The 55,204-nt window shown below is 67.3% G+C and carries 55 protein-coding genes and 1 tRNA gene (1 of these 56 cut by a window edge); 17 read left to right on the top strand and 39 right to left on the bottom strand.

All coding sequences use genetic code 11. From position 1 onward, the window contains the following. On the bottom strand, positions 1-1,350 hold a 1,350-nt coding region (locus CAL29_RS00005), incomplete at its 3' end, for a DEAD/DEAH box helicase (RefSeq protein WP_256977091.1). A gap of 387 nt (positions 1,351-1,737) precedes the next feature. Here CAL29_RS00005 and CAL29_RS00010 point away from each other — a divergent pair. Both CAL29_RS00010 and CAL29_RS00015 read left to right on the top strand, forming a co-directional pair. Beyond that, entirely contained in the window at positions 1,738-3,339 is a 1,602-nt protein-coding gene (locus CAL29_RS00010) for a YdgA family protein (RefSeq protein ID WP_094850978.1), read from the top strand. 260 nt (positions 3,340-3,599) lie between these two features. Continuing rightward, positions 3,600-4,286 carry an HAD family hydrolase gene (locus CAL29_RS00015; RefSeq protein ID WP_094850979.1) on the top strand — a complete coding sequence of 229 codons (687 nt, stop codon included), beginning with the start codon at positions 3,600-3,602 and terminating at the stop codon, positions 4,284-4,286. A gap of 90 nt (positions 4,287-4,376) precedes the next feature. On the opposite strand, the gene CAL29_RS00020 is transcribed toward CAL29_RS00015, so the two are convergent. Together CAL29_RS00020 and CAL29_RS00025 are read right to left on the bottom strand one after the other, a co-directional pair. Continuing rightward, entirely contained in the window at positions 4,377-5,609 is a 1,233-nt protein-coding gene (locus CAL29_RS00020) for an MFS transporter (protein WP_094850980.1), read from the bottom strand. A 260-nt stretch (positions 5,610-5,869) separates the two neighbouring features. After that, positions 5,870-6,136, bottom strand: a complete 267-nt coding sequence (locus CAL29_RS00025) for a hypothetical protein (RefSeq protein WP_094850981.1) — start codon at positions 6,134-6,136, stop codon at positions 5,870-5,872. An 813-nt stretch (positions 6,137-6,949) separates the two neighbouring features. On the opposite strand from CAL29_RS00025, the gene CAL29_RS00030 reads away from it, so the two are divergent. After that, positions 6,950-8,383 (top strand): DUF2868 domain-containing protein, encoded by a 1,434-nt coding sequence (locus CAL29_RS00030; protein ID WP_256977092.1) that lies wholly within the window; start codon positions 6,950-6,952, stop codon positions 8,381-8,383. Next, entirely contained in the window at positions 8,376-9,878 is a 1,503-nt protein-coding gene (locus CAL29_RS00035) for a GTPase/DUF3482 domain-containing protein (protein WP_094850983.1), read from the top strand. Before CAL29_RS00030 ends, CAL29_RS00035 begins: the two co-directional genes overlap by 8 nt. Positions 9,879-9,897: 19 nt before the next feature. Here the strand turns inward: CAL29_RS00035 and fic are convergent, their stop codons facing one another. From fic to petA, 7 genes are all read right to left on the bottom strand, one after another. Then, entirely contained in the window at positions 9,898-10,995 is a 1,098-nt protein-coding gene (gene fic / locus CAL29_RS00040; RefSeq protein WP_094850984.1) for a protein adenylyltransferase Fic, read from the bottom strand. A 307-nt stretch (positions 10,996-11,302) separates the two neighbouring features. After that, positions 11,303-11,378: transfer RNA gene (locus CAL29_RS00045), tRNA-Thr, on the bottom strand. A gap of 92 nt (positions 11,379-11,470) precedes the next feature. Then, positions 11,471-11,908, bottom strand: a complete 438-nt coding sequence (locus CAL29_RS00050) for a ClpXP protease specificity-enhancing factor (protein ID WP_094850985.1) — start codon at positions 11,906-11,908, stop codon at positions 11,471-11,473. Between the two features lie 9 nt (positions 11,909-11,917). Beyond that, positions 11,918-12,529 carry a glutathione S-transferase N-terminal domain-containing protein gene (locus CAL29_RS00055; protein WP_094850986.1) on the bottom strand — a complete coding sequence of 204 codons (612 nt, stop codon included), beginning with the start codon at positions 12,527-12,529 and terminating at the stop codon, positions 11,918-11,920. A gap of 145 nt (positions 12,530-12,674) precedes the next feature. Next, positions 12,675-13,529 carry a cytochrome c1 gene (locus CAL29_RS00060; protein ID WP_179283849.1) on the bottom strand — a complete coding sequence of 285 codons (855 nt, stop codon included), beginning with the start codon at positions 13,527-13,529 and terminating at the stop codon, positions 12,675-12,677. A 20-nt stretch (positions 13,530-13,549) separates the two neighbouring features. Continuing rightward, complete coding sequence (locus CAL29_RS00065) at positions 13,550-14,938, bottom strand: cytochrome b (RefSeq protein WP_094850987.1); 1,389 nt, start codon at positions 14,936-14,938, stop codon at positions 13,550-13,552. Positions 14,939-15,017: 79 nt separating this feature from the next. After that, positions 15,018-15,662 carry a ubiquinol-cytochrome c reductase iron-sulfur subunit gene (gene petA / locus CAL29_RS00070; RefSeq protein ID WP_094850988.1) on the bottom strand — a complete coding sequence of 215 codons (645 nt, stop codon included), beginning with the start codon at positions 15,660-15,662 and terminating at the stop codon, positions 15,018-15,020. 160 nt (positions 15,663-15,822) lie between these two features. Between petA and mscL the strand changes: the two genes are divergently transcribed. Beyond that, positions 15,823-16,317: a large conductance mechanosensitive channel protein MscL gene (gene mscL / locus CAL29_RS00075; protein ID WP_094850989.1), complete on the top strand. Its 495-nt coding sequence runs from the start codon at positions 15,823-15,825 to the stop codon at positions 16,315-16,317. Between the two features lie 71 nt (positions 16,318-16,388). Here mscL and CAL29_RS00080 read toward each other — a convergent pair whose 3' ends face one another. Beyond that, positions 16,389-17,165 (bottom strand): Nif3-like dinuclear metal center hexameric protein, encoded by a 777-nt coding sequence (locus CAL29_RS00080; RefSeq protein ID WP_094850990.1) that lies wholly within the window; start codon positions 17,163-17,165, stop codon positions 16,389-16,391. A 20-nt stretch (positions 17,166-17,185) separates the two neighbouring features. On the opposite strand from CAL29_RS00080, the gene CAL29_RS00085 reads away from it, so the two are divergent. Continuing rightward, complete coding sequence (locus tag CAL29_RS00085) at positions 17,186-18,346, top strand: S1C family serine protease (RefSeq protein WP_094850991.1); 1,161 nt, start codon at positions 17,186-17,188, stop codon at positions 18,344-18,346. Here the strand turns inward: CAL29_RS00085 and CAL29_RS00090 are convergent. From CAL29_RS00090 to CAL29_RS00210, 25 genes are all read right to left on the bottom strand, one after another. Further along, entirely contained in the window at positions 18,312-18,722 is a 411-nt protein-coding gene (locus CAL29_RS00090; protein ID WP_094850992.1) for a helix-turn-helix domain-containing protein, read from the bottom strand. The genes CAL29_RS00085 and CAL29_RS00090 overlap by 35 nt on opposite strands. Positions 18,723-18,861: 139 nt before the next feature. Continuing rightward, positions 18,862-19,605 carry a twin-arginine translocase subunit TatC gene (gene tatC, locus CAL29_RS00095; RefSeq protein ID WP_373559672.1) on the bottom strand — a complete coding sequence of 248 codons (744 nt, stop codon included), beginning with the start codon at positions 19,603-19,605 and terminating at the stop codon, positions 18,862-18,864. Between the two features lie 41 nt (positions 19,606-19,646). Further along, complete coding sequence (tatB, locus tag CAL29_RS00100; RefSeq protein WP_373559674.1) at positions 19,647-20,231, bottom strand: Sec-independent protein translocase protein TatB; 585 nt, start codon at positions 20,229-20,231, stop codon at positions 19,647-19,649. Between the two features lie 93 nt (positions 20,232-20,324). Continuing rightward, entirely contained in the window at positions 20,325-20,555 is a 231-nt protein-coding gene (gene tatA / locus CAL29_RS00105; RefSeq protein WP_094850995.1) for a Sec-independent protein translocase subunit TatA, read from the bottom strand. Positions 20,556-20,570: 15 nt separating this feature from the next. Then, on the bottom strand, positions 20,571-20,939 hold the full coding sequence (locus CAL29_RS00110) for a histidine triad nucleotide-binding protein (protein ID WP_094850996.1): 369 nt from the start codon (positions 20,937-20,939) through the stop codon (positions 20,571-20,573). Between the two features lie 38 nt (positions 20,940-20,977). Next, positions 20,978-21,322 carry a phosphoribosyl-ATP diphosphatase gene (locus CAL29_RS00115; protein ID WP_094850997.1) on the bottom strand — a complete coding sequence of 115 codons (345 nt, stop codon included), beginning with the start codon at positions 21,320-21,322 and terminating at the stop codon, positions 20,978-20,980. After that, complete coding sequence (hisI, locus tag CAL29_RS00120) at positions 21,319-21,723, bottom strand: phosphoribosyl-AMP cyclohydrolase (RefSeq protein ID WP_094852613.1); 405 nt, start codon at positions 21,721-21,723, stop codon at positions 21,319-21,321. The genes CAL29_RS00115 and hisI overlap by 4 nt, the downstream gene beginning before the upstream one ends. Then, positions 21,723-22,544, bottom strand: coding sequence for an imidazole glycerol phosphate synthase subunit HisF (gene hisF, locus CAL29_RS00125; RefSeq protein WP_094850998.1), 822 nt, complete (start codon positions 22,542-22,544; stop codon positions 21,723-21,725). The genes hisI and hisF overlap by 1 nt, the downstream gene beginning before the upstream one ends. Then, positions 22,541-23,284, bottom strand: a complete 744-nt coding sequence (gene hisA, locus CAL29_RS00130; protein ID WP_094850999.1) for a 1-(5-phosphoribosyl)-5-[(5-phosphoribosylamino)methylideneamino]imidazole-4-carboxamide isomerase — start codon at positions 23,282-23,284, stop codon at positions 22,541-22,543. Before hisA ends, hisF begins: the two co-directional genes overlap by 4 nt. 93 nt (positions 23,285-23,377) lie before the next feature. Continuing rightward, on the bottom strand, positions 23,378-24,049 hold the full coding sequence (gene hisH, locus CAL29_RS00135) for an imidazole glycerol phosphate synthase subunit HisH (RefSeq protein WP_094851000.1): 672 nt from the start codon (positions 24,047-24,049) through the stop codon (positions 23,378-23,380). 22 nt (positions 24,050-24,071) lie between these two features. After that, positions 24,072-24,659 (bottom strand): imidazoleglycerol-phosphate dehydratase HisB, encoded by a 588-nt coding sequence (gene hisB, locus CAL29_RS00140; protein ID WP_094851001.1) that lies wholly within the window; start codon positions 24,657-24,659, stop codon positions 24,072-24,074. A 57-nt stretch (positions 24,660-24,716) separates the two neighbouring features. Further along, on the bottom strand, positions 24,717-25,880 hold the full coding sequence (gene hisC, locus CAL29_RS00145) for a histidinol-phosphate transaminase (protein WP_094851002.1): 1,164 nt from the start codon (positions 25,878-25,880) through the stop codon (positions 24,717-24,719). Next, the gene (gene hisD, locus CAL29_RS00150) at positions 25,877-27,181 is read right to left on the bottom strand and encodes a histidinol dehydrogenase (protein WP_094851003.1); all 1,305 of its coding nucleotides are present in this window, start codon (positions 27,179-27,181) and stop codon (positions 25,877-25,879) included. Before hisD ends, hisC begins: the two co-directional genes overlap by 4 nt. Before the next feature lie 57 nt (positions 27,182-27,238). Further along, complete coding sequence (gene hisG / locus CAL29_RS00155; protein WP_094851004.1) at positions 27,239-27,931, bottom strand: ATP phosphoribosyltransferase; 693 nt, start codon at positions 27,929-27,931, stop codon at positions 27,239-27,241. A 64-nt stretch (positions 27,932-27,995) separates the two neighbouring features. Beyond that, complete coding sequence (locus CAL29_RS00160; protein ID WP_094851005.1) at positions 27,996-28,238, bottom strand: BolA family protein; 243 nt, start codon at positions 28,236-28,238, stop codon at positions 27,996-27,998. A gap of 5 nt (positions 28,239-28,243) precedes the next feature. Beyond that, positions 28,244-29,056, bottom strand: coding sequence for an ABC transporter permease (locus tag CAL29_RS00165; RefSeq protein ID WP_094851006.1), 813 nt, complete (start codon positions 29,054-29,056; stop codon positions 28,244-28,246). Beyond that, positions 29,053-29,877 (bottom strand): ABC transporter ATP-binding protein, encoded by an 825-nt coding sequence (locus tag CAL29_RS00170; protein WP_179283850.1) that lies wholly within the window; start codon positions 29,875-29,877, stop codon positions 29,053-29,055. Before CAL29_RS00170 ends, CAL29_RS00165 begins: the two co-directional genes overlap by 4 nt. A 165-nt stretch (positions 29,878-30,042) precedes the next feature. Then, positions 30,043-30,672: an MlaC/ttg2D family ABC transporter substrate-binding protein gene (locus CAL29_RS00175; RefSeq protein ID WP_094851008.1), complete on the bottom strand. Its 630-nt coding sequence runs from the start codon at positions 30,670-30,672 to the stop codon at positions 30,043-30,045. Between the two features lie 58 nt (positions 30,673-30,730). After that, entirely contained in the window at positions 30,731-31,588 is an 858-nt protein-coding gene (locus CAL29_RS00180; protein WP_094851009.1) for an MlaA family lipoprotein, read from the bottom strand. A 68-nt stretch (positions 31,589-31,656) separates the two neighbouring features. Continuing rightward, positions 31,657-32,151 (bottom strand): outer membrane lipid asymmetry maintenance protein MlaD, encoded by a 495-nt coding sequence (mlaD, locus tag CAL29_RS00185; RefSeq protein WP_094851010.1) that lies wholly within the window; start codon positions 32,149-32,151, stop codon positions 31,657-31,659. Positions 32,152-32,213: 62 nt separating this feature from the next. After that, the gene (gene mlaE, locus CAL29_RS00190; protein WP_094851011.1) at positions 32,214-33,017 is read right to left on the bottom strand and encodes a lipid asymmetry maintenance ABC transporter permease subunit MlaE; all 804 of its coding nucleotides are present in this window, start codon (positions 33,015-33,017) and stop codon (positions 32,214-32,216) included. After that, a complete protein-coding gene (locus tag CAL29_RS00195) occupies positions 33,014-33,853 on the bottom strand; it encodes an ABC transporter ATP-binding protein (RefSeq protein WP_094851012.1) in 840 nt (279 codons plus the stop codon). Before CAL29_RS00195 ends, mlaE begins: the two co-directional genes overlap by 4 nt. Before the next feature lie 584 nt (positions 33,854-34,437). Continuing rightward, the gene (locus tag CAL29_RS00200; protein WP_094851013.1) at positions 34,438-35,901 is read right to left on the bottom strand and encodes a glutamate synthase subunit beta; all 1,464 of its coding nucleotides are present in this window, start codon (positions 35,899-35,901) and stop codon (positions 34,438-34,440) included. Between the two features lie 47 nt (positions 35,902-35,948). Further along, complete coding sequence (locus CAL29_RS00205) at positions 35,949-40,685, bottom strand: glutamate synthase-related protein (RefSeq protein ID WP_094851014.1); 4,737 nt, start codon at positions 40,683-40,685, stop codon at positions 35,949-35,951. A gap of 260 nt (positions 40,686-40,945) precedes the next feature. After that, positions 40,946-41,662, bottom strand: a complete 717-nt coding sequence (locus CAL29_RS00210) for a hypothetical protein (protein ID WP_094851015.1) — start codon at positions 41,660-41,662, stop codon at positions 40,946-40,948. A 257-nt stretch (positions 41,663-41,919) separates the two neighbouring features. Between CAL29_RS00210 and fghA the strand changes: the two genes are divergently transcribed. The 3 genes from fghA to rpoH all read left to right on the top strand — a co-directional run bounded on the left by fghA (position 41,920) and on the right by rpoH (position 44,791). Beyond that, complete coding sequence (gene fghA / locus CAL29_RS00215; protein WP_094851016.1) at positions 41,920-42,771, top strand: S-formylglutathione hydrolase; 852 nt, start codon at positions 41,920-41,922, stop codon at positions 42,769-42,771. Between the two features lie 274 nt (positions 42,772-43,045). After that, a complete protein-coding gene (locus CAL29_RS00220; RefSeq protein WP_179283851.1) occupies positions 43,046-43,732 on the top strand; it encodes a hypothetical protein in 687 nt (228 codons plus the stop codon). 174 nt (positions 43,733-43,906) lie between these two features. Beyond that, a complete protein-coding gene (rpoH, locus tag CAL29_RS00225; protein ID WP_094851017.1) occupies positions 43,907-44,791 on the top strand; it encodes an RNA polymerase sigma factor RpoH in 885 nt (294 codons plus the stop codon). Between the two features lie 241 nt (positions 44,792-45,032). Here rpoH and CAL29_RS00230 read toward each other — a convergent pair whose 3' ends face one another. Next, positions 45,033-45,809: a phosphodiesterase gene (locus CAL29_RS00230; RefSeq protein WP_256977094.1), complete on the bottom strand. Its 777-nt coding sequence runs from the start codon at positions 45,807-45,809 to the stop codon at positions 45,033-45,035. A gap of 312 nt (positions 45,810-46,121) precedes the next feature. Here CAL29_RS00230 and CAL29_RS00235 point away from each other — a divergent pair, with 312 nt between their 5' ends. After that, positions 46,122-48,647, top strand: a complete 2,526-nt coding sequence (locus CAL29_RS00235) for a cation:proton antiporter (RefSeq protein ID WP_094851018.1) — start codon at positions 46,122-46,124, stop codon at positions 48,645-48,647. On the opposite strand, the gene CAL29_RS00240 is transcribed toward CAL29_RS00235, so the two are convergent. After that, positions 48,642-49,538 carry an NUDIX hydrolase gene (locus tag CAL29_RS00240; protein WP_094851019.1) on the bottom strand — a complete coding sequence of 299 codons (897 nt, stop codon included), beginning with the start codon at positions 49,536-49,538 and terminating at the stop codon, positions 48,642-48,644. The genes CAL29_RS00235 and CAL29_RS00240 overlap by 6 nt on opposite strands. Positions 49,539-49,763: 225 nt before the next feature. Between CAL29_RS00240 and coxB the strand changes: the two genes are divergently transcribed. From coxB to CAL29_RS00260, 5 genes are all read left to right on the top strand, one after another. Further along, positions 49,764-50,924, top strand: a complete 1,161-nt coding sequence (coxB, locus tag CAL29_RS00245) for a cytochrome c oxidase subunit II (protein WP_094851020.1) — start codon at positions 49,764-49,766, stop codon at positions 50,922-50,924. A 100-nt stretch (positions 50,925-51,024) separates the two neighbouring features. Then, positions 51,025-52,629 carry a cytochrome c oxidase subunit I gene (gene ctaD / locus CAL29_RS00250; protein WP_094851021.1) on the top strand — a complete coding sequence of 535 codons (1,605 nt, stop codon included), beginning with the start codon at positions 51,025-51,027 and terminating at the stop codon, positions 52,627-52,629. Positions 52,630-52,631: 2 nt separating this feature from the next. Next, a complete protein-coding gene (locus CAL29_RS31910) occupies positions 52,632-52,763 on the top strand; it encodes a hypothetical protein (protein WP_256977095.1) in 132 nt (43 codons plus the stop codon). Positions 52,764-52,788: 25 nt separating this feature from the next. Then, positions 52,789-53,022, top strand: a complete 234-nt coding sequence (locus CAL29_RS00255) for a DUF2970 domain-containing protein (protein WP_094851022.1) — start codon at positions 52,789-52,791, stop codon at positions 53,020-53,022. Between the two features lie 35 nt (positions 53,023-53,057). Then, positions 53,058-53,933: a cytochrome c oxidase subunit 3 gene (locus CAL29_RS00260; RefSeq protein WP_094851023.1), complete on the top strand. Its 876-nt coding sequence runs from the start codon at positions 53,058-53,060 to the stop codon at positions 53,931-53,933. A gap of 30 nt (positions 53,934-53,963) precedes the next feature. Here the strand turns inward: CAL29_RS00260 and CAL29_RS00265 are convergent, their stop codons facing one another. Beyond that, entirely contained in the window at positions 53,964-54,164 is a 201-nt protein-coding gene (locus CAL29_RS00265; RefSeq protein WP_094851024.1) for a twin transmembrane helix small protein, read from the bottom strand. A gap of 55 nt (positions 54,165-54,219) precedes the next feature. Here CAL29_RS00265 and CAL29_RS00270 point away from each other — a divergent pair, with 55 nt between their 5' ends. After that, the gene (locus tag CAL29_RS00270; RefSeq protein WP_094851025.1) at positions 54,220-55,026 is read left to right on the top strand and encodes an SURF1 family protein; all 807 of its coding nucleotides are present in this window, start codon (positions 54,220-54,222) and stop codon (positions 55,024-55,026) included. Positions 55,027-55,095: 69 nt separating this feature from the next. Then, positions 55,096-55,204, top strand: partial view of an SCO family protein gene (locus CAL29_RS00275; RefSeq protein ID WP_094851026.1) — the 5' end (the start) only. It continues 569 nt past the right edge of the window; 109 of the gene's 678 nt are visible here — the first part of the coding sequence; its start codon is at positions 55,096-55,098; its stop codon lies off the right edge, out of view.

Consider the following 55,204-nt stretch of genomic DNA (forward strand, 5'->3'; position numbering starts at 1 on the left):
GGCGCCGGCGCGGCCGTGGGCGCCGCCCTGGCCGTTGCCGCCGCGCGCGCCGCCATTGGCCGAGCGGCCATTGCCTTGCGAGGCGCGGCCGCCGCCGCCGCCGCCGCCGGCGCGGTTGCCGTTGCGTCCGCCGCCGTTGCGCGGGCCGCGGCTGTCGCGTTCGTCGTCCTCGTCGTCGCGCTCGTGCGCCGGCACGCCGGCGGGAGGCGTCCAGCCCTGGATTTCGACGCGGTCCACGGTCTTGCGGATCAGTTTCTCGATGGCGCGCAGCAGCTTCACTTCGCTCGGATCGACCAGCGAGATGGCCGCGCCCGTGGCGCCCGCGCGGCCCGTGCGGCCGATGCGGTGCACGTAGTCCTCGGGCACGTTGGGCAATTCGAAGTTGACGACTTGCGGCAACTGGTCGATGTCCAGGCCGCGCGCGGCGATGTCGGTGGCGACCAGCACGGTCACGCTGCCGTCCTTGAAGCCGGCCAGCGCGCGCGTGCGGGCCGCCTGGCTCTTGTTGCCGTGGATGGCGGCGGCGCTCAGGCCGTCCTTGACCAGTTTTTCGGCCAGGCGGTTGGCGCCGTGCTTGGTGCGCGTGAACACCAGCACCTGGTGCCAGCCGCTTTCACGGATGATGTGGCTGATCAGGTCGCGCTTGTGATGCTGCTCGACCAGGTGCACGGTCTGCTTGACCAGCTCGGTGGCGGTATTGCGCGGCGTCACCGAGACTTCGCCCGGGTCGTTGAGCACGCCGCGCGCCAGGGTGCGGATCTCGTCGGAGAACGTGGCCGAGAACAACAGGTTCTGGCGCTTGGCCGGCAGCAGGGCCAGCACCTTGCGGATGTCGCGGATGAAGCCCATGTCCAGCATGCGGTCGGCTTCGTCCAGCACCAGGATTTCGACGCCCGACAGGTCGACCGTCTTCTGGCCGGCATGGTCCAGCAGGCGGCCCGGCGTGGCGACCAGGATGTCCAGCGGCTTGCGCAGCGCGCTGATCTGCGGATTGATATTGACGCCGCCGAACATCACCATGGACTTCAGCGGGGCGTACTTGCCGTAGGTCTGCACCGATTCCTCGACCTGCGCGGTCAGTTCGCGCGTCGGCGTCAGGATCAGGCAGCGCGGGCGGCCGGGCTTGCGCACGGCGGCGGGCGTCTGCATCAGGCGGTGCAGGATGGGCAGCGTGAAACCGGCGGTCTTGCCGGTGCCGGTCTGGGCCGCGGCCAGCAGGTCGCCGCCTTGCAGCACCAGCGGAATGGCCTGGGCCTGGATGGGCGTGGGGGCCGTGTAGCCGGTTTCGGCAATGGCGCGCAACAGGGAATCGGCCAGCCCGAGGTCGGCGAAAGAGGTATTGGCAGTCAAGTACAACTCCAGCGGCAGCCTGTCGCTCAAGTTGAGAGACTCCAATCAAGGCGGACGGAAACAGGAGAAAAGGAAGGCCCGGCGGGCCGGTCACGGCGGCGAGCGCCGCGCATGGGATGTGTGCCGATTGGCATTGCACACGGCGCGCATTGTAGCTGAAGCCGGCCGGGCGCCACGGCGCCGCCGCAGGGTTTGGACACAGGTGGCGCGGCGCGCCTGTTACTTCTTTCTCCAGGATTTCCCGGATTGACGCCGGGAGGCCTTGTTGAAGATACGTTGGTAGTGTTCTGTAACCGTTTGCTGGGTTTAAGTACGCATTCAGCCGTGCGGGGCCATTTGTAACTCCTATAATCCCCCGCTTGATTCAACCGGGAAGTGGGAAGCCTCATGAAAAAATCACTAGGTGTCGTGGTAGGCGTGATCGTGGTTGCGGGGGTGGCCTGGGTAGGCGCATCCTGGTACACGGGCAAGCGCGTCGAGGCCGAGGTGCGCCAGCGCGTGGACGAAGGCAATGCCAAGCTGCAGGCCTTCCTGCCGAACGCCAAGATGAAGATCGCGGTGAGCTCCCTGGAGCGGCATCTCTTTTCGACCGATATCCAGTACAGCCTGACCATCGAAGGCGTGACCGTCGAGAAGGACAAGCCAGTGCAGGACGTCGCCTTCCTGTTGCATGACCATGTCGAGCACGGTCCTTTCCCGCTGGCGCGCCTGAAGCGCGGCGCCCTGGCGCCGGTGATGGCGACCAGCGATTTCGAACTGGTCGACAACGACACCGTGAAGAGCTGGTTCGAACTGACCAAGGGCGTGGCGCCGTTCTCCGGCCACGCCACCCTGCATTACAACCGCGACGTCGACGGCAACCTGGTGCTGCAGCCGGTGGACTTCCAGCGTCCCGACGCCGACCTGAAGTTCTCCGGCATGGACCTGCAGGTCGCCGTGACCGCCGCCGACAAGGCCGCCAAGGTCAGCGGCAAGATGGACTCGGTGAGCCTGGACATCAAGGATGCCGAGGCGCCGGGCAAGATCCAGGTCACCGGCATGACCTTGAACAGCGATATGCACCAGGGCCAGGCCGGCCTGCAGGTGGGCACCAACCAATTGGCCATCAAGCAGATCAGCGTGGTGCATGCCACCGATCCGGCCATCCTGCTCAATAACTACACGCAGAATGCCGAACTCACCGAAAGCGGCAGCGGCTTTTCCGCGCGCGCTGTCTACGACGTCGGCATGATCAACCTGGGCGGCCAGGACATCGCCGGCCTGCGCCTGGGCTTCGGCGGGCGCAACATGGCGACCGATGCGGTGAAGACCCTGGTCGAGCTGTATGGCAACGTGATCTCGCGCGCCATGAAGCAGAACCCCGAGCAGGATCCGCAGCAGGCGTTCGACCTGCCGGCCGAGGATCGCCAAAAGGCGATCGCCGCTGGCAAGGCCCTGCTGGCGGGCAATCCCACCTTCTTCATCGATCCCATCCTGGTCCACAACGCCAAGGGCGAGTCGCGCTTCAACCTGACGCTGGACCTGGGCGATCCGGGACCGACGGACCAGCCCGTCGACGAGATGGTCACCAAGCTGCTGCACAAGCTGGACGCCAAGCTGACGGTGTCGGCGCCGATGGTCACCAGCATCCTGGCGCAGCAGATGCAGCAGCAGGCCGGCCTGGATGCCGCGGCCGCCGAGAAGCAGGCCGAGGCCACGACCCAGGCGCTGACGCAGATGGCGGTGGCGACCGGCTACCTGAGCAAGGACGGCGACAACGTGGTCGGCACGCTGCACTATGCCGACAAGGTGGTCGACCTGAACGGCAAGAAGATGCCGCTGGAGGAATTCGCCATGATGGTCGCCAGCATGGCGATGGGCATGCATTCGCAGGAAGGCATGGACGGTGACGATTCCGACGAAGGCGACGAGCCGGAAGAGGCCACGCCCGGCGCCGCCGTGCCGGTGGTCCCGCCGCCCGCGGCGCGAGGCGGCTCGCGCGGCAAGTAAGCCGGCGCGTCCGGTCCGGCCACGCGCCGGACCGGCGCGGTTTCGGAAAGCAAACGGCCGGGAGCGATCCCGGCCGTTTGTCTTTCCGTCCTCGTTATTGTTTTTGCTTGCGCGCCCGGCGCGGGTTGCCGATGCATCGCCCTCGCTCGCGTTCGCGTCCGCCTGGCCCCGGCATGTCCGCGCGCGGTTTCAGGTACGCTTCCAGTCTTTCCCTTCCCCTTTCCCGGCGGCGGCGTTCATTGCCGCCGTCCGAACTAGCCATGTCCCACTTTCCCTACGACGCCGTCCTGTTCGATTGCGATGGCGTGCTGGTCGATTCCGAACCCATCACCAATCGTGTCCTCACCGCCATGCTGGGCGAGCTGGGCTGGCGGCTCACGCTGGAAGAGACGCTGCGCATTTTCCTGGGCAAGACCGTGTTCGACGAGGCGCCGCGCATCCAGGCCGAGACCGGCTACCGGATCGACGACGCGTGGATAGAACGGTTCCGCGCGCGCCGCAACGCGGCCCTGGAATCGGAGTTGGAGCCCATCCCCGGCGCGCCCGAGGCCGTGCGCGCCCTGCACGCGGCCGTGCAGGGCCGTATCGCGGTGGCCTCGGGCGCGGATCGCGTCAAGCTGCGTTTGCAACTGGAGAAGATCGGCCTGCAGGACTGCTTCGGCGAACACGTCGTCAGCGGGCAGGAGCAGGCGCGCAACAAGCCCTGGCCCGATGTCTACTTGGCGGCCGCGCGCACGCTGGACGTCGATCCGGCGCGCTGCGCCGTGGTGGAGGATTCGGTCACCGGCGCCCGCGCCGGCGTGGCCGCGGGTGCGACGGTGTTCGGCTATAGCCCCGGCGGCCCGGGCCACAGCGATGCCCAGGCCCTGCTCGATGTCGGCGTCGTGCACGTGCTGCGCGACATGCGGGAACTGCCGGCCGTGCTGGCCGGCTGGCAGGCGCGATAGCGTCGCGTCCCGCGCTCGCTGGCAGGCGGGTAGCCCAGGTAGTGTCGCGCCCTGCTTGCCTGGGCGCGGACTTGCAAGTTACGACGCCGATCAACCGCCCGCGGTGGCGCAGGCCTCTTCCGCCGGCGCCGCGTGCTTCGCGGTCGCAGCAGTCGTAGCGCTCGCAGCGTGCGCGGACATCGCGCGGCGCGTGGCGCGCGTCAGCCAGGCGGCCACCAGCAGGGCCAGCGCCAATACGGCCGCCGCCGCCCATCCCAGCGCGCCCAGGCCGTAGGTGGCGATGACGCGTCCGCCCAGGGCCGCGCCCACCCCGATGCCGATATTCGCGCCCGAGATGTTCAAGGACGCCGCGAAGGCCGCCGCATGCGGCGCCGCCTTCATCACGCGCGCGTGGCACACGATGAACAAGGCCGACTGCGCGATGCCCCACAACGCCAGGACAGGCGCCAGCCATAACGGCGCGTGCATCACCGACGCCACGGCCGCCAGGGCCGCCGCCATGAGCACGCTGAACAGCGCGGTGGCGCCGATCGGACTGCGGTCGACCATGCGGCCGCCCAGCGTATTGCCGATCAGCCCGACCGCGCCGAAGGCCATCATGGACCAGCCCACCACCTGGCCGTTGAATCCCGCCAGGCGTTCCAGCATGTCGGCCAGGTAGGTGTAGGCGGTGAACATGCCGGTGAAGACCAGCAGCGAAAGCAGCACGTGGCCCACCAGCACGGGATCGCGCAGGCTGCGCAACTGCTTGGCCAGCGAGCCGGCGTGCGTGCTGCCCGCCACCGCCGGCATATAGCGCTGCAACAGGCCGGCCTTGGCGAAGGCCAGCACCGCCAGGACCATGAAAGCCGCCCGCCAGCCGAAGGCGTCGGCAATGAGGACGCCGATGGGAATGCCGAGCACGGTCGCCACGACGATGCCGAACGCGACCATCGACACCGCCCGGCCCGCCTTCGCCGGTCCCACCAGGCTGATGGCGGTGTCGCTGGACAGGGACCAGAACACGGGCAGCGCGAGCGCGGGCACGAAGCGCGCCACGCCCATCACGTAGATGTTAGGCGCCCACGCCGCCATGACGTTCGCCACGCCGAATATGGCCAGCGCCGCCACGAAGACGCGCTTGCGCGGCAAGGCCGCCATCAGGGCGGTGGAGAAAGGGCCGGTGGCGGCCACGGTGAAGGCGAACAAGCTCACCAGCAGGCCCGCCTGCGCGACCTCGACACCCAGGTCGCGGGCCATCGCGGGCAGCAGGCCGATGATGACGAATTCGGTGGTGAGCACCGTGAAACCGGCGGCGGAAAGAAGCAGGATGGGCAACAGCATGAGGGAATGCGTAGGGATGCGCGTGCCGGGGCAGGTGCTTATCGGACGCCGCCCGCGACCGCGGCGCGATCACGGCTGGCGTATTGCCAGCGTTGCAAGCTTAAGGGAAACAGGGGGGAGGAAAAAGCGGCGGCGGCCGGAAACTTTAGTCAGGCCGCGCCGACAATGGACTTGCCGGCGCGGCCCGGGCGGCCCCGCGCGCGGCGTTGGTGTTCATTCATCGCCGGCCGCGCCGTCGATCACGGCGCGGCCGGCGGACATCAACCGCGGATGGATTCGATGCGATGAACGTGCTCGTGACGGAAGCGGAAGCGCTGCTTGAGAATGCGGCCGTTTTCCGCCATGCACGAAACCAGGTCCGTGGTGTAGGTCGTGGCGCCGTTGAACGGCGTGTTGTAGATGACGCGAGCGGCGATGCCGGGGCCATGCTCCGGCTGCAGATGAACGATGTCGCCCACATGGATGGGCGTGTTGTCCAGCGTATGGGTGGAACGACGCGTCAGTCGAGGTTGCATCATGGTGGTCATTGTTGGGTACTCCAATCTAGCTATGGTGTTGTTATGGTCCGCCCCCGGGGCGGACATCTGGCTTTGTGCCGGGCGCGAGGTCCGGCGCCGTTTCGCGCCGGGCCGGGAAATATTCACCGGCCGCCGATTCGCGATTCGGGAGGGCGCCCGGCCGGACATGCGTCAAGGCGCGGGTGTCGATACTCGTTATATGGTGTCCCAATTACGTGACGGGAACATTGCTGCGGATGGCGTATCGGCCTCGTTCCTAAGGATGAGACCATACGGCCGGAAAAGGCCACGCAAAAGTGCACAAAACGCTACGAGAACCGACGGCAGCGATTATTCGAATGACGAAGCATTCCACCACCCGCCACGGGTAGACGATCCGGAGAGAACGGCAGGTGGGACGTTTTCGACGCCAGCGGGATTTCCGTGTTTTTTATAGAGAGGACGGGGAAATCGCCAGCGCGCACTTGGCTGCGTGAATCACAGGAAAAGCCTGCGATGCCAGCCGCGTCGGCTATCGGGAAAAGTGCCAGGGATCGATTGAATCTGCCTGGAATGACTATCCTTGGAGCCGGACGCCGAGCCCGCAATAAAACGAGCATTTCGAATGTTACGTCATTTGCGTTCAAAAGTCAACATCCGTCTTCCAACCTCGCCCTTTCCCCCGCAAGCATGGCGGCATCGCGGTCCCCCGCGGCCGCGGCGAACGCTAGAATGCCCCATTGCGCGACGGCTTTCGCCAGCGCATGTGTGGAGGCCCCCGGCCGCCATGGCCAAGACCAACGACAACCCCGCCCGCCGCCGGCGGAACCGGACAGGCAGGCATTGAACACGACCGAGACATCCCTTTCCACGACGTCCTCTCCCCTGGGCGACCTCTGGCTGGCGGAAACCATACGCCTGCGCGAGGAACACTGGGGGCCGGTGGACGACGCCCAGGCGGTCCGCCAGGCGCGTCTGTCGCCGGAGCCCCTGCCGCAACGCATCCTGCTGCGGGCGCGCTTGCTGGGCCGGCAAACCGGACTGGACGCATGCCTGGCGGCCTGGCGCCGCGCCGCCGCCGTCGGCCTGGCGCTGCTGCTGGGTCTCGGCCTGCTGGCCGGCATCGGCGCCGCCCTGGGCGCGCTGGGCGACGGCGCCCGCCCCGTCAACGTATTGCACGCCCTGGGCGCCTTGCTGGGCCTGCATGCCCTGACCTTCCTGTTCTGGCTGGCCGCCAGCGTCTTTGCCGTGCCGTCGCATGCCGCGGCCCAGGGACTCGCGCGGCTTTGGCTGTGGGTCAGCCGGCGCCTCGCGCGCGGACCGGACACGGCGCTCGCCGCGCAGGCGTTTTCCAGCCTGCTGGCGCGCGGCGGCGGCCTGCGCTGGCTGTTCGGGACCGTAAGCCATCTGGTGTGGCTGCTGGCGCTGACCGCCGGGCTGGCCACGCTGCTGCTGGTGCTCTCCACCGCCAGCTATCGCTTCATCTGGGCCACGACGCTGCTCGATCCGCAAACCTTCGTGCGCCTGACGGATCTGCTCGGCTGGCTGCCGGCGCGGCTGGGTTTCCCCGTGCCGGACGCGGCCCTGGTGGCGGCCAGCGACGGCACGCGGCAATTGCCCGCGCTGGCGCAGGCGCAATGGTCGATGTGGCTGATCGGCGCCCTGGTGACCTATGGCATCCTGCCGCGCCTGCTGGCGTGGCTGCTCAGCGTGTTCATGCTGCGGCGGGCCTTGGCCAGGCTGCGCCTGGATCCCGATATGCCCGGCTACGCGGGCCTGGCCGCCCGGCTGGCGCCTATCGCCGACACCCTGGACGATGACGCGCCGCCGTTGCCGCAGCAAGGGCCGCGCATCGGCCATGCGAACGCGGGCGCCGTCGGCGTGGCGCCCACGCTGGTCGGGCTGGAGGTGGCGCCGGACCTGCCGTGGCCGCCCGCCGCCCTGCCGGCGGGCGTGGCCGACGGCGGCAACCTGGATACGCGCGAACAGCGGCGGCGCCTGCTCGACACCCTGGCCGCGAGGCCGGCGCCGCGCCTGCTGATCGTCTGCGACGCGCGCCAGACGCCGGACCGCGGCGCGCTGGCCTTGATCGCCGAGCTGTCCGCGGCCGCGCAAGCGACGCGATTCTGGCTGCTGGGCGACGAGGACGGGACGGACGCCGCGCCGTCGCGCGCCGCCGCCTGGCGCGATCAACTGCGCGCGGCCGGCGTGGCCGGCGAAGACATGCTGCGCGACGCCGGGCCGGCGCTGCGCTGGCTGGAGGCAGACCATGGATGACACGTCCGACGATCGCGCTCGCCCGGCGCCCGGGGCCTCGCCGGCGGACCCGTCCCCGGCGGCGCCTCGGCCCCCGGCGGACGGGACGCCGGCCGCCTCCGGCCGTCCGTTGCAGATCGCCCTGGTCGGCCATACCAACACCGGCAAGACCTCGCTCCTGCGCACGCTGACGCGCGACGCCGGCTTCGGCGAGGTGGCCGACGCTCCCGGCACGACGCGACGCGTGCAAGGCGCGCAGCTTCGGCTGGACGGGCGGCCGGTGCTGGCCTGGTACGACACGCCGGGCATGGAAGACAGCGTGGCCCTGCTCGACTACGTCGACCGCCTGGCCGGCGCGGAACGGCTGGACGGCCCCGCGCGCATCCGCCGTTTCCTGGACGCGCCGGAGGCGCGCGGGCGCTTCGAACAGGAAGCGCGCGTGCTGGCCAAGATGCTGGAATGCGACGCCGCGCTCTATGTCATCGATGCGCGCGATCCCGTGCTGGCCAAGCACCTGGACGAACTCGCGCTGCTGGCGGCTTGCGGCAGGCCGCTGCTGCCCGTGCTGAATTTCGTGCGCGCGCCGGCGCATCGCGCGGCGCAATGGCGTGAAGCCATGGCGCGGCTGGGCCTGCATGCGCTGGTCGAATTCGATACCGTGGCGCCGCCGCTGGACGGCGAACGGCAGCTATATGCGCGCCTGGCCATGTTGCTGGATGCGCGGGCCGGCACGCTGCAGGCCTTGTCCGACCAGTTGGCGCGCCAGCGCCAGGAACGCCGCGGCGAGGCGGGCCGGCTGGCGGCCGGCATGCTGCTGGACATCGCGGCGCTGCGCCTGGCTTCGGCTTCCGACGAGCCCGCGCTGCGCGCCGCGGCGCAGGACTTGCAGGATCGCGCGCGCCGGCGCGAGCAGGCCTGCATCGACGCCCTGCTCGCGCTCTACAACTTCCGCCACGAAGACTATGACGCCGAGGCTCTGCCGCTGACCGGCGAACGCTGGGGCATGGATCTTTTCCATCCGCAGGCGCTGAAGGACGCCGGCGTGAGCGTCGGCATGGGCGTGGCCGCCGGCGCCATGGCCGGCGCGGCGGTGGACCTGATGCTGGCCGGCGTCAGCCTCGGCACGGCGGCGCTGGTCGGCGCCGCCACCGGCGGCTTGTGGCAAAGCGTGGAGCGCTACGGCCAGCGTCTGCTGGGCAAGCTGCGCGGCTACCGCGAACTGAGCATCGACGACGCCGTGCTGCGCCTGCTGGCCCTGCGCGCCCGCCGCCTGATCGACGCGCTGGACCGCCGCGGCCACGCGGCGCGCGACCCGTTGCGGCTGGACGAAGCCCAGACCGACGGTGACCGGGCCTGGCGGGAAGGCAAATTGCCGCCGGAACTCAAGGAAGCCCGCAGCCGCCCAGAGTGGTCCACGCTCAACGCCGCCCACGAAGACACCCCCCGCCGCGCCGCCGCCGTCCGCACGCTCGGCGAGCGCCTGTCCGGCGCCGACGGCGCCGCGCAGTCTGCCTAGGCGCGAGCCTTGGTCCCGATCATGCCGGGTTTGCAGGGTCGCGCGTCAACAGATTCATTAGCTCAACGTTGATGAAAACCTTTTCACGTCCCACAGCCAGTTCACGCAATATATTCATCGTGACAAGGTCTTTCAGTATCTTCGACGCTGTTTGCCGCTGTGCAATGCCACTCTCGACAATGTTGGAGATTCGGCAGTACGGCTGAGCGAAGATCAGTTCGAGCAATTCGTGACTGTACGTCTTCGGTGCTTCCTGGCGTAATTTGTCTCGTGTGCGTTCCATGAGATCGCATATTGCTTTGATCTTCATCGACGTCCACTCGGCGGTGCTGCGAACCGCTTCCAACATGTACAAGATCCACTCTTCCCACGTTTGTTCCGTCGTCACCTTCAGGAGTAGGCGGTAGTACTCCTGTTTGTGCTGAATGATGTATCGGCTAAGGTAAAGAATGGGTAGCTCGAGCAATTTCTCGGAGATAAGAAACAGAAGATTGAGCACGCGTCCGGTCCGGCCATTTCCATCGCTGAATGGATGGATGGCTTCGAACTGATAATGCATCATCGCCATGCGTACCAGAGGGTCGAGACTCTCTTCCAGGTGGATGAACACCTCCCAGTTGGAGAGAAGGTCGCGAATAACCTGCTCGCCCTCAGGGGGCGTGTAGATGATTTGTCGAGTTGCGTCATTCATGAGAGCGGTCCCGGGCACTCTCCGAATATCCATGTCGACGCCTTTGATCGTCCTGCAAACTTCGACCGCGGTGCCAGCGGTCAATGGACGTTCTTCCAGAGAACGGTACCCTCGATGAAGAGCCGTGCGATACCGTAGCGCTTCCTTCGTGGCAGGATCCGCGTGCGCCTGTTGTGCTTCATTCGCAAACTGAAATAAGCGATCGGTCGTCGTAACGATGTTCTCGATTTCCGAGCTGGCCTGAGCCTCGAGCATCGGCAGGACGTTGATCAGCATGCCCTGGTTAGGAATGCGATTGGCGGTGCCTGTCAGCTCTGCAAGGGCTGCTCGTGCTCCGATGCATGCCTTTAACACGCGCTTTGTCTCGACCTCGACTTTGGGTGGCAGTTGGGGGAGGTCGTTGTACGGCAATTCGGGGTTGAACATGTGCCGTAGTCCTGTGACGTGTCGAAAAAATGGATTATTTTATACATATCTGAGTGATATGTCGATTTTTCCCCAATTTTTCTACATGAGACCGGTTGAGATGCAGGCTCTTAACACGTCGTTGAGCCAAGCTGTAGAGCAGGACGACGTGTATGTTCTCTCGACAGGTACCCGAATCATGTCGATATTGGCGCCGATTTTCGACACGTCTTGAAGACGTGTTCACGGCGTCGACATGACGCCCGGACGTGCAACGGCCCGCAAGCCGTGGCCGGCCGTTCAGCACAGATCGTCAGATAGTTGTTTGTGGTGCCGGCTAGAGGAATCGAACCCCCGACCTTCGCATTACAAGTGCGCTGCTCTACCAACTGAGCTAAGCCGGCTGTGAACGGGCCGCCGCCGAGGGGGCGGCCCGTTGCGGGAGGCGTATTGTAAACGTCTCCGGACGCGGGCGGCCGGCGGGGCCGCGGCGCTTTTATTTGACGATGGTCAGGCGCGGGCGCGGCGGGGGATCGTCGGGGGGCGGCTCGTCGCCGCGCGGCTCGGTTTGCCCGGCCGGCGTGTCCGCCACGGGGTTCTCGCCTTCCGCGGCCGGTTCGTCGGCCTGCACTTCGAAGCCCATGCCGGCGCCCGTTTCGCGCGCGTAGATCGCGCTGACGGCGCCCACCGGGACCGAGACGTCCTCCACGATCCCGCTGAAGCGGGCCTGGAACTCGATGAGATCGTTGCCCAGGCGCAGTTGGTTGGTGGCCAGGTTGCCGATGTTCAGCGTGATCTGGCCATCGCGGACATGCGCCGGCGGCACCATGGTGCGGGCGTTGACCTGCACGACGATGTACGGGGTATACCCGTTGTCCGTGCACCACTCGTGGAGGGCACGGATCAGGTACGGTTTGGTCGACGATTCGCCCATGCCGGTCCCTTAGCGACGCATCACTTTTTCAGACGGCGTCAGCGCTTCGATGTAGGCCGGGCGCGAGAAAATGCGTTCGGCGTACTTCTGCAGCGGAGCCGCGTTCTTCGGCAGCTCGATGCCGTAGTGGTCCAGGCGCCACAGCAGCGGCGCCACGGCCACGTCCAGCATGGAGAATTCGTCGCCCAGCATGTACTTGTTCTTCAACAGCATGGGCGCGAGCTGGGCCAGGCGGTCGCGGATGTTCTGGCGCGCGCGGTCCAGGCGCTTTTCGTCCGGCTTGCTGGTGCGGTCTTCCAGTTCCGACACGTGCACGAACAATTCCTTTTCGAAGTTGAACAGGAACAGGCGGGTGCGCGCGCGCATGACCGGGTCGGCCGGCATCAGTTGCGGATGCGGGAAGCGCTCGTCGATGTACTCGTTGATGATGTTCGATTCGTACAGCACCAGGTCGCGTTCGACCAGGATGGGCACCTGGCCATAGGGATTCATGACCGAGATGTCTTCGGGCTTGTTGTACAGATCGATGTCCCGGATTTCAAAATCCATGCCTTTTTCGAACAGCACAAAGCGGCAGCGTTGCGAAAACGGACACGTGGTTCCGGAATAAAGCACCATCATGGCGATAAGTCCTTGTATGAAAAGCGAAAGGCCAGCGCCGCCAATCTAGCAGGCGCTGGCCCCAATTGCCAGGGGGGCAGCAAGGGCGTTGCTGCCCACGGAGGCTCCAGGAGAGCCCCGCCAGCCCCCGGCGGGGCAAGCTGGTTTACCGGACGTGCTTCCAGTAGGAAGCATTAAGGCGCATGGCCACGACCAGGAAAAGACCCAGGAACAGCAACACCCAGACGCCCAGCTCCTTGCGGAATTGGGCGACGGGTTCGGCCATCCAGGTCAGGAATGCACTGAGATCGGCGACGTCGTTGTCGAATTGGGCCGTAAGCGCCGGATTCGAGGCCTTGAACGTCGCGTTGAAGCTTTCACTGCCATGGAAATGCTCAACCGCCTCCTTCTTGACGGTGGCATAACCCTGCGCATCGTAAACGGTGGTCGTGCGCTCCCAGCCGGGTTCGCCCCCCTTGCCTTCGACTTCGTGCATGGCCACCGTCGTCAACTCGCGCGGGCCTTGGCGTTCCCAGAGCACGTGCGGCATGCTCACGTTAGGGTACACCAGGTTGTTCCAGCCGGTCGGCCGGCTGGTATCGCGGTAGAACGAACGCAGATAGGTGTAAATATAATCGGTTCCGGGCGCGCCTGCAGTCTGGGACTTGGCCCGGGCGATCACCGACAGGTCCGGCGGGATGGTGCCGAACCACTTTTTGGCGTCCTTGGGCGGCATGGCGACGGTCATCAGGTCGCCCACTTTCTCGCCCGTGAACATCAGGTTTTTCTTGATCTGGTCGTCGGACAGCCCGATATCGCGCAGCTTGTTGTAGCGCATGGACGTGGCGGCGTGGCAGTTCAGACAGTAGTTGACGAAGAGCTTGGCCCCGTTCTGCAGGGCCGCCATGTCATTGGCGCGGTCCGGCGCCCGATCCAGGGGATATCCACCTTCTGCCGCCAGCGCGGCGGTGCACGCGAGCATCAACGCCGCGGCACCCATCAGCTTCTTGATCATGATCATTCCGTTCCTGGTCCTGGGGCTTAGTGGGCGTGAAAGACGACGCGGTCGGGCACGGGCTTGAAACTGCCCAGGCGGCTCCAGACCGGCATCAACAGGAAAAATGCCAGGTAGTAGAGCGTCCCGACCTGCGACGTCAGGTTCAGCGCCGGCGACGGCGGCTGGGTGCCGACATAGCCGAGGACGACGAAATTGACCATGAAAATGGCGTAAAGCACCTTGTGCCAGCCCGGCCGGTAGCGGATGGACTTGACCGGCGAGCGGTCCAGCCAGGGCAGGAAGAACAGGATGACCACGGTGCCGCCCATGGCCACCACCCCCCAGAACTTGGCGTCCAGCACGCGCAGCAGCACGGCGATGACCAGCAGGATGACCGGCACCACCAGGCGCCACGCGCCCTTGAACCCGCCCTTCAGGAACAGGGCGATGGCGCCGAGCACCGCCGCCCCGGACAGGACCCAGGTGAAATCGTCGGTGGTGGCGCGCAGCATCGAGTAGAAGGGCGTGAAGTACCACACCGGCGCGATGTGCGGCGGGGTCTTCAGCGAATCCGCCGGGATGAAGTTGTTGTATTCGAGGAAGTAGCCGCCCATCTCCGGGCCGAAGAACACGATGGCGGCGAAGACGATGAGGAAGCCCGCCACGCCGACGATGTCATGCACCGTGTAGTAGGGATGGAAAGGCACGCCGTCCAGCGGCCGCCCGTAGCGGTCCTTCGGTCCCTGCTTGATCTCCACGCCGTCCGGGTTGTTCGAGCCGACTTCGTGCAAGGCCACCAGGTGCGCCGCCACCAGCCCCACCAGCACCAGCGGAATGGCGATGACGTGGAAGGCGAAGAAGCGGTTCAGCGTGGCGTCGGACACGACGTAGTCGCCGCGGATGAAGATGGCCAGGTCCGGCCCGATGAAGGGAATGGCGGAAAACAGGTTCACGATCACCTGCGCGCCCCAGTACGACATCTGGCCCCAGGGCAGCAGGTAGCCGAAGAAGGCCTCGCCCATCAGACAGAGGAAAATCGCCACGCCGAAGATCCAGACCAGTTCGCGCGGCTTGCGGTAGGAGCCGTAGAACAGGCCGCGCAGCATGTGCAGGTAGACCACCACGAAGAACATCGACGCGCCGGTCGAGTGCATGTAGCGGATCAGCCAGCCCCCCGGCACTTCGCGCATGATGTATTCGACCGACTGGAACGCGCGTTCCGCGTCGGGCTTGTAGTGCATCACCAGGAAGATGCCGGTGGTGATCTGGATCACCAGCACCAGCAGCGCCAGCGAGCCGAAGAAATACCAGAAGTTGAAATTCTTCGGGGCGTAGTACTCGGAAAGATGCGCTTTCCAGGTCGAGGTCGCCGGAAAGCGCCTGTCCACCCACCCCAGCAAACCTGTCGTCTCGACGTTTTTTTCGCCAGCCATGAAGCAGCTCCTTTGCTATACGTGGCGTATCTGATTCTTCTATGCCGCGGTCCGGCCCCCGCTTCCAGGGGCGTGGATACTAGGCCTTGTTGTCTTCGTCGACGCCGATGATGATGCGGGCGTCGCTCAAATACTGATACGGAGGAACTTCGAGGTTGTCCGGCGCGGGCTTGTTCTTGAAGACGCGGCCGGCGAGGTCGAAAGTGGAGCCGTGGCAGGGACAGAGAAAGCCGCCCTCCCAATTGCCGGGCATGCCGCCGGACGAGCCCGTCTCGAAGTGGGCGGTCGGCGAACAGCCCAGGTGCGTGCAGATGCCGACGCAGACGAACAGCTCGGGCTTGCGCGAGCGGTATTCGTTCTCGGCATACTTGGGCGTGAAGCCCGGACGCTTGGATTGCGGATCGGCGACGAGCGGATCGTTGACCTTCAGGCCGTCGATCTGCTCCTTCGAGCGGTGAATGATCCAGACCGGTTTCCCGCGCCATTCGACCGTGATCATCTGGCCGAGGGGGATGTCGCCGACGTTGACTTCAACGGGAGCGCCGGCCGCGCGGGCCTTGGCGGAGGGGGCAAAAGTGCTTACAAAGGGTACGGCGGTTGCGACTCCCGCGACCCCGCCCAGAGCACAGGCTGTGGTTACCCAGAAACGTCTTGATGGGTCCGGCGGCAAGTTGGTGGGTACTGCGCCTTCGTCATCTCCATGCACCATCGTGTTCTGACTCATCTTCCATCCTTGTTATGCGACCGCTGCCCGTTGGGACAACGGTGTGTAGCATTCCCCCTTAAAAGGGGTGTGGATATGTGGCTGGCCATTTGTAACAATGTAGCAACCGCGTATTATAGCCCCAGCCCAATCAAGGGCGTATCACAGCACAGGAGCGCATATGAGCAAAGCGACTGGATTTCTGAAGGATTTCCGTAATTTCGCCGTCAAGGGCAATGCCGTCGATCTGGCGGTCGGTGTCATTATCGGCGCGGCGTTCGGCAAGATCGTCGACTCCCTGGTGAAAGACATCGTGATGCCTCTCGTCAATTTCATTCTGGGCGGATCGGTGGATTTCTCCAACAAGTTCATTGTCCTGCATATGCCCGAGGGCTATAACGGCCCGATGACCTATGCCGAAATCCTGAAGGCCGGCGGCAACGTCTTCGCCTGGGGGAGTTTCGTCACGGTCCTGATCAACTTCATCCTGTTGGCTTTCATTATCTTCCTGATGGTCAAGGCCATCGCCGGCGCGCGTTCGCACCTGGACGCCACCCCGGCCGGCGCCACCGCCGACCAGAAGCTGCTGGCGGAAATCCGCGACCTGCTCAAGGCGCAGCAAACGCAGCAAACCCAACTGCCGCCGCAACAGCCGCCGGCCACCCCGGGCGCGTGACGGGGCGGTACCGCGCGGCGCGCGGCGTGGCGTGGCCATGCCGCGCGCGGCCATGGCGGCACGGCGCCGGCCTACACGGGATTGTCGATATCGACGAAATCCACGCGTATGCCGAATTGGCGGGCCACGGCCTCGCCCAGCGCCTGCACCCCGTAGCGCTCGGTGGCATGGTGGCCGGCGCTGATGAAGGCGGTGCCCGTTTCGCGCGCGGTGTGGACGCAGGGCTCGGAGATTTCGCCGGTGATGTAGACCTGTGCGCCGGCGTCCAGGGCCTCCGCGTGCATCCCCTGCGCGCCGCCCGTGCACCAGGCGATGCGGCCTACCGGCTGGTCCGGGTCGCCGATCGTTTGCGGCGCGCGCCGCAGGCGCTCGGCGATGCGCGCCGACAATTCGCCCACCGTGGCAATGCCGGGCGCGCTACCCAGCCAGATCAGGTTGTCGCGGCCACAGGTCCGCGGCGCGCCGCTGGCGTCCGCCTCCGCCTCCAGGCCGAGCACCCGCGCCAACTGGGCGTTGTTGCCCAGTTGCGGATGCGCGTCCAGCGGCAGGTGGTAGGCGAACAGGTTCAGGTCGTGCGCCAGCGTCAACGCCAGCCGCGTACGGCGCGGGCCGCGCACGCGCGCATCCTCGTTGCGCCAGAACCAGCCGTGGTGCACCAGCAACGCATCGGCGCCGCGTTCGATGGCGACGCGCAGCAAGGCTTCGGTCGCGGTGACTCCAGCGATAATATGGCCCACCGATGCCTTGCCTTCCACTTGCAGCCCGTTGGGGGCGTAGTCCTTGAAACGCGCCGGTTGCAGCGTCTGGTCCAGCCAAGCCGCCAGTTCGTGGGTGTCAATTCTGTTCATTGCCTTGCCTTCCTAGGATCATGCGCCGACTCTGGCTGATATTCGCCCAGGCCGTCACGGTCTGTCTTGCCATTCTATTCGTGGTCTCCGTGTTGCGGCCCGACTGGGTGAGCCTGGGCGGCCGCGCCGCGCCCACCGCGCCGGCGGAGCCGCAAACCGCGACGCCCGAGCCGGCCAAGCCCGCGCCGCCGCTGTCCTTCGCCCGCGCCGTGGCGCGCGCGGCCCCGGCGGTGGTCAACGTGTACACGGCCAAGCACGTCGACGTGCCCCTGATTCCCATGCCCAGCGATCCGGCCTTGCGCGACCTGCTGGGCCAGTTGCCGGGCGCCTCGCGGCGGCACGAATCGACCAGCCTGGGGTCCGGCGTCATCGTGCGCGCCGGCTACGTGCTGACGAATTACCACGTGGTGGAGGCCGCCGACGCGATCGAGGTGGCGCTGGCCGACGGCCGCGAAACCGCGGCCCAGGTGGTCGGCGCCGATCCCGAGACCGACCTGGCCGTGCTCAAGCTGCCCGCCCAATTCGGCGAGACGCCCGTGGCCACGCTGGGGTCGGACGGCGGGCTGAAGGTGGGCGACATCGTGCTGGCCATCGGCAACCCGTTCGGCGTGGGGCAGACGACCACGCAGGGCATCGTGTCGGCGCTGGGGCGCAACCGCCTGGGCCTGAACACCTACGAGAACTTCATCCAGACCGACGCCGCCATCAACCCCGGCAATTCGGGCGGCGCCCTGATCGACGCCACCGGCGACGTGGTGGGCATCAATACCGCCATCTATTCGCAGTCGGGCGGCTCGCTGGGCATCGGCTTCGCGGTGCCCATCGACACGGCGCGCGCGGTCATGGAAGAGATCATCCGCAGCGGGCAGGTCAAGCGCGGCTGGCTGGGCGTCGAGCCGCAGGACCTGACGCCGGAGCTGGCGCGCGCCTTCCGCCTGTCGGGCAACAGCGGCGTCATCATCGCCGGCGTGATGCGCGACGGACCGGCGGGACGCGGCGGCCTGCGGGTGGGCGACATCGTGCGCAGCATCGACGGCAACGAGGTGCAGAACACCACCTCCATGCTGGCCATGATCGCCCTGTTGCCGCCGGGCCAGGAAGTGATCGTGACGGTCTTGCGCAACGGCCGCCTGGTCAACCTGAAGGTCAAGATCGGCGTTCGGCCCCTGCGGTCCAGGTAGGCGGCAGCCGTCCCTGGGCGACCAGGCGCACCACCGCGACGATCTTGCGCCGCTCGGCCGCGGTCAGCGTGGCCATCAGGCGCTTCATTTCCGCTTCGTCGTCCCCGCCGCGCGAGGCCCGCGGCGCGGGCGGCGGCCGGTCGATGGCGGGCGCGCGCCGCCGTGCGCCAGGCCCGTCGCCGTTCAGCCACTCCGGGCTGACCGACAGGGCATGCGCCAGCTTGCCCACCGTGGCGTGCGACGGCGCGTAGCCGGGCCGGTCGGCGAGGATGCGATGAATGGAGGTTTGCGGGACACCGGACAGGCGGGCCAGGTGCCGCTGGCTGCGTATGCCGCGCCAGCGCATCAACGAGGAAAGGCGGTCAGCGATGTTCATGCGCCTACTGTACGGAGCGGTATCGCGGCGTACAAGCGTGCGGCAGTCCTGTTTTTGCGTCCGCCTTCGGAAGGCGCGGTAGGAATCGTCCGAAAATGCCGCCGGTGGGGCGATGGACCGATGCGCGATGCGGCGGCGCCTAGTCCTTTTCCACCAGCGCGTTCTCCCCGCCGGACTCGCCACGCTTGTTGGGCTGCACCATGCGCGCGCAGATCAGGCCGAGTTCGAACAGCAGGCATAACGGCACCGCCAGCAGGAACTGGCTGACGACGTCGGGCGGCGTCACCACCGCGGCGATGACGAAGGCGCCCACCACGACGTAGCCGCGCGCGCTGCTGAGCTTCTTGACCTCGACCACGCCGAAGCGCACCAGCAGCACGACGATCACCGGGACTTCGAAGGTGATGCCGAAGGCCAGGAACATGGTCATCACGAAGCCCAGGTAGGCCTCGATGTCCGGCGCCGTGGTGATCGAATTCGGCGCGATGTGGGCGATGAAGCGGAAGATGGTGTGGAAGACGACGAAATAGCAGAACGCCATGCCGGCCAGGAACAGCACGGTGGTCGAGACGATCAGCGGCAGCGCCAGGCGCTTTTCGTGCTTGTACAGGCCGGGGGCGACGAAGGCCCAGGCCTGCCACAGCACGACCGGCAGGGCGATGACGAAGGCCGCCATCATGGTGACCTTCAGCGGCACCATGAAGGGGGTGATCACGCCGATGGCGATCATGTGCGTGCCTTCCGGCAGCGACGCCAGCATCGGGCGCGCCAGCAGGTCGTAGATCTTCGCGGTGCCCGGGTACAGGAACAGCACGACGAAGACCACCAGCACCGCGAGCACCGCGCGTATCAGGCGCGCGCGCAGCTCGATCAGGTGGGACATGAAGCTCTCTTCCTGTCCTTCTTCTTGCGGGACTTCCTGGCTCACGTGGGCGTACCGGTAGGCGGTTGAGTGGGCGCCGCCGGCTTGGCGGGCGCGGGGACCGAGGGCGCGGGCACGCCATGCAGCACCGCCTCGGCGGCGGCAGCGGCTTCCGAGGCGGCCGGCGCGGGCGCCGCAACCGATTCCGCGGGTATCGTCAGGCTGGGCGTTTCCGCCGCGGCGGCGACGGTGGCTTCGGCGGTGGGACCGGCGCCGGCTTCGGCCGGGGCGGTCTCGGGATGCGCCGGCAGCCCGTTTTCGTCCACCACGGGCGTCGACAGCGACAGCGCGCCGCTGGCGGCCTTGGCGGCGTCGTCCAGTTCCTGGCGCAAAGCCTCGGCCGGCGCGCGCAGCGATTCGGTGGTGTCGCGCAGCGAGGTGTGCACGGTTTGCGCCGCGTCCTCCATCTCGCTCTTGAACTTGCGCAGCTCGTCGAGTTCGATCTCGCGACGGATGTCGCTCTTGACGTCGTTGACGTAGCGCTGCGCGCGGCCCAGCAGGTGGCCGACCGTGCGGGCGACCTTGGGCAGGCGTTCGGGACCGATGACGATCAGCGCAATGACGCCGATCACCACCAGTTCCCCCATACTCATATCAAACATACGACGGCCGTAGAGGGAATAGGCGCCCGCCGGCGGCCGCCGCGTTGCGGCCGGCCGCGCATGGCGCGGGCTGCGGGATCAGGAGTGGGTTTTTTCCTTGGCCTGGACGTCGATGGTGTCGCCGGCGACGCGCTGCTGCGCCGGGGGCTCGGCCTCCGTGCGGTCGCTGCTGGCTTCCTTCATGCCTTCCTTGAAACCCTTGACGGCGCCACCCAGGTCGCCGCCGATGTTGCGCAGCTTCTTAGTGCCAAAAATCATCGCCACGACGACGAGGACGATCAACCAATGCCAAATGCTGAGACTGCCCATGACGGTTCTCCGTAATCAAGCGTTCGGGGCTGCGCGGCCCGCCCAGGGCCGCGAACCGCCAATAATGTGGAAATGCAGGTGCGGGACTTCCTGTCCGCCCTCGGCGCCGGAATTGACGACGATGCGGAAACCGCCTTGCGGCCCCGGATTGCAGCCGTTTTCGGCCGCCAATTGGGGCACCATGGCCATCATTCTACCCAACCAGCCCGCATCCTCGGGGGCGACCTCCTGCATGGACGCGATGTGGCGGCGCGGGATGAGCAGAAGATGCACGGGCGCGGCGGGATTGATGTCATGGAAGGCGACGAAGTCGTCGTCTTCGTAGACCTTCCTGGCCGGAATCTCGCCACGGCCGATCTTGCAGAAGATACAGTTTTCGCTCATGAGACCTCGATGCGGTGGGGCGGCCCCGGAAACGCCTGTCAGGACGCCGGCCGGCTGGCCTTTTCGGCCAGGCCGGACAAGCCCTCGCGGCGGGCCAGTTCGGCCAGCACGTCTTCGGGCCGCAGATTGTAATGAGTCAGGGCGACCAGGCAATGGAACCAGAGGTCGGCGGTTTCGCTGACGATGCGTTCCGGCACCCCGTCCTTGGCCGCCATGACCAGCTCGGTCGCTTCCTCGCCGATCTTCTTGAGGAAGGCGTCCGGACCGCGCGCGAGCAGCTTGGCCACGTAGGACGAGGCCGGATCGCCGCCGCGCTCGGGGCGGCGGCTTTCCAGCGTATCGGCGACGCGGGCCAATATGTCGGAGGTAGCGGGCGAATTCATTTGTAAATCAGCTCCGGATCCTTCAGGACGGGATCCACGGTGGTCCAGGCCGCGTCCGCGCCCTGGCCGTCCAGGCGGCGGAAAAAGCAACTGGCGCGGCCGGTGTGGCAGGCGATGCCGCCCTGCTGCTCTACCTTGAGCAGCACCACGTCGCCGTCGCAATCCAGGCGCAGTTCGCGGACCAGTTGGGCATGGCCGGATTCCTCGCCCTTGCGCCACAGGCGCTGGCGCGAGCGCGACCAATACACGGCGCGGCCGGTCGCGGCGGTTTCGGCCAGCGACTCGCGGTTCATCCAGGCCACCATCAGGATCTGGCCGTTGGCGGCGTCCTGTGCGATGGCGGGTATCAGGCCGTTCTCGTCGAATTCGACGTCGGCCAACCAGGCGGGAGAGTTATCCATCATGCGTCCAATCGTACCGCAATGCCTTGATCGGCCATGAAACGCTTGCATTCGCCCACGGTGTGCTGGCCGTAGTGGAAAATGCTGGCGGCCAGGACGGCGCTGGCGCGGCCGGTGGTGACGCCGTCGGCCAGATGCTGCAGCGTGCCCACGCCGCCGGAGGCGATCACGGGCACGGGCACGGCGTCGGAGACGGCGCGGGTCAGGGCCAGGTCGAAGCCGGACTTGGTGCCGTCGCGGTCCATGCTGGTCAGCAGGATTTCGCCGGCGCCGTATCGCGCCATGCGGCGCGCCCATTGCACGGCGTCGATGCCGGTGGCCTTGCGGCCGCCGTGGGTGAAGACTTCCCAGCGGTCTTCCTCGCCGGGCGCCGAGACTCGGCGCGCGTCGATGGCGACCACGATGCATTGCGAGCCGTGATAGTCCGCCGCCGCGCGCACCAGTTCCGGGTTGGCGACCGCCGCGCTGTTGATGCTGATCTTGTCGGCGCCGGCGTTCAGCAGGCGCTGGATGTCCGATACCTGGCGCACGCCGCCGCCCACGGTCAGCGGGATGAAGACCTGCGAGGCCACCTGCTCGATGATGGGCAGGATCAGGTCGCGGCCGTCGCTGGTGGCGGTGATGTCGAGGAAGGTGAGCTCGTCGGCGCCCTGCTCGTCATAGCGGCGGGCGATCTCGACGGGGTCGCCCGCGTCGATCAGGTTGACGAAGTTCACGCCCTTGACCACCCGCCCGGCGGTGACGTCCAGGCAGGGGATGATGCGGCGCGTCAAGGTATTGACGCCGTCGGCCTGCGGTTCGCTGCTGGCGATGGCTGTCATTGCTTGCCCAGTTCGTCGGCGCGCGTCTGCGCGGCCTGGAAGTCGAGCGCGCCTTCGTAGATGCTGCGGCCCAGGATGGCGCCTTCGACGCCCTCTTCCTCGACGGCGCACAGGGCCTCGATGTCCTGGATGCCGGCGATGCCGCCCGAGGCGTAGATGGGGATGCGCACGTGCTGCGCCAGGCGCACGGTGGCGTCCACGTTCACGCCGGACAGCATGCCGTCGCGGCCGATGTCGGTGTAGATGATGGCTTCGCAGCCGTAGTCCTCGAACTTGCTGGCCAGGTCCAGCACGTCGTGGCGGGTCAGCTTGCTCCAGCCGTCGGTCGCCACCTTGCCGTCGCGCGCGTCCAGGCCGACGATGATGCTGCCGGGGAAGGCGCCGCAGGCATCGTGCAGGAAGCCCGGGTTCTTGACCGCGGCGGTGCCGATGATGACGTAGGAAATGCCGTTGTCGAGATAGCGTTCGATGGTGTCGAGGTCGCGGATGCCGCCCCCGATCTGCACCGGGATTTCATCGCCCACGGCTTCCACGATGGCCTTGATGACGGCCTCGTTGCGCGGCTTGCCGGCGACCGCGCCGTTCAGGTCGACCAGGTGCAGGCGCCGCGCGCCCTGTTCCAGCCAATGCGTGGCCATGGCCGCGGGGTCTTCGGAGAACACCGTTGCATCGTCCAGGTCGCCCTGGCGCAGGCGGACGCAGCGTCCGTCTTTAAGGTCGATGGCGGGGATCAGCAGCATGATTGATAGCGCGTAAAAATTTTCGTTGGTCGGAACAGAACGGGCCTGGTCGGGCAGGCAACGACGCCGCCGGAAACGGCGGCGTCCAGGCAATCACGGGCGCCAGTCCACGAAATTGCGATACATCCGCAATCCATGTTCGGCGCTCTTCTCGGGGTGGAACTGCACCGCGAAAATGTTAGCCGTGGCTACCGCGCAGGTAAAGGAACCGCCGTAATCGCTTTCCCCAACGATGACGGAGGGGTCGGCGGGCATGGCGTAGTAACTGTGCACGAAATAGAAATGGGCATGGTCGGGTATCCCTTCCCAGATGGGATGAGATCGCGACTGCCGGACTTGGTTCCACCCCATGTGCGGCACTTTCAGCAATTCCTGCCGGGCCTGCCCGGGGTGTTCCTCGTAGGCGCCGACGGGCGTGGCGTACTGGGGGCCGCTGAAGCGGTGCACCACCCCCGGGAAAATGCCCAGGCAGATGGTCGGGCCTTCCTCGCTGGTGTCGAACAGCATCTGCTCGCCCACGCACACCGCCAGCAGCGGCTTGTTGCGGGCGGCGCGCATGACGGCGTCGCGCAGGCCCGATTCGTTGAGCGTGCGCATGCAGTCGGGCATGGCGCCCTGGCCCGGGAAGACGACGCGGTCGGCCGCGTCGATGCCGGCGGCCTGGTTGCAGATACGGATGTCGGCGTCCGGCGCGGCGTGCGCGAGGGCGCGCGCCACCGAGTGGAAATTGCCCATGCCGTAGTCGACGATAGCGATGGAAGTCACGAAGATATGTCCGATAGCCGGATTACAGAACGCCCTTGGTGGACGGCACCACGCCCTGGCTGCGCGGGTCGCGCTCGATCGCCATGCGCAACGCGCGGCCACAGGCCTTGAAAATGGTTTCGCACTGGTGATGCGCGTTCTTGCCGCGCAGGTTGTCCACGTGCAGGGTGATCAGCGCATGGTTGACCAGGCCCTGGAAGAATTCGCGCGTCAGGTCGACGTCGAACTTGCCGATGCGGGCGCGCGTGAACGGCACGTGGAACTCCAGGCCGGGGCGGCCCGAGAAGTCCACCACCACGCGCGACAGGGCCTCGTCCAGCGGCACGTAGGCATGGCCGTAGCGCATGATGCCCTTCTTGTCGCCGATGGCGGCCGTGATGGCCTGGCCCAGCGTGATGCCGACGTCCTCCACCGTGTGGTGGTCGTCGATGTGCAGGTCGCCCTCGGCCTTGACCTCGAGATCGATCAGCCCGTGGCGGGCGATCTGGTCCAGCATGTGGTCGAGGAAGGGCACGCCCGTGTCTATGCTCTGGCGGCCGGTGCCGTCCAGGTTCAGCGCCACGCGGATACGCGTTTCATTGGTGTTGCGGGTAATTTCAGCGGTACGCATGGAGTGCTCGTAAAGAACGTTCGTATAAGCAGCGGGCGGGGAAGCGGGCGGGACGGGTCATGCGGCGGAAGCGCGCGCCGGGGCGCGGCCAAGGATTTCCCGCAATGCCGCCAGCAGCGCCGCGTTTTCCGCGGGGGTGCCGATGGAGATGCGCAGACAGTTCTTGAGCAAAGCGTCGCCGTCGCCGAAGGCACGAACCCATATTTTGCGCGATTTCAGCGCCTGGTGCACGGCATCCGCCCCTAACTCCCCGGAAAACCTGACCAGCAGGAAGTTGGCGGCGGACGGATGGACCGTGGCGCCCGGCAGTTCGGCCAGGGCGCGCGCCAGCGGCTCCCGGTCGGCGCGCAGCCGCGCCGCCTGGCCGTCCAGCACGTCCTTGTGGCGCAGCACCGCCAGCAGCACGGCTTCGGTCAGCACGTCCACGTTGTAGGGCGGCCGCACCTTGTCGAATTCGCCTATCCAGGCGGGCGGGCCGGCCAGGTAGCCGAAACGCAGGCCGGCCAGGCCCAGTTTGGAGACGGTGCGCAGCACCACCGCGTTGGGCAGCGTGGCCGCGCGCGGCATCCAGGTATGGTCGGCGAAGGGCTGGTAGGCCTCGTCGATGACCACCAGGCCCGGCGCCGCGTCGAGGATGGCCTGCACGTCCGCGGCCGGCCACAGGCCGCCCGTGGGATTGTTGGGCAGGGCCAGGAAAATGACCTTGGGCCGGTGCGCGGCGATGGCCGCCAGCATGGCGGGCAGGTCCAGCTCCAGGCCGGCGGTCAGGGGCACGCCGACGTAGCGCGCGTGGTTGTAGCGCGCCGCCATCTCGAAGATGACGAAGGACGGCGCGGGCGCCAGCACCACGTCGCCCGGCTCGCAGCAGGCCTGCACGATCAGGTGGATCAGCTCGTCCGAACCGTTGCCGAACAGCAGCCCGGCGCCGGCCGGCACGTCGAAGGCCTGCCGCACCGCCTGGCGCAGGGCCGCGGGGTCGGCGGGGTAGCGGTTCAGCGCCGTGGCCCGCACGGCGGCGGCGACGGCGTCGCGCACCGCCTCCGGCAGGTCGTACGGGTTCTCCATGGCGTCGAGCTTGATGCCGCCCTCGGCATGGCCGACGGAATAGGCGGCCAGGGCCTGGATGTCGCGGCGCACGGTGGCCGCCGCGCGGCCGGCCGCCTGGTCCCCGGGCCGGGTAACGGCCGCGGCCGGCGCGGCGCCGCGCGGATCGCCGTTCATTTCGGGTCGAGCCGGTATTCGGCGCTGCCGGCGTGCGCCTGCAGCCCTTCGCCGTAGGCCAGCTCGGCGGCGATGCGGCCCAGCGTCTGGGCGCCTTCCCGCGAAACCTGGATCAGGCTGGAACGCTTCTGGAAGTCGTAGACGCCCAGCGGCGAGGAGAAACGCGCCGTGCGCGAGGTCGGCAGCACGTGGTTGGGCCCGGCACAGTAGTCGCCCAGCGATTCCGAGCTGTAGCGGCCCATGAAGATGGCGCCGGCGTGGCGGATGCGGTCCGCCCATTTCTCCGGATCGGCCGTGGAGATCTCCAGGTGTTCCGGCGCGATGTCGTTGGCGATGGCGCAGGCTTCTTCCAGGTCGCGCACGTGGATCAGGGCGCCGCGGTTGGCCAGGCTGGTGCGCAGGATGTCGGCGCGCGGCATGGTCGGCAGCAGTCGTTCGATGGCGGCGGCCACCTGGTCCAGGTAGGCGGCGTCCGGGCACAGCAGGATGGCCTGCGCCAGCTCGTCGTGCTCGGCCTGCGAGAACAGGTCCATGGCGATCCAGTCGGCCGGCGTCTGGCCGTCGCAGATGATGAGGATCTCGCTGGGGCCGGCGATCATGTCGATGCCCACGGTGCCGTAGACGCGCCGCTTGGCGGCGGCCACGTAGGCGTTGCCGGGACCGACGACCTTGTCGACCTGCGGGATGACCTCCGTTCCGTAGGCCAGCGCACCCACCGCCTGGGCGCCGCCGATGGCGTAGGCGCGGTCGACGCCGGCGATGGCGGCGGCGGCCAGCACCATGGGGTTGCGCACGCCGTCCGGCGTCGGCGTCACCATGATCAGTTCCGGCACGCCGGCGACCTTGGCGGGGATCGCGTTCATGAGCACCGAGGACGGATAGGCCGCCTTGCCGCCCGGCACGTACAGGCCGACGCGGTCCAGCGGGGTGATCTTCTGGCCCAGCACGGTGCCGTCGGCCTCGGTATAGGTCCAGGTCTCGCCGCGCTGGCGCTCGTGGTAGGCGCGCACGCGGGCGGCGGCCGCTTCCAGGGCCTGGCGCTGGCCGGCCGGCAGCGACGCCAGGGCGGCATGCCAGCTATCCTTGGGGATTTCCAGGGCGGCGACGCTGTCGGCCTGCACGCGGTCGAAGCGGCGGGTGTATTCCAGCAGGGCGTCGTCGCCGCGCGTGCGCACGGCATGGAGGATGTCGGCGGCGGCGCGGTCGATCGATTCGTCCTGCGCGGCCTCGAAGGCCAGCAGGTTGCGCAGGGCGGAGGCGAAGCCCGCGTCGCGGGCGTCAAGGCGGTTGATCAGTGCCATGGTTCTATCCCATACCAGGGCCGGCCGGCGGGCGCGTTCCTGGCTTAAAAGAAATCATCATGCCATACGCGGCGCGCTGGCTTTCTGGAAGGCGTCGAGCAGCGGCTGCAGGCGGTCGCCGCGCGTCTTCAGCGCGGCCTGGTTGACCACCAGGCGCGAGGAGATGTGCATGATGTCCTCGACCGCGACCAGGTTGTTGGCGCGCAGCGTGCCGCCCGAGGACACCAGGTCGACGATGGCGTCGGCCAGGCCCACCAGCGGCGCCAGCTCCATGGACCCGTACAGCTTGATCAGGTCCACGTGCATGCCCTTGGCGGCGAAGTGCTCGCGCGCCGCCGTCACGTACTTGGTGGCCACGCGCAGGCGCGCGCCCTGGTGCACGGCCTTCTGGTAGTCGAAGCCGGTGGGCACGGCCACGCACAGGCGGCACTTGGCGATGTTCAGGTCGATGGGCTGGTACAGCCCGCCCGGATGCTCGGCGGAATGCTCGATCAGCACGTCCTTGCCGGCGATGCCCAGGTCGGCGGCGCCGTATTGCACGTAGGTCGGCACGTCCGACGCGCGCACGATGATCAGGCGCAGGCCGGGATCGCTGGTCGGGATGATCAGCTTGCGGGAATTCTCGGGATTCTCCGCGACTTCGATGCCGGCCTCGGCCAGCAGCGGCAGGGTTTCCTCGAAAATGCGTCCCTTGGACAGGGCCAGCGTCAGCGGCGCGTCCAGGCGGCCGTTCTGGGGAATGGTGCTCATGCGTTTTCCTTGCCGTATCGGGTCTCGTCTCGGGCTTCCATGGGGAGCGCGGCGCCGGGGCGCATCAGCGTCCCGCCTCGTATTCCGCCGGGGTCAGGGTGCGCATGGACAGGGCGTGGATCTCGGCCTTCATGCGGTCGCCCAGGGCGGCGTACACCAATTGATGGCGGGCGATGGGCCGCTTGCCCTCGAAGGCCGCGCTGACGATGACGGCGTCGAAATGCGAACCGTCGCCCTGCACGTCGATATGCTCACAGGACAGGCCGTCGAGTATGTATTGTCGGACTTGTTCGGGAGTGGGAAGCATGGTCTTCAATTCCGGAGTTTGTAGCCGCTGGCCAGCAGGCGCAGCGCGTGGGCGGCCAGCGCCAGGAACACCACCCCCACCACCGCCAGGCTGCGCCAGGGCGACACGTCGGAAACCGAGAAGAAGCCGTAGCGGAAACCGTCGATGGTGTAGAACAGCGGGTTCCAGTGCGAAACGCCTTGCCAGAAGGCCGGCAGCGTATGGATGGAGTAGAACACGCCGGACAGGAAGGTTGCCGGCATGATGAGGAAATTCTGGAAGGCCGCCAACTGATCGAATTTCTCCGAGTACAGGCCGGCCACCAGGCCCAGGCTGCCCATGATGCCGCAGGCCAGGAAGGCGAAGGCCAGCACCCATAGCGGATGGGCCGGGTGCAGCGGGATGAAGAACAGCGCCACGATCCAGACGCACAGGCCCACCGCGATGCCGCGCACGATGGCGGCCAGCACGTAGGCCAGGAAAAGGTCGCGGTACGACAGCGGCGGCAGCAGGATGAACACCAGGTTGCCCGTGATGCGGCTCTGTATCAGCGATGACGAGGGATTGGCGAAGGCATTCTGCAGCATGCTCATCATCATCAGGCCCGGGATCAGGAACGAGGTGTACGCCACCGTGCCGTACACGTGGACCTTGTCCTGCAGGACCTGCGCGAAGACCACCAGGTACAGCAGGGCGGTGATGACGGGCGCGGCGATGGTCTGGAAGCTGACCTTCCAGAAGCGCATCAACTCCTTGCGCAGCAGCGTGGGGAAGCCGGAGCCGGCGTTCAGGTCGGGCGCCACCAGGGGCAGCGCGCGCGGTTCGATGGGCGGCGTCACGAGACCACCTCCGTCAGGCGGCTGTCCTCGTCCCGTTCCTCGTCGTAGGCGCCGTCCTCGCCGTGCATGATGCGCACGAAGGCGTCTTCCAGGTCGACGCCGCCGACGCGGGCCAGCAGCGCCTGCGTGGTGTCCAGCGCGACGATGCGGCCGCCCTTGAGCATGGCGATGCGGTTGCACAGCGTCTCGGCTTCTTCCAGGTAATGCGTGGTCAGCATGATGGTGTGGCCGGCCTTGTTCAGGCGGACGATGAACTCCCACAGCGTGCGGCGCAGATCGACGTCCACGCCGGCGGTGGGCTCGTCCAGCACGATGACCGGCGGCCGGTGCACCAGCGCCTGGGCGACCAGCACGCGCCGCTTCATGCCGCCCGAGAGCGCGCGCATATTGGTGTCGGCCTTGTCGGCCAGGCCCAGGTTGAAGAGGATTTCGTCGATCCAGTCGTCGTTGCGGCGCAGGCCGAAGTAGCCGGACTGGATGCGCAGGGTCTCGCGCACCGTGAAAAAGGGGTCGTAGACCAGTTCCTGCGGCACCACGCCCAGCGAGCGGCGGGCGATGCGGTAGTCGCCGACCACGTCGTGGCCACAGACGCTGGCGCGGCCGCTGGTGGCGCGGGCCAGGCCGGCCAGGATGGAAATCATGGTGGTCTTGCCGGCCCCGTTGGGGCCCAGCAGGCCGAAGAACTCACCGTGCTCGATGTTCAGGCTGACGTTGCGCAGGGCCTGGAAACCCGGTTTGGCGGGCTGGCCCAGCCATTTTTTCCATCCGGGACTGCGCGGGGCGTAGATTTTCGAGACGTTTTCGAGACAAACGGCGGACATGGGACGACCAGGGGGCCCGTAAAAGAGCGAATCCCGCATTATACGGTCGCCGCTACCCGGGATGCCCGGGCGGCGCGCGGGGTCATGGCGCGCCCTTTCCGGCTGCCCGGCCCCGGGCCTGGGCAGCCATGCCCCGAGGCGGCGTCGCCCCGGGACCGCGGACTGTTACTGATTGCGCTGGTTCAAGGCCTTGATCAGGCCGTCGATGCCGCCCTGGTTGATCTGCTGCGCGAACTGGTTGCGGTAGTTCTGGATCAGCCAGATGTTTTCCACGTTCAGGTCATAGATCTTCCAGCCGCTGGCGGTCTTTTCCAGGCGGTAGTCGAGGCTGGTGTTCTGGCCGTTGGACTGGCTGATGGCGGTGCGCACCACCACGTCGTCGGCGTTGGCGTCGCCGCGGAACGGCAGGGTCTTGGAGGTGGTCTGGGCGTCCACGCGGGTCAGGGCGCCGGCATAGGTGCGCACCAGGGTGCCGCGGAAGGCCTCGGCCAGGGCCTTTTGCTGCTCCGGCGTGGCCTGGCGCCAATAGTGGCCGGCGCTCAGGCGGGTGGTTTTCTCGAAATCGACGTAAGGCAGGATGTGCTGCATCACCACCTGGTTCACCCGCGCGACGTCGCCGGGCTTCACGCCGCCGCCCGCTTTCAGGGCATTGAGCGTTTCGTCGGCGACCTGCTGGACGAACTTGTCGGGCGCGGCGTGGCTGTCCGGCTGCGCGCGTGCGACTTGGGCGGCGCCCAGGCCGAGCAGGCCGACCAGGGCCAGGCGTTGCAACAGGGAAATGGCGGGAAACCGCATGGAGACTCCTTACTGAAACAGGGTGACGGCGGCACGCGCAAACGGCGTGCCGCCCGGATTAGCGTTTGGCCGGCGCGACGGTGCCCGACTGGTTGGCGCCCGGCGCGGGAACGGTGGGCGGGTTGGACTTGGCGTCCGGCGCGTCGTCATCGTAGTCGGGCAGCTCATCCCGTCCCTTCTGGCCCAGCACCATGGCGTTGCGGCGTTGCAGGTAGGCGTCGCGCACGAAACTGTAGGGATCCAGGGCGATGCGGTCGACCATGTCGGTGGCGTCCAGCAGGCTGGCGCGGCGGTCGACGATCTGCAGGCCGTAGAGCGAGTTGCGCACCCGCACGTTGTCGATGGCGCCGACGCTGGTGTAGCTGTTGCCGACGAAATCGCCGGCCAGGCCGACGCCGTCGCGCACCGAGCTGGAGCCCCAGAGCGGCAGCACCAGGTAGGGGCCCTGCGGGAAGCCCCAGACGCCCAGGGTCGTGCCGAAGTCGTTGGGAATGCGCGGCTGGCCGTTGGCGGTGGCGACGTCGATGCAGCCGCCCACGCCCAGGGTGGTGTTGAACAGGAAGCGGCCCACCGTGTTGATGGCGTCCAGGCCGCGGCCCTGCAACATGCTGTTGGCGGCCGCCCAGACGTCGGCGACGTTATTGAACATGTTGTGCACGCAGGTGCGCACCGGCTGCGGCGTGACGTAGGTATAGCCGACGGAGATCGGGCGCAGGAAGTTGCGGTCGACGGCGTCGTTGAACGAATACACGCCGCGGTTGAAGCCTTCCCACGGGTCGCGCGGATCGGGGTGCTGCACGGACGCGCAGCCCGCCAGGGTCAGTCCGGCCGCGGCCAGCGACGCGCCGCGCAAGAAACCGGTCCGGGAGAAAGCGGCCCGGGGAAAACCGGTCCGGAGGAAAGTCGATTTGTTCATATTGTTGCTTTATATCCAGGCTTCTCGGAGAAGACGCCGCGTCAGGGACAGCCGGCGCCGCGGAAGTGCTAGTTTTTTGGGGCCCCATCCCCGGCCGGCGCCGAGCCCTGCTTCTCGGCCGTTCCATAAAGGAACTGGCTGATCAGGTTCTCCAGCACGACGGCGCTTTGTGTATAGCGGATTTTGCCGCCATCGGCAAAATTCTCTTCCTCGGTGCCGGCGGTGACGCCCACGTATTGCTCGCCCAGCAGGCCGGAGGTCAGGATGGCGACCGAGGAGTCCTTGGGAAACTTGAAGCGGCTGTCCAGCTCCAGCGTGACGACGGCCTGGAAGGTCTTGTCGTCGAACGAGATGCCGGAAACGCGGCCGACCACCACGCCGGCGCTCTTGACCGCCGCCCTTTCCTTCAGGCCGCCGATGTTGTCGAAATTGGCGGTGACGCGATAGGTCGGGGCAAAGGAGAAGGAGCTGAGGTTGCCGGCGCGCAGGGCCAGGAACACCAGGGCGGCGGCTCCCAGCAGCACGAACAGGCCTACCCAGAAATCGGTTTTTTCGCGTGACATAAGTATCCGTGTCAGGAGTGCGTATCAATCAGCAGGGTTGAATCGTTGCAGCGCCGGCGCGGTCAACTGCCGAACATCAGCGCGGTCAGCAGGAAGTCGATGCCCAGCACGGCGAGCGATCCCACCACCACGGTGCGGGTGGTGGCGCGCGCCACGCCTTCCGGCGTCGGCCTGGCCTGCCAGCCTTCGTAAAGCGCCACCAGCGTGACCGTGATGCCGAACACCACGCTCTTGATCACGCCGTTGGCGACGTCGCTCCATACGTCCACGCCGCCTTGCATCTGCGACCAGAAGGCGCCGGCGTCGACGCCGATCAGCATCACGCCGACGGCCCAGCCGCCCAGGATGCCCACCATGGAAAATACCGCGGCCAGCACCGGCATGGCGATGATGCCGCCCCACAGGCGGGGCACCAGCACCCGGCGCATGGGGTCCACCGCCATGACTTCCATGGCCGACAATTGCTCGCCGGCCTTCATCAGGCCGATTTCCGCCGTCAACGACGTGCCCGCGCGCCCGGCGAACAGGAGGGCGGTCACCACCGGTCCCAATTCTCGCACCAGCGACAGGGCCACCAGCAGGCCCAGCGACTCCTCGGAGCCGTAGCGCCGCAGCGTGTAATAGCCCTGCAGGCCCAGCACGAAGCCGACGAACATGCCGGAAACGGCGATGATCAGCAGGGAATAGTTGCCGATGAAGTGGATTTGCTGCGAGACCAGGCGCGGCCGCCGCAGCGCGATGCCGCTGCGGCCCAGCAGCGCCAGGAAGAAGCGGGTGAAGTAGCCGAGGCCCTGGATCGTGCCGCGCACCCAGCCGCCCAGGCGGGAAATGGGACCGGGCCGGCTCGTTATGCTGCTGTCCGTCATGGCTTGCTCCCCTGCTGCTGGCGCGCCAGCCAGCGCGCGAAGGCCGGGGTCTCGGGATAGTGGAAGGCGACCGGGCCGTCGGGTGCCCCGTCGAGGAACTGGCGCACGTAGGGATCCTGCGAGGCCTTCAGTTCCTGCGGCGTGCCGGCGGCCGCCAGGCGGCCCTGGCCGACCAGGTAGACGCGGTCGGCGATGGCGAAGGATTCCTGCACGTCGTGGGTGATCAGCACAGAGGCGCAGCCCAGGCGGTCGGCCAGGTCGCGGATCAGGCGGGCGGTGATGCCCATGGAAATCGGATCCAGGCCGGCGAAGGGCTCGTCGTAAAGGATGAGCTCCGGCTCCAGCACCACGGCGCGCGCCAGGGCCACGCGGCGCGCCATGCCGCCGGAAATCTCGGCGACCTTCAGGTGCGCCGCCGCGCGCAGCCCCACGGCCTGGAGCTTGTCCAGCACGCGCGCGACGATCTCGCCTTCGGCCAGGCGGGTGTGCTCGCGCAGGGGAAAGGCGACGTTTTCGAAGACGTTGAGGTCGGTGAACAGCGCGCCCTGCTGGAACAGCACGCCCATGCGCTTGCGCAGGTCCTGCAGTTGCGCGGGCGTGGCCCGGGCCAGGTCCTGGCCGAAGGCGCGCACCGTGCCGGCGCGGGCCAGCAACTGGCCGGTGGCGGCGCGCAGCATGGTGGTCTTGCCCGAGCCGGAGCCGCCCATGATGGCCACCACCTGCCCCGGCGCCACCGTCAGGGTAATGCCGCTAAGGACGGTGAATTCGCCGTATCCCAGGGAAACGTCGTCGAATTGCAGCGCAGCGTCGGTATGGTTGTCAGGTAAATCGGGCATAGGGGTGATAGCAGTGGACGACGCATGCCGTCCCCCGAAACTGGACCGCACATTGTATCGCCTGAGCAGGAGGGGCGCTCCCGGCCTGCCCGGAGAGTCCGGCCGGCCCGCCGTTTCCACACGGAAAGGACGGGCCGGCCGGGCTGGCAGCATTAAACCCCAACTCCAGCCAAAATCTCGCCTAATTGTGGATAAATTCGGTGATTTTTAGCGAATTTGCATGAGCAGGAGCTACGCCCGCGACACATCCTGCTGCTTCATGGCGGCAGATGTGCAGGAACATGGAAAACACTTGTCCGCCACAGCGTCGAAACGGATCGCGCGGCGGCGTCTTTTCATGGCGCTTTTTTCATGTGGGCGAAGACACCGCGGAGCCGGGTCCCCCGGTCCGCGAGTGTCGCCCCCCTTTGAGGGGGCCCGCGAAGCGGGTAGGGGGTGGGCCTCCCTTGGCGGCCCGGCGGCGAAAAAAAGGCCGGGCGCAAGTCTCGGTGCCCATCCAGGGCGTAGCGGAGCCGGCTTTGCCGGTCCGCCAACGCCGCCCCCTTGAGGGGGCCGCGCGTAGCGCGGTAGGGGGTGGGCCCTCCTCAGCGCGGCAGGTCGCTTTCGCCCATCAGGAAGGCATCGACGGCGCGGGCGCACTGGCGGCCTTCGCGGATTGCCCAGACCACCAGCGACTGGCCGCGGCGCATATCGCCGGCGGCGAAGACCTTGTCCACGCTGGTGCGGTAGTCGTCCGTGTTGGCACGCACATTGCCGCGCGGGTCGCGCTCGACGCCGAAGGCGTCCAGCACCTTCTGGACCGGCGACACGAAGCCCATGGCCAGCAGGACCAGGTCGGCCTTCAACTCGAATTCCGAACCCTCGACTTCCTGCATCTTCATCTGGCCGGTGGCTTCGTCCTTGATCCACTCGACGCGCGCGGCCACCAGCTTCTTGACCACGCCGTTCTCGCCCTTGAGCGACTTGGTGGTGACGGCCCAGTCGCGCTCGCAGCCTTCCTCGTGCGAGGACGAGGTGCGCAGCTTGACCGGCCAGTAAGGCCAGGTCATCGGCTTGTTCTCGGATTCGGGCGGCTGCGGCAGCAGCTCGAACTGGGTGACCGAGGCGGCGCCGTGGCGGTTGCTGGTGCCCACGCAATCCGAACCGGTGTCGCCGCCGCCGATGACGATGACGTGCTTGCCCTTGGCCAGGGTCTGGCCGGTCAGGCGGTCGCCCGCCACGGCCTTGTTCTGCTGGCGCAGGAAGTCCATGGCGAAGTAGACGCCCTGCAGCTCGCGGCCGGGCACCGGCAGGTCGCGCGGCGTTTCCGAGCCGCCGGTCATGACCACGGCGTCGAATTCCTCTTTCAGCGAGGCCGGGGTGCGGGTGGTCAGGCCGTCGGCGGCGTCGGCGGCGTCGCCGATGTAGGTCGACGGGCAGAACTCCACGCCTTCGGCTTCCATCTGCGAGATGCGGCGGTCGATCTGCGACTTCTCCAGCTTGAAGTCAGGGATGCCGTAGCGCAGCAGGCCGCCGATGCGGTCGCTCTTCTCGAAGAGCGTCACGGCATGGCCGGCGCGCGCCAGTTGCTGGGCGCAAGCCAGTCCGGCCGGGCCGGAGCCGACCACCGCGACCTTCTTGCCGGTCTTGCGCGAGGGCGGCTGCGGCGCCACCCAGCCTTCTTCCCAGCCCTTGTCGATGATGGCGTGCTCGATCGACTTGATGCCCACCGCGTCGTTGTTGATGTTCAACGTACAGGCGGCCTCGCAGGGCGCCGGGCAGATGCGGCCGGTGAACTCGGGGAAGTTGTTGGTGGAGTGCAGCACGTCCAGCGCCTTGCGCCATTGCTGCCGGTACACCAGGTCGTTCCAGTCCGGGATGATGTTGTTGACGGGGCAGCCGTTGTTGCAGAACGGAATGCCGCAGTCCATGCAGCGCGCCGCCTGCTGCTTGGCCTGGTCGTCGTCCAGGTGCAGCACGAACTCGCGCCAGTTCTTCAGGCGCGCGGCGGGCGCGGCGTAGGCTTCGTTCAGGCGCTGGAATTCCAGAAAGCCGGTGATTTTTCCCATGGTAGTGCTAAGTCCTATACCTGTTGGCGGTGCGGGCGGCTGGTAGCTCAGGCGGCCATCTTCTGCGGGTTGGCCGCGCGCCACATTTCACCCAGCGCGCGCTTGTAGTCGGTCGGCATGACCTTGACGAACTTGCCGCGCGAGGCTTCCCAGTCGCCCAGGATTTCGCGGGCGCGGAAGCTGCCGGTGTAGCGGAAGTGGTCTTCCACCAGGCGGCGCAGGATGGTTTCGTCGGTCTCGCGTTCATGGCCGCGCTGCGCGCTGTGCCAGACGTCGATGTTGTTCAGCGCTTCCTGCTCGCTGTGCGGCAGGACGCTGTCCAGCTCGACCATGGACAGGTTGCAACGGTGGCGGAAGCTGCGGTCCGGATCCCAGACGTAGGCCACGCCGCCGGACATGCCCGCCGCGAAGTTGCGGCCGGTCGCGCCCAGCACGACCACGGTGCCGCCGGTCATGTATTCGCAGCCGTGGTCGCCGGTGCCTTCCACCACCGCGGCCGCGCCGGAGTTGCGCACCGCGAAGCGTTCGCCCGCCACGCCGTTGAAGAAGGCTTCGCCCGACAGCGCGCCGTACATGACGGTGTTGCCGACGATGATGTGGTCCGGGCCGAAGCCGCGGAAGTCGTTGGGCGAGCGCACGATGATGCGGCCGCCCGACAGGCCCTTGCCGACGTAGTCGTTGCCTTCGCCCACCAGGTCCATGGTGATGCCGTGCGCCAGGAAGGCGCCGAAGCTCTGGCCGGCGGTGCCGTTGCACTGGATGTGGATGGTGTCGTCCGGCAGGCCTTCATGGCCGTAGCGCGAGGCCACCGCGCCCGACAGCATGGCGCCGATGGTGCGGTTGCGGTTGCGCACCGGGACGATGAAGGACACCTTTTCGCCGCGCTCGATGGCCGGGCGGCTGCGTTCGATCAACTGGTGGTCCAGGGCGGCGGCCAGGCCGTGATCCTGCTCTTCCACCTGGCGCACCGGGCCGTCCGTGGCCGGCTGGTAGAACACGCGGCTGAAGTCCAGGCCGCCCGCCTTCCAGTGGTCGATGCCGGCGCGGGTGTCGAGCAGGTCGGCGCGGCCGATCAGCTCGTCGAAGCGGCGGATGCCCAACTGGGCCATGATCTCGCGCACTTCCTCGGCGATGAAGAAGAAGTAGTTGACGACGTGCTCGGGCTTGCCCTGGAACTTGGCGCGCAGCACCGGATCCTGGGTGGCCACGCCCACCGGGCAGGTGTTCAGGTGGCACTTGCGCATCATGATGCAGCCTTCGACGACCAGCGGCGCGGTGGCGAAGCCGAATTCGTCGGCGCCCAGCAGCGCGCCGATGACGACGTCGCGGCCGGTCTTCATCTGGCCGTCGGCCTGCACGCGGATACGGCTGCGCAGGCGGTTCAGCACCAGGGTCTGCTGGGTTTCGGCCAGGCCGAGTTCCCAGGGCGTGCCGACCTGCTTGATCGACGACACCGGCGAGGCGCCCGTGCCGCCGTCATGGCCGGCGATCACCACGTGGTCGGCCTTGGCCTTGGCCACGCCCGCGGCCACCGTGCCCACGCCCACCTCGGACACCAGCTTGACCGAGATCGAGGCCTTGCTGTTCACGTTCTTCAGGTCGTGGATCAACTGGGCCAGGTCTTCGATGGAGTAGATGTCGTGGTGCGGCGGGGGCGAGATCAGGCCCACGCCCGGCACCGAATAGCGCAGCTTGGCGATGTATTCCGACACTTTGTGGCCGGGCAACTGGCCGCCCTCGCCGGGCTTGGCGCCCTGGGCCATCTTGATCTGGATCTGGTCGGCGCTGCTCAGGTACTCGGCGCTGACGCCGAAGCGGCCCGAGGCCACCTGCTTGATCTTGGAGCGCAGCGAATCGCCGGCCGCCAGCGGCACGTCGGCCTCGATGCGGTCCTTGCCCAGGACGCTGGCCAGCGTGTCGCCGTCCTTGACGATGCTCTTGCCGCCGTTGCGCATTTCGCCGCGGTAGCGCAGTTCGTCCTCGCCGCCTTCGCCGGTGTTGGACTTGCCGCCGATGCGGTTCATCGCCACCGCCAGCACCGAGTGGGCTTCGGTGGAGATCGAGCCCAGCGACATGGCGCCGGTGGCGAAGCGCTTGACGATGTCCTTGGCGGACTCGACCTCGTCCAGCGGAATGGCGCGGGAGGGATCGAAGCGGAATTCGAACAGGCCGCGCAGCGTCATGTGGCGGCGGCTCTGGTCGTTGATGATCTGCGCGTATTCCTTATAGGTGCGGTAGTTGTTGGCGCGCGTGGCGTGCTGCAGCTTGGCGATGGAATCCGGCGTCCACATGTGCTCTTCGCCGCGCACGCGGTAGGCGTATTCGCCGCCCGCTTCCAGGTCGTTGGCCAGCACCGGGTCGCTGCTGAAGGCGGCGCGATGCAGGCGCAGGGCTTCCTCGGCCACCTCGAAGATGCCGATGCCTTCCACCGTGCTGGAGGTGCCGGTGAAGTACTTGTTGACCAGGGTCGACTGCAGGCCGACGGCTTCGAAGATCTGCGCGCCGGTGTAGGACATGTAGGTCGAGATGCCCATCTTGGACATGACCTTGTTCAGGCCCTTGCCGATGGCCTTGATGAAGTTCTTGACGGCCTTTTCCGGATCCGCCATCTGCTCCAGCGCTTCCAGCGCCAGGTAGGGGTGGATAGCTTCGGCGCCGTAGCCGCCCAGCAGGGCGAAATGGTGCACTTCGCGCGCCGAGCCGGTTTCCACCACCAGGCCGGTGTTGGTGCGCAGGCCGGCGCGGATCAGGTGCTGGTGCACCGCCGAGGTGGCCAGCAGGGCCGGGATGGCCACGCGGTCGTTGTCGACCAGGCGGTCGGACACGATCAGGATGTTGAAGCCGCTGCGCACCGCGTCGACGGCGCGCGCGCACAGGGCCGCCACGCGGGCCTCGATGCCCTCGCGGCCCCAGGCGGCGGGATAGGTGATGTCCAGTTCCTGGCTGCGGAACTTCTTGCCGGTGACCTGCTCGATGTCGCGGATCTGCGCCATGGCGGCGCTGTCCAGCACCGGCTGCGACACTTCCAGGCGCAGCGGCGGGTTGACGTTGTTGATGTCCAGCAGGTTGGGCTTGGGCCCGATGAAGGACACCAGCGACATCACCATCTGTTCGCGGATGGGGTCGATGGGCGGGTTGGTCACCTGGGCGAACAACTGGCGGAAATAGCTGTAGAAGGTCTTGGGCCGGTTCGACAGCACGGCCAGGGGCGCGTCGTTGCCCATGGAGCCGATGGCTTCCTCGCCGGTGGTGGCCATGGGTTCGAGAATGAACTTGTAGTCTTCCTGGGTCCAGCCGAAGGCCTGCTGGCGGTCCAGCAGCGAGGACGCGGAGCGGGCCGGCGTGGGGGCGCTCTTGGGCGCCGGCAGCGATTCCAGCTTGACGCGCAGGCGCTCGATCCACTGGCGGTACGGGCGGGCGTTGGAGAGCTGCGACTTGATCTCGGCGTCGTCGATGATGCGGCCTTGTTCCAGGTCGATCAGGAACATCTTGCCCGGCTGCAGGCGCCACTTCTTGACGATGCGGTTTTCCGGGATGGGCAGGGTGCCGGATTCCGAGGCCAGGATGACCATGTCGTCATCGGTGACCAGGTAGCGGGCCGGGCGCAGGCCGTTGCGGTCCAGGGTGGCGCCGATCTGGCGGCCGTCGGTGAAGGCCACCGCGGCGGGGCCGTCCCACGGTTCCATCATGGCGGCGTGGTATTCGTAGAAAGCGCGGCGGCTTTCGTCCATCTGCGTATGCTGCTCCCAGGCTTCCGGGATCATCATCATCATGGCGTGCGCCAGGGAATAGCCGGAGTTGACCAGCAGTTCCAGGCAGTTGTCGAACGTAGCCGTATCCGACTGGCCTTCGTAGACGATGGGATAGAGCTTGGGCAGGTCCTCGCCCAGCACCGCCGACTGCATCATGCCTTCACGGGCGCGCAGCCAGTTGAAGTTGCCCTTGACCGTGTTGATTTCGCCGTTGTGGGCGATCATGCGGTAGGGATGGGCCAGCGGCCAGGCGGGGAAGGTGTTGGTCGAGAAGCGCTGGTGCACCAGGGCCACGGCCGAGATCGTGCGGGTGTCGGCCAGGTCGCGGTAGTAGCGGCCGACCTGGTCGGCCAGCAGCAGGCCCTTGTAGACCACGGTGCGCACCGAGGCCGAGGGCACGAAGTATTCCTTGCCGTGGGCAAGGCGCATATTCTGGATGGCGTGGCTGGCGGTCTTGCGGATGACGTAGAGCTTGCGTTCCAGCGCGTCCGGCACCATCACGTCGGCGCCGCGGCCGATGAACAACTGGCGGATCACCGGCTCCAGGCCGCGCACGGCGGGCGACATCGGCATGTCCACGTCGACCGGCACGTCGCGCCAGCCCAGCACCACCTGGCCTTCGGCGCGCACCGCGCGCTCGAGTTCCTGTTCACAGGCCAGGCGCGAGGCGGTTTCCTTGGGCAGGAAGACCATGGCCACGCCGTATTCGCCGGGCGGCGGCAGGGCCACGCCCTGCTGGGCCATTTCTTCGCGGTACAGCGCGTCGGGGATCTGGATCAGGATGCCGGCGCCGTCGCCCATCAGCTTGTCCGCGCCCACGGCGCCCCGGTGGTCCAGGTTTTCCAGGATCTTCAGGCCCTGCTGGATGATGGCGTGGCTCTTGCGCCCCTTGATGTGGGCGACGAAACCCACGCCGCAAGCGTCATGTTCGTTGTTCGGGTGGTACAGGCCCTGCGGCGCGGGCATGCCGATGCGCGAGGCGTCGATGGGCTGTTCCGGCGGACAGGAGGGGGAGGTCAAGGATACGGACATGTCGCGCTCCAGGGCGTGGGGCTGCTGAATAAAGAGAATCTACGGCCGCAAGATTGCAGCGCAAGACGCGACGATACTGCGGTGCAGCGACGGCAGCAAGAAGAATAAATAGGGTTCGTCCCTAATTTATAATTTTAAATGTTTCATCCATATAAATCGGGGACATATTGAATCGAAACGAGATCCGTCCCTCTGCGGATGGCCAATAAAAAACCGGGACGGGCCCGGTCTTCTTGGGGTTTCGCCTGGCAGGCGGTGTCTCAGGGTGTTTCGGTCGGCACCGGTTCCGCCGGCTTCTTGCGCGGGCGTCCGCGCTGGCCCGGCGTGACCCGGCGGCTGGCGGTATGGGAGAGGGAGGCGATGAAGGACGGTCCGCCCAGCGCCCACTGGCCTTGCACGGCTTGGTCGATGCGCTGGATCTGCTCCTGCGACAAGCCTTCCTGCAGGCGCCGCCGGTAGTTCGCCTGGCGGTCGAAGGGGGTGTTGCCGCAGGACCAGTAGTCCGCGTGATCCGACATCCAGCCGGCCTGGGTGGCGGCGGTGCCGGTGTGGCCGGCCGCCGAGGACCAGGGCCACAGTTCCGCATCGTGGGTGGCGCCGCTGCGCACCGGATAGGTTTCCAGCCAGACCAGCGCGGGCAGCACCCAGGCGCCGGGTTCGACCAGCGCGGACCGGTAGCGGCCCGCGAAGACGCGGCCGCCGCGCAGGCGCGCCGCCAGGTTGCGGCCCAGCGTCTGCATCAGGCGGGGCAAGCCCTCGCCGTCGACCGGCGTGGCCAGCAGCAGTATCCGGTCGCTGGCCAGCACCCATCCATGCAGCGCGACGCGGTTGCGCGTGGCGGTCTCGCCGAGCCAGGTGGCGACCTGGTTCAGGGTATCCGCCGGCGCCGGCTGCGAGGGGGCGGCCAGCGGATGGATGAAATTGGCGAGGACCAGTTGAGGCAGTCCGGGAGCGTACAGTCGGGGCAGGCGTGCCATAGGATCTCAGGTCTTGAGCATGCGGCGCGCAAAAGAGCGCAGTGGCAATAAATGGTACCGCGTAAACACCGCCGTGCAATAGCAAGTACATCCTAGATTACCCGACTCCCCGGGCTTGCGGCACCCCGGCGGCGGATTCCGGCAGGTTAAGATTTCCCTCGCCCGCGCCCTGCCCCGTGCTGCCATGTCTGCATCCGGCGCCCGGCTTGCCTCCGTGCCTTACCTTATTACCTATATACCTATACAGGAGTTTCCCCATGGCTGGTCTGGAACTGGTTTCCCAGCATCGCTGCTTCGGCGGCTGGCAGCGCTATTTCCGCCATGACTCGGCCGAGATCGGCCTGCCGATGCGGTTCTCCGTCTTCCTGCCGCCGCAGGCGGAGCATGGCCGCGTTCCGGTCCTGTTCTACCTGGCCGGCCTGACCTGCACCGAGGAAACCTTCATGATCAAGGGCGGCGCCCAGCGGGTGGCGGCCGAGCTGGGCCTGATGCTGGTCGCGCCGGACACCAGTCCCCGCGGCGCGGGCATCGCCGGCGAGGACGACAACTGGGATTTCGGCACCGGCGCCGGCTTCTACCTGGACGCCACCCAGGCGCCCTGGAGCAAGCACTACCGCATGGACAGCTACGTGACCCGGGAGTTGTATGGCATTGTCACCGGCGAACTCCCGGGAGACGCGGCTCGCGCCGGCATCTTCGGCCATTCCATGGGCGGCCACGGCGCCCTGGTGCTGGCACTGCGCAATCCGGCCAAATTCCGTTCGGTATCGGCCTTCGCGCCCGTCGCCGCCCCCAGCCAGTGCCCCTGGGGCCACAAGGCCTTCGGCAACTACCTGGGACCGGACCGCGACGCCTGGGCGGCCTACGACGCCACCGAACTGATGCGCAAGGCGCAGGCGCCCTTTCCCGGCGGCATCCTGGTGGACCAGGGCCAGGCCGACGCCTTTCTTGCAGAGCAGCTCCACCCCGACGCCTTCGAAACCGCCTGCATCCAGGCCCGCCAACCCCTGGACCTGCGCCGCCACGAGGGCTACGACCACGGCTACTACTTCATCTCCACCTTCATGGAAGACCACCTCCGCTTCCACGCCCAGCGCCTGCAGGCGTAATTGCAGCAGCCCCCTCTGGGCACGGTCCATCGGCGGCGCCGTGCGAAGCTCAGTGGGGGTGGACCATACCGTTGCCACGAGGCACACCTCATCGGGGGAGCCGCGGAGCCGGCTTTGCCGGTCCGCCAGCGCCGCCCCCTTGAGGGGGCCGCGCGAAGCGCGGTAGGGGGTGGGCCTTGTTACGCCTTGTGTATATCCGAAGCGGGCCGGGGGCGGCACAACGTTGACAGCGTCGATATACTGAATCTGTCGAAAGCCTTAGGGGGTAGCCTGATTGGCTGTAGCTCCTTTCTTGTGGATTCTTGGTCCGGCCGTCGTGGCCTTGCTCATCGGCGCCGGCCTGTTCTTCGGGCGCGGCGGGCCGCGCGATGCCACCGGGCGCAAGCAGTTCCGGTTGCGCCCGGTGCGCCGCCTGGTCGGTCTCCTGATCGTGGCGCTGGCGGTGGTATCGGGGCTGTTGGGGGGATCCCTCTACCAGTTCCACCGCCTGACCAGCGACCAGCCGGTGGCCACGGTCCGGCTGGAACAGCAGGGCGAACGCCAGTTCATGGCGACCGCCCAGTTGGAGGGAGAGGCCAAGCCTCGCCAATACCAGTTGCGCGGCGATCAATGGCAGATCGACGCGCGGGTGGTGCGCTGGGAGTTGCCGGCCCTGCTGGCGGGCGTCCCGCCGCTGTACCGCATGGACCGCCTGTCGGGCCGCTACGACGACCCGGTCGCCGAGCAGGCGCAGCCGCGCACGGTCTATCCGCTGGGCGGCACGGCGGCGCCGGACCTGGGGACGCTGAAGCACCGCTTCCCCAACTGGCTGCCGTTCGTGGACGTGCAGTTCGGCAGCGGCGCCTACATGCCGATGTTCGACGGCGCCCGCTACCGCGTGTTCCTCGACCCGCGCGGCGCCCTGTTCGTCCGGCCGGACGACCCGGCCACCGCCGACGGCCTCAAGCAGCGCGGCTGGTAGGCGGCCGGAATCGCCAGCGGCGCCCGCCGCTGGCCCGTCCACCGGCACGACGGGACGGGCCCGGCAGCTTAGGCGGGAACTATGGCCCTCATGCACATGTCCAATTAGCACTCATGCACTTCGAGTGCTAACATCAAGTCCACTCTATATAAGGTTTCCTGGAGAAAAATCACCATGAAACAAGCAAATTCCTCGTTGACCGTCTCCGGAAACGCGCTGACGCTGGCCATCGCCAACCCCGGCGCGCTGGGCACGATCGACGCGTACATTTCGGCGGTCAACCGTTTGCCGGTGCTGACGGCTGAGCAGGAAACCTCGCTCGGCCGCAAACTGCGCGACCATGACGACCTGGACGCCGCCCGTGAACTCGTGCTGTCGCACCTGCGACTGGTGGTCTCGGTCGCCCGCCAGTACCTGGGCTACGGCTTGCCGCACGCGGACCTGATCCAGGAAGGCAACGTCGGCCTGATGAAGGCCGTGAAGCGTTTCGATCCCGAGCGCGGCGTGCGCCTGGTGTCCTTCGCCGTGCACTGGATCAAGGCCGAGATCCACGAATACATCGTGAAGAACTGGCGCCTGGTCAAGGTGGCGACCACCAAGGCCCAGCGCAAGCTGTTCTTCAACCTGCGCAGCATGCGCCCGGACGGCAAGACCCTGGCCAGCCATCAGGTCGACGACATCGCGCGCGAACTGAACGTGCGCCGCGAGGACGTCAGCGAGATGGAAGTGCGGATGTCCGGCCGCGAACTCTCCCTGGAAAGCCAGGACGAGGACGACGACAGCTACGCGCCCATCGCCTACCTGTCCGACGAGGGCCGGCAGGAACCGACCCGCGTGCTGGAGCGCAAGGCGCGCGAGCAGATGCAGGGCGAAGGCCTGAACGGCGCGCTGGACAAGCTGGACGACCGGTCGCGCCGCATCATCCAGGCGCGCTGGCTCCAGGACGACGGCGGCGCCACGCTGCATGAGCTGGCCGACGAGTTCGGCGTGTCGGCCGAACGCATCCGCCAGATCGAGGCGGCGGCGCTGAAGAAAATGCGCGGCACCCTGGCGGCGTAACGCGTTGATACAAACCGCCGGGAAAAAACATAATTCCGGCGAAACTTAATCCACGCCGGGGCGCCTAACCAACTCGGGCTGCGTGCTGAAGCAATGCCAGTATCGCGGCCCTCACCTGTCTCGGCTTCTCCTCTTTCCCCTCCCCTATGAGACGGGTGGTTTACGGGGCACCATCGCGGTGCCCCGTTTTTTATGCGCGGCGAAAACATGGCAGGCGCGCCGGCAGCGGGCCCGCCCTCGCTCAGGCGGCCTGGTCCGCTTCCAGTTGCGCCCACCCTTGCAGCATCGCTTCCCAGGCCCGGGCGTCCAGCCGCCGCACGCCGGTGGCCAGCGAACCGTCGGGATACAGCTTGAGCCAGCGGTAGCCGGGCGCGCTGTCGTCCAGGCGATGGCGGCCGTCGCGGATGGTGAACTGGAAGCAGGTGGACGGCGTCGCCAGCAGCCGCATGTTGCCGCGCCGGCGATCGAATTCCTGGTGCACGTGGCCCCAGAGCACGACGCGGATATTGCGCCAGCGGCCCAGGTGGCGGAACAGCTCGGCGGCATTGTCCAGCATCATGGTGTCGTGCCAGTCGGGCGTCATGGGAACGGCGTTGTGATGCAGGGCCACCAGCACCGGGCGCGGGCCGGCGGCGGCCGCGGCGGTGTCCAGCAATTCCAGTTGATGGCGGTCGAGATGGCCGGCGTTCGAACCGGCCACCGTGGAGTTCAAGGCGATCACCCGCCAGGCGCCCACGTCGCTCACCGGCTTGGCCCAATGGCCCAGGGTGCGCGCCAGGACCGCGGGCGCGTCATGGTTGCCGGGCAGGCAGCGCACCGGCAGGCCCAGTTCGCCGACGATGCGGGCGAAGCGGCGATAGGCGGCTTCGCTGCCGTCCTGGGACAGGTCGCCGGTGGCCAGCACCAGGTCGGCGTCGCCATGCTCGCGATGCGCCTGGTCGACGACGGCGCGCAGGCTGGCCTCGGTATCGACGCCCAGCATCAGGCCGGCGTCCGCGCAAAGGTGGGCATCGCTCAAGTGAATCAGCAGGACCGGCCGGTCGGCGGGAGCCGGGAAGGATGGCCGGAACGCGGGGCCGGTGTTCGCGGGCGGATGGACTGGTGGCAAGGTACGACTCCGGCAACTCTACGGGTGGCGCGGTACAGCGCGCCGGTCTTCACCTTAGCGAAATTCAGCCATGCGCGGCATCCTCCTTCCGGCAATTCGGGTAACGAAAAGTGCTTCCGAGTGCCCCGGATTTCCCCTCGCCATGCGCGGTAAAGCGCGAGCGCGCGGCAAAGTCCGCTATCCTCTACGGTCAACGGGATAGAGGCCGCGGGATAGAACGACATGGATGTGGGATTACTGGTTTTCGGGCTGGCGGCGCTGCTGACGCTGGTGTGCTTCATGCCGCCGCTGGCGGGACGCCTCAAGCTGCCGTATTCGGTGCTGCTGGCCATCGTCGGCTGTCTGCTGGGCATCGGCGTGCACGTGCACGGCTGGGCGCCGCCGGTGCTGGGCGACATGCTGGACTCGATCGAGAAATTCGAGATCTCGTCGGAAACTTTCCTTACCGTTTTCCTTCCCGTCCTGCTCTTCGAAACCGCCTTGTCGATGAACGTCCGGCGCCTGATGGACGACATCGGTCCCATCCTGATGATGGCCATCGTGGCGGTCGTGGTCTGCACGGTGGTGGTGGGCTACACCCTGCACATGCTGTCGCCCTACGGGCTGGTGGCCTGCCTGCTGCTCGGCGCCATCGTCGCCACCACCGACCCGGCGGCGGTGGTCAGCATCTTCCGCGACCTGGGCGCGCCCAAGCGCCTGACCACGCTGGTCGAGGGTGAGAGCCTGTTCAACGATGCCGCGTCCATCGCCTTGTACTCGGTGCTGGTCGGCATCATGACCGGGCAGAGCAAGCTGTCGGTCGGCAACGTGTTCACCGACTTCGTCATCCACTTCCTGGGCGGCGGCCTGGCCGGCTATGCCATGGGGCGCCTGGCCTGCGTGCTGTTCGCCTGGCTGCGCGGCTTCCCGGCGGCGGAAATCACGCTGACCCTGACCCTGGCCTATCTCACCTTCTACGTCTCCGAGCACTACCTGGGCGTGTCCGGCGTGGTGGGCACCGTGATCGCCGGCCTGGTGGTGGGGTCGACGGGCCGCACGCGCATGGCCCCGACCACCTTCGAATACCTCACCAGCGCGTGGGCGCAATTCGGCTTCTGGGCCAATTCGCTGATCTTCCTGTTCGCCGCCATGCTGATCCCGCGCATCATGGAGCAGGCCACGGGCGCCGACGCCTGGCTGATCGTCGCGCTGTTCTTCGCCACCCTGGTGGCGCGCGCCATCGTGGTGTTCGGCATGCTGCCCCTGCTCAAGCTGACGCGGCTGCGCACGCGCGTGAGCCGCGCCTACAAGACGGTGATGTGGTGGGGCGGCCTGCGCGGCGCGGTCTCGCTGGCCCTGGCCCTGGCGGTGACCGAGCGCCAGGACGTGCCGGAGGCGGCGCGCCAGTTCGTCGCGGTGGCCACCACCGGCTTCGTGCTGCTGACGCTGTTCGTCAACGGCATCAGCCTGCGGCCGCTGATGCGGCTGCTGCGCCTGAACGAGTTGTCGCAGATGGAGCTCACCCTGCGCAACCAGGCGGTGGTGGTGGCGCTGGAGGATTTGCAGGGCAGGACCGAGGAGGTCGCCAGCGCGGATCACATCGGGCCGGAAGTGCGCGAGCGCATCCGCGCGGTCTTCGACGCCAGCTTGCAGGAGGTGCGCGACGGCGAGGTCAGCCGCATGTCGCTGGACGCGCGGGTGTCGGTGGGCCTGGCCATCCTGGCGCAGCGCGAGGAGGAAATGTTCTTCGACGTGCTGAAGGCGCAGATCGTCGACTGGCGGCTGGCGGAGTCGCTGCTGGCCCGCTCCGAACGCCTGGAGGACGCCGTCCGCGCTGGCGGCCTGAGCGGCTTCGAGAACGGCATCGCGGCCGACGTGCGCTATTCGAAGGGCTTCCGCGTGGCGCTGCGGGTGCATTACCTGTTCGGCTTCCAGCGCTGGCTGGCGGCGGAACTGGGGCAGCGCTTCGCCGCCCTGATGTGCAAGCGCACCGTGGCGCAGCGGCTGATCGTCTTCGCCGGCCAGCAGATCAAGCCGCTGCTGGGCGAGGAAACCGCCGAGGTGCTGGTGCGGGCGCACCAGCGGCGCCTGGACGCCATCGAGAATGCCTTGCAGGCGCTCAACCTGCAATATCCGTCCTACGCGCTGTGGTTGCAGGAAAGCTACCTGGGCCGCGTGGCGCGCCAGTTGGAGCGCATGCGCTATCGCGAGATGCTGGGCCAGTCGCTGATCAGCGGCGAGGTCTATGCCGACCTGGTGCAGAAGCTGGAGGCGCGCTGGGCCCACATCGACCGCCATCCACCGCTGGACATCGAGATGAGCGCCACCGAGCTGGTCAAGCGCGTGCCGCTGTTCGAAAAGCTCAGCGCGGATTCCCTGCGCGCCATCTGCAAGCTGCTCAAGCCGCGCCTGGCGCTGCCGGACCAGCGCGTCCTGGGACGCGGGCGCAACGTGGACGAAATGTGCTTCGTCGCGTCCGGCGCGGTGACGGTGCATCTGCCGGACCACACCACGGTGGAGCTGGGCAGCGGCGAGTTCTTTGGCGAGCTGGCCCTGCTGGGCGAGCAGTTCATGATGCCGGAGGTCACCTCGCTGGGCTACAGCAAGCTGCTGATGATGTCGGCGCGCGACTTCCGCGCCCTGCTGGCGCGCGACCCGACGCTGCGCGAAGGCATAGAGACGGTGGCGCGCCAGCGGATGCGGGCCATCGAGGTGTGGCGGCAGTTTTCGTCGGCGAACGCCGCGCCGCCGACCCAGCCGCAGTCATGACCGGGCGCCGGGGCGCGACATCAATTCATCGGCGATGACCAGCGCGGCCTCCAGCGTGAACTCGCCGGCCGCCACCATGGCCAGGGCGCGCTCGGCGTCGACCGTGGCGATCTCCATGACCTCGCCGTCGCGGTTGGCCGGGCGCACGTGCGCCGGCAGCACGCAGCGGCTGACCATCAGGTCTTCCACCTGGTAGCCCTCCGGCAGGCGCCGGTGCATGCGCAACACGGTGCGCATGGGCTCGCGCGCCTGGATGTCGGGCGCGTCCAGCCCCGCTTCCTCGCCGCATTCGCGCACCAGCGCCAGGTCCAGGTCCTCGCCGCTGCCGGCTAGGCCGCCCACCAGCGTGTCCCACATGCCGGGATCGGTGGATTTGCTCAAGGCCCGGCGCGCGATCCACAGGCGGCCGTCCGGCGTCCAGGCGTTCAGGTGCACGGCGCGGGTCAACAGGCCCAGCGGACGGACCGCGGCGCGCTCGATGGCGCCCACCGGGCGGCCCTGCTCGTCCAGCACGTCCAGCAATTCGTCGCGCCAGCCGCGCAGGCAGTCGGCCTCGCGCAGCCGCTGGGCGACCCGGGCCAGCAGGCCGTCCAGGGCGGCGCCCGGCGCCAGCCCCGCGCCCAGTTCCAGGGCGTCGTCCCGCACCGTCGCCCCGGGCAGATGCCGCAGTGCGTCACAGGCCGCCAGCGTGGCTCGGCCACAGGGCCGGCCGGCCACCAGGACGGGGCGCGACAATTCGGGCGCCGGCTCCACCGCGCGCTCGCGCAGCAAGGCATAAAGGGCGCTTGCCCGGGTCGCCGGCGTGGGCGTCTGCCCCCCGTCCGCGGCGGGACCGGCGGTGGGCGGGACGGCGTCGTCCGGGGGCGGGGTATGAGTCGATTTTTGCTGCATGGCGGCGATTCTAGTGCAGGGCGGCGGCTCGTGTGGCCGGGTAGTCAGCAATTACATGGGGTGACGTGTCCGTTATAATCCGCCAGTTTCTTTGTGATTCGAGCTGGATCGAAGGGAGGAGGTGTTCCCTGAGAATCCGCCAACCAATAATTACGCGTTTCCGTGTCTTTCCACGGTGTAACCGCGGTTGGGTAGGGCCTTCGCGTACATGCATAAAGGGTCAGCATGAAGAAGTGGTGGAGAGGGATACCCGGCGCCTGTGCCATGCTGGTCGGCGGCGCGGCTCGGGCGCAGGTCAAGGACATGCCCGGAGGACCGAAGGTCGATCAGCTAAATCTGCACGAAGGCGTTACGCAGATTGCGCATGATGTGATGTGGCTGCACTGGATGATGCTCACCATCTGCGTGGTGATCTTCATCGGCGTCTTCGGCGTGATGTTTTATTCCATCTGGGCGCACCGCAAGTCGCGCGGCGCCGAGCCCGCCACCTTCCACGAACACGTCGGCGTCGAAGTCGCGTGGACGGTCATCCCCTTCTTCATCGTCATCGCCATGGCGCTGCCGGCCACCAAGGCCGTGGTCGCCATGAAAGATACGTCCAGCCCCGACCTGACCATCAAGGTCACCGGCTATCAGTGGAAGTGGGGGTACGAGTACCTGGACGGCGCCGCCAACGGCGTCAAGTTCTACTCCAACCTGTCCACGCCGCGCGCCCAGATCGAGAACCGCGAGCCCAAGGGCGAGTTCTACCTGATGGAAGTCGACAACCCGATGGTGGTGCCGGTCGACCAGAAGGTGCGCGTGATCACGACGGCGGCGGACGTCATCCACTCCTGGATGATTCCCGATTTCGGCGTCAAGCAGGACGCGATTCCGGGCTTCCTGCGCGATACCTGGTTCCGCGCGGAAAAGGTCGGCACGTACCGCGGCCAGTGCGCGGAGCTCTGTGGCAAGGACCACGCCTTCATGCCCATCGTGGTGACGGTGCTGTCCCAGGAAGACTACGCCAAGTGGGCGGACGACCAGAAGAAGAAGATGGCCGCGCAGGCCGACGATCCCAACAAGGACTGGTCGGAAGCCGAGCTGGTCGCGCGCGGCGAGAAGGTGTTCGGCGCGAACTGCGTGGTCTGTCACCAGGCCAACGGCAAGGGCGTGCCGGGGTCCTTCCCGGCCCTCGACGGCGACCATATCGTGCTCGGCCCCAAGGCGGAGCAGATCAAGACCGTGCTGCACGGCCACCCGGGAACGGCGATGCCCGCTTTCGGCGGCCAGTTGAACGACGTGGAAATCGCGTCGGTGATCACCTACACGCGCCATGCCTGGGACAACAAGGGCAAGGGGCAGGACCCGACCGTCAAGCCGGCCGACGTCAAGGGGGCGCGCTAAGCGCGCCGGATGCGGCGGCCGCGAGCCGTCGCGCTAGCAACCGAGCATATAACCCGGTCCCGCCAGAAGGGACCGGCGCCCAAGCGGCAAGGAGTCCATCATGAGCAGCGTCACTGTCGACCACGTCTCGCCGGGCCAGCACGGTCACGATGACCATCACCACGGTATCCCCACGGGCTGGCGGCGCTGGTTGTTCGCCACCAACCACAAGGACATCGGGACGATGTATCTCATCTTCTCGTTCGTCATGCTGCTGGAGGGCGGCACCCTGGCCCTGTTGCTGCGCACGGAGCTGTTCGAGCCGGGGCTGCAATTCTTCCGGCCCGAGTTGTTCAACCAGTTCACGACCATGCACGGCCTGGTGATGGTGTTCGGCGCCATCATGCCGGCCTTCGTCGGCTTCGCCAACTGGATGATCCCGCTGCAGATCGGCGCCTCGGACATGGCCTTCGCGCGGATGAACAACTTCAGCTTCTGGCTGCTGCCGGTGGCGGCGCTGATCCTGACCGCGTCCTTCTTCGCCCCGGGCGGCGCCACCGCCGCCGGCTGGACCCTGTACGCGCCCCTGTCGCTGCAGATGGGACCGGGCATGGACATGGCGATCTTCGCCATGCACATCATGGGCGCGTCCTCGATCATGGGCGCGATCAACGTCATCGTGACCGTCCTGAACATGCGCGCGCCCGGCATGACGTTGATGAAGATGCCGCTGTTCTGCTGGACCTGGCTGATCACCGCCTTCCTGCTGATCGCCGTGATGCCGGTGCTGGCCGCGGCCATCACCATGGTGCTGACCGACCGCCATTTCGGCACCGGCTTCTTCAACGCGGCCGCCGGCGGCGACCCGGTGCTCTACCAGCACGTGTTCTGGTTCTTCGGGCATCCCGAGGTCTACATCATGATCCTGCCGGCGTTCGGCATCGTCTCGGCCGTGGTGCCGGCCTTCGCCCGCAAGCGCCTGTTCGGCTATGCCTCGATGGTCTACGCCACCTCCGCCATCGCGGTGCTGTCCTTCATCGTCTGGGCCCACCACATGTTCACCACGGGCATGCCGGTGACCGGACAGCTCTACTTCATGTACGCCACCATGCTCATCTCCATCCCCACCGGGGTGAAGGTGTTCAACTGGGTGGCCACCATGTGGCGCGGCTCGATGACCTTCGAAACGCCCATGCTGTTCGCCATCGGCTTCATCTTCGTGTTCACCATCGGCGGCTTCACCGGGCTGATCCTGTCGGTGGCGCCGATCGACATCCAGGTGCAGGACACGTACTACGTGGTGGCGCATTTCCACTACGTGCTGGTGGCCGGCTCGCTGTTCGGCCTGTTCGCCGGGTCCTACTATTGGGTGCCCAAGTGGACCGGCTACATGTACAACGAGAAGCTGGGCAAGTTCCATTTCTGGATGTCGCTGATCTCGTTCAACGTCACCTTCTTCCCCATGCACTTCCTGGGGCTGGCCGGCATGCCGCGCCGTTACGCCGACTACGCGGCGCAGTTCACCACCTTCCACCAGATCGCCACCATCGGCGCCTTCTGGTTCGGCCTGTCGCAGTTGATCTTCCTGGTGGCCATCCTGCGCTGCTTCGCCGGCAAGGGCGAGCGCGCGCCGGCCAAGCCGTGGGAAGGCGCCGAAGGCCTGGAGTGGACGGTGCCGTCGCCGGCGCCCTTCCATACCTTCACCGAACCGCCGGAGGTGAAGTAAGCATGACCCCCGAACAACGCCGCCGCAACAAGGCCGTGGGGATAACCCTGCTGGCCGTGGTGCTGGCGATTTTCATCTGGGCGCTGTTCAAGGGGAGCAGCCTGTTCGCGCCGCTCGCCCGGGGCGGGGTTTGAGCGCGCGGGCATGCGGGGGACGGCCATGGACGAGGACAAGGCGATCGCGGAGGGAGCCGGGCAGCGCAAGCTGTCCTTCCTCCAGACCTTGAAGGCCGTGGCCTGGGGCATGCTGGGCATCCGCAAGGGCGCGGGCTACCGCGAGGACACGGCCCGGCTCAATCCGGTCCACCTGGTGGTCGCGGCCCTGCTGGCGGGCGTGCTGTTTGTGGTTGTGCTGATTTCCATCGTGCGCTGGGCGGTCGCCAGCCTCAGTTGAACAAGTATTCGAATATCCGTACCTGGGAGAACACCATGAGTGCAGGCCACTCGGTCGAAGCGAAAGATGCGCCCTACTACTACGTGCCGGCGGATTCCGGCCATCCGGTGCGCTGCGCGCTGGCGCTGCTGATCACCGCCCTGGGCGCGGCGGCCTGGGTCAACGGCGTCGGCATCGGCAAGTGGATGGTGCTGGTCGGCGTGCTCAGCGTGATCACCGTGCTGTACTTCTGGTTCGGCGACGCCATCGGCGAATCGGAGGGCGGCCTGAACAGCAAGCGGGTGGACGTCTCCTACCGCTGGGGCATGAGCTGGTTCATCTTCTCGGAGGTGATGTTCTTCGCCGGTTTCTTCGGCGCGCTGTGGTACGTGCGCACCATCTCCACGCCGTGGCTGGGCGACCTCGACCACAAGCTGCTGCTGTGGCCGGACTTCTCCGCCGTATGGCCCAATTTCGGGCCGGCCGGCGTGGTGGAGCACTTCCAGACCGTGGGGCCGTTCTGGCTGCCCACCATCAACACCGCGCTGCTGCTGAGTTCCGGCGTCACGCTGACCATCGCCCACCATGCCCTGCGCGACAACCATCGCGGCAAGACCATTTTCTGGCTGGCGTGCACCATCGTCCTGGGCTTCATCTTCGTGGCCTGCCAGGCCACGGAATACCACCATGCCTATACCGAACTGAACCTGAAGTTCAGCTCCGGGGCGTACGGTTCGCTGTTCTTCATGCTGACGGGTTTCCACGGATTCCACGTGATCATGGGCGCGACCATGCTCACCGTCATCCTGGTGCGCCTGCTGCGCGGCCATTTCACCGCCGACCATCACTTCGGTTTCGAAGGCGCCGCCTGGTACTGGCACTTCGTCGACGTGGTGTGGCTGGGTCTGTACCTGTTCGTGTACTGGCTGTAAGGGAGCGTCGTCGTATAAGGGGGAGCCGGCTTACCGGATCCCCGTGCTTTGGATCCAGCCCAGTTGGTGCGCCAGCAGCACGAACAGGAACAAGGCCACCGACAGGCCGATGCGCACCGTCAGCGCATTGACGGTACGATTGGTCGTTCCCTTGTCCTTCATCAGGTACACCAGGGCGGAGCCCAGGCTGACCAGGATGCCGATGAAGGCGACGACGACGAGCACGCGCATGGCAGTCTCCCCGGGCGCGGACGCCCCAAATAATATGGAATCGTTGTAGGTATACATGGTACGTCCTCACGGCACCGCACGCACGCTGGCCGCTCTGCTGTTGCTGGCCATGGCCGTCGTGGTGCTGGTATCGCTGGGGCGGTGGCAACTGCGCCGCGCCGATGAGCGCCGCGCCATCCTGGCGGCCATCGAGCATGGCCGTTCGCAGCCGCCGCTGATGCTGACCGCCGCCACGCCCGCGGCCGAGCTGAAACCGTGGCGGCCGGCGCAGGCCAATGGCAGCTACCGCGACGACCTGACGGTGGTGCTGGACAATCGCAACCGCGACGGCCGTCCCGGCTATTGGGTCGCCACGCCCTTGCTGCTGAAAAACAGCAACCCTCCGACCGCCGTGCTGGTGCTGCGCGGGTGGATGCCGCGCGCCGAACCGGGCCAGCCGGCCGCCGTGGCGCCGCCCGCGCCGCCGGACATGCAGCACGTCACCGGCGAGCTCGCCGAGCGCGTACCGCGCTTGTTCGAACTCTGGCATTTCGGCAACGATGCGGTGGATACGCTGCCCCCGCGCCTGCCGGCCGCCGGCGGCAAGCCGCCCACGGTGCAGAACCTGGACCTGGCCGCCTATGCCGAGGCCAGCGGCCTGCGCCTGCTGCCCACGGTGCTGGAGCAGAGCGACGCCGACGAGGACGTGCTCAAGCACGACTGGCCGCAGCCTTCGGTCGATTTCAACCAGAACCAGGGCTATGCGCTGCAATGGTTCGGCTTCGCAAGCATCGCCGGCATCGCCTTCCTGGTGGTGGCGTGGCGCGCGTTGCGGCGGTGGACCGCAGGGGGCCCGGGTGGAAAGGGCCGGACCGGAAGTTAAACTGCTTGCTGGCCGGTCCCGACGCGGGGACCCCGGCACGCGAAAAAGACAGGAATCCCGCTTGTGACGATGCCCATTACGACTGCCGGCGATACGCGCGCGGCGCCGCGCCGGCGCGGCGCGCTGACCGTGCTGATCGTCTTCCTCGTGTCGCTGGCGCCCGTGGTCGCCGCCGTGG

The sequence above is a fragment of the Bordetella genomosp. 10 genome (assembly GCF_002261225.1).
Lineage (GTDB): Bacteria > Pseudomonadota > Gammaproteobacteria > Burkholderiales > Burkholderiaceae_B > Bordetella_C.

Bases quoted from the DNA above. Each gene is read 5' to 3' on its own strand.
- CAL29_RS00010 (WP_094850978.1), top strand. From the start codon at position 1,738: ATGAAAAAATCACTAGGTGTCGTGGTAGGCGTGATCGTGGTTGCGGGG.
- CAL29_RS00015 (WP_094850979.1), top strand. From the start codon at position 3,600: ATGTCCCACTTTCCCTACGACGCCGTCCTGTTCGATTGCGATGGCGTG.
- CAL29_RS00020 (WP_094850980.1), bottom strand. From the start codon at position 5,609: ATGCTGTTGCCCATCCTGCTTCTTTCCGCCGCCGGTTTCACGGTGCTC.
- CAL29_RS00025 (WP_094850981.1), bottom strand. From the start codon at position 6,136: ATGACCACCATGATGCAACCTCGACTGACGCGTCGTTCCACCCATACG.
- CAL29_RS00035 (WP_094850983.1), top strand. From the start codon at position 8,376: ATGGATGACACGTCCGACGATCGCGCTCGCCCGGCGCCCGGGGCCTCG.
- fic (WP_094850984.1), bottom strand. From the start codon at position 10,995: ATGTTCAACCCCGAATTGCCGTACAACGACCTCCCCCAACTGCCACCC.
- CAL29_RS00050 (WP_094850985.1), bottom strand. From the start codon at position 11,908: ATGGGCGAATCGTCGACCAAACCGTACCTGATCCGTGCCCTCCACGAG.
- CAL29_RS00055 (WP_094850986.1), bottom strand. From the start codon at position 12,529: ATGATGGTGCTTTATTCCGGAACCACGTGTCCGTTTTCGCAACGCTGC.
- CAL29_RS00060 (WP_179283849.1), bottom strand. From the start codon at position 13,529: ATGATCATGATCAAGAAGCTGATGGGTGCCGCGGCGTTGATGCTCGCG.
- CAL29_RS00065 (WP_094850987.1), bottom strand. From the start codon at position 14,938: ATGGCTGGCGAAAAAAACGTCGAGACGACAGGTTTGCTGGGGTGGGTG.
- petA (WP_094850988.1), bottom strand. From the start codon at position 15,662: ATGAGTCAGAACACGATGGTGCATGGAGATGACGAAGGCGCAGTACCC.
- mscL (WP_094850989.1), top strand. From the start codon at position 15,823: ATGAGCAAAGCGACTGGATTTCTGAAGGATTTCCGTAATTTCGCCGTC.
- CAL29_RS00080 (WP_094850990.1), bottom strand. From the start codon at position 17,165: ATGAACAGAATTGACACCCACGAACTGGCGGCTTGGCTGGACCAGACG.
- CAL29_RS00085 (WP_094850991.1), top strand. From the start codon at position 17,186: ATGCGCCGACTCTGGCTGATATTCGCCCAGGCCGTCACGGTCTGTCTT.
- CAL29_RS00090 (WP_094850992.1), bottom strand. From the start codon at position 18,722: ATGAACATCGCTGACCGCCTTTCCTCGTTGATGCGCTGGCGCGGCATA.
- tatC (WP_373559672.1), bottom strand. From the start codon at position 19,605: ATGTCCCACCTGATCGAGCTGCGCGCGCGCCTGATACGCGCGGTGCTC.
- tatB (WP_373559674.1), bottom strand. From the start codon at position 20,231: ATGGGGGAACTGGTGGTGATCGGCGTCATTGCGCTGATCGTCATCGGT.
- tatA (WP_094850995.1), bottom strand. From the start codon at position 20,555: ATGGGCAGTCTCAGCATTTGGCATTGGTTGATCGTCCTCGTCGTCGTG.
- CAL29_RS00110 (WP_094850996.1), bottom strand. From the start codon at position 20,939: ATGAGCGAAAACTGTATCTTCTGCAAGATCGGCCGTGGCGAGATTCCG.
- CAL29_RS00115 (WP_094850997.1), bottom strand. From the start codon at position 21,322: ATGAATTCGCCCGCTACCTCCGACATATTGGCCCGCGTCGCCGATACG.
- hisI (WP_094852613.1), bottom strand. From the start codon at position 21,723: ATGGATAACTCTCCCGCCTGGTTGGCCGACGTCGAATTCGACGAGAAC.
- hisF (WP_094850998.1), bottom strand. From the start codon at position 22,544: ATGACAGCCATCGCCAGCAGCGAACCGCAGGCCGACGGCGTCAATACC.
- hisA (WP_094850999.1), bottom strand. From the start codon at position 23,284: ATGCTGCTGATCCCCGCCATCGACCTTAAAGACGGACGCTGCGTCCGC.
- hisB (WP_094851001.1), bottom strand. From the start codon at position 24,659: ATGCGTACCGCTGAAATTACCCGCAACACCAATGAAACGCGTATCCGC.
- hisC (WP_094851002.1), bottom strand. From the start codon at position 25,880: ATGAACGGCGATCCGCGCGGCGCCGCGCCGGCCGCGGCCGTTACCCGG.
- hisD (WP_094851003.1), bottom strand. From the start codon at position 27,181: ATGGCACTGATCAACCGCCTTGACGCCCGCGACGCGGGCTTCGCCTCC.
- hisG (WP_094851004.1), bottom strand. From the start codon at position 27,931: ATGAGCACCATTCCCCAGAACGGCCGCCTGGACGCGCCGCTGACGCTG.
- CAL29_RS00160 (WP_094851005.1), bottom strand. From the start codon at position 28,238: ATGCTTCCCACTCCCGAACAAGTCCGACAATACATACTCGACGGCCTG.
- CAL29_RS00170 (WP_179283850.1), bottom strand. From the start codon at position 29,877: ATGTCCGCCGTTTGTCTCGAAAACGTCTCGAAAATCTACGCCCCGCGC.
- CAL29_RS00175 (WP_094851008.1), bottom strand. From the start codon at position 30,672: ATGCGGTTTCCCGCCATTTCCCTGTTGCAACGCCTGGCCCTGGTCGGC.
- CAL29_RS00180 (WP_094851009.1), bottom strand. From the start codon at position 31,588: ATGAACAAATCGACTTTCCTCCGGACCGGTTTTCCCCGGGCCGCTTTC.
- mlaD (WP_094851010.1), bottom strand. From the start codon at position 32,151: ATGTCACGCGAAAAAACCGATTTCTGGGTAGGCCTGTTCGTGCTGCTG.
- mlaE (WP_094851011.1), bottom strand. From the start codon at position 33,017: ATGACGGACAGCAGCATAACGAGCCGGCCCGGTCCCATTTCCCGCCTG.
- CAL29_RS00195 (WP_094851012.1), bottom strand. From the start codon at position 33,853: ATGCCCGATTTACCTGACAACCATACCGACGCTGCGCTGCAATTCGAC.
- CAL29_RS00200 (WP_094851013.1), bottom strand. From the start codon at position 35,901: ATGGGAAAAATCACCGGCTTTCTGGAATTCCAGCGCCTGAACGAAGCC.
- CAL29_RS00205 (WP_094851014.1), bottom strand. From the start codon at position 40,685: ATGTCCGTATCCTTGACCTCCCCCTCCTGTCCGCCGGAACAGCCCATC.
- CAL29_RS00210 (WP_094851015.1), bottom strand. From the start codon at position 41,662: ATGGCACGCCTGCCCCGACTGTACGCTCCCGGACTGCCTCAACTGGTC.
- fghA (WP_094851016.1), top strand. From the start codon at position 41,920: ATGGCTGGTCTGGAACTGGTTTCCCAGCATCGCTGCTTCGGCGGCTGG.
- rpoH (WP_094851017.1), top strand. From the start codon at position 43,907: ATGAAACAAGCAAATTCCTCGTTGACCGTCTCCGGAAACGCGCTGACG.
- CAL29_RS00235 (WP_094851018.1), top strand. From the start codon at position 46,122: ATGGATGTGGGATTACTGGTTTTCGGGCTGGCGGCGCTGCTGACGCTG.
- CAL29_RS00240 (WP_094851019.1), bottom strand. From the start codon at position 49,538: ATGCAGCAAAAATCGACTCATACCCCGCCCCCGGACGACGCCGTCCCG.
- coxB (WP_094851020.1), top strand. From the start codon at position 49,764: ATGAAGAAGTGGTGGAGAGGGATACCCGGCGCCTGTGCCATGCTGGTC.
- ctaD (WP_094851021.1), top strand. From the start codon at position 51,025: ATGAGCAGCGTCACTGTCGACCACGTCTCGCCGGGCCAGCACGGTCAC.
- CAL29_RS31910 (WP_256977095.1), top strand. From the start codon at position 52,632: ATGACCCCCGAACAACGCCGCCGCAACAAGGCCGTGGGGATAACCCTG.
- CAL29_RS00255 (WP_094851022.1), top strand. From the start codon at position 52,789: ATGGACGAGGACAAGGCGATCGCGGAGGGAGCCGGGCAGCGCAAGCTG.
- CAL29_RS00260 (WP_094851023.1), top strand. From the start codon at position 53,058: ATGAGTGCAGGCCACTCGGTCGAAGCGAAAGATGCGCCCTACTACTAC.
- CAL29_RS00265 (WP_094851024.1), bottom strand. From the start codon at position 54,164: ATGCGCGTGCTCGTCGTCGTCGCCTTCATCGGCATCCTGGTCAGCCTG.
- CAL29_RS00270 (WP_094851025.1), top strand. From the start codon at position 54,220: ATGGTACGTCCTCACGGCACCGCACGCACGCTGGCCGCTCTGCTGTTG.